This is a genomic window from Bacillus sp. CD3-5, from assembly GCF_006349665.1.
GTDB lineage: Bacteria > Bacillota > Bacilli > Bacillales > Bacillaceae_G > Bacillus_A > Bacillus_A paranthracis.
This window is the reverse complement of sequence record NZ_VEPX01000002.1, coordinates 403701-461371: the sequence shown is the minus strand read 5'-3', so window position 1 is coordinate 461371 and position 57671 is coordinate 403701. Positions and strand designations below refer to the sequence as shown.

Below are 57671 nucleotides of genomic sequence, written 5' to 3'. Positions count from 1 at the left end.
GAACAGGGAAAGTTTACAACAGGAGGAATAAAATGAAGAAATTCTATAATGGTGCTTGTAGTTATTTATTAATTTATGATTTTGCTCAAAAAGTCATTTAAATAGATAGGAGTGGAAAGTATGATAGCACTTTTATCAAGTATTGTAGCAGTCTGTATGGCTGTTGGTGTCATGTTTCTTCGCTTTAAAGCAGCGAAAAAACCGGTAACGAAAAAGAAAATTATATTGCCCCCATTTTTTATGAGTACTGGTGCTATGATGTACTTCTTACCAGCGTTTCGGTTAACGTCATTAGAAATAGTAGAAGCAATTACTGTAGGACTTATTTTCTCTATATTCCTTATTAAAACAACGAAGTTTGAAATAAGAAATGAACAAATATATATGAAACCGTCAAAAGCATTTATATTTATTTTAGTTGGATTATTAGCAGTGCGAGTAGTAATGAAATCGTATTTAAGTCAATCGATTGACTTAGCAGAGTTAAGTGGAATGTTTTTCTTACTCGCATTTGCGATGATTGTGTCGTGGAGAATTGCGATGTATCGTTCGTATGCTAAATTAGAAAAAACAATAAAAAGAGCTGGAATTTCTATATAGGAAATCCAGCTCTTTTTATGTTTTATTGAAATTCTTTTGCGCGGAACTCATTTGCTTAATTTTAAACGTATTTGAGCATCTTGTAATGCAGCTGGTGTAACGTTAAGGCCATTTTGATCAACAATTTTTGTGTTTAATAAAATGGAATCTAAGCTTCCACGAAATGTTTGTGTATAGTTTTGACGCAACATTTGTTGTTCTTGTTTTTCATCAACTGTTAATCCAGATGCTTTTTCTTTTTTTGATAATTCGTTAATACGGAATAAAATGTTTTTCATTTGTTTCACCTCTAGTTTGATTTAATTATATTAGCTGCTTACTAATGTATAGTTATCATAACGTGTAATTTTAATTATGTCAACACCATCAAAAAAGGTTAAAAATTGACGAAAAATTGTAACAATAATAAAATGAATTGATTAGATAATTATTTTTTAATCATACATAGAACGCTAGGGGGATTATTATGAAATCAACATTTTTTGCTCAAAATAGAGAACGATTAGTAAACACATTACCAGATGAATCAATTACAATTTTATTTGCTGGACAAGCACCTCATATGTCAGCGGATGCACATTATAAGTTTGTGCCGAATCGGAATTTTTATTATGTAACAGGAATCGATGAACCAAATGCTATTTTTATGCTGAAAAAGTTTGGGAATAGTGTAGAAGAGACACTTTTCATTGAAAAATCAGATCCAGTAATGGAAAAATGGGTTGGGAAAACAGTTTCTAGCGAAGAGGCAGAGAAAATTTCAGGTATAAAGAAAGTTGTATCTTTAGATAGCTTTGAAAAGACGATGTCAAATATATTTTTTACAGAAAATGTGAAGCATCTATTTTTAGATTTAGAGCGTCGTGAGTGGAATGGTACAGAGACAAAAACATTAGCGTTTGCTAAACATGTAAGAGAACAATACCCCCACGTAACAATTGGTAATGTATATCCAAATATTTGTGAATTACGAGTGTTTAAAACAGAAGAAGAAATTGAAATTATGAAAGAAGCGATTGCTATAACGAAAGACGGTATTTACAATGTACTTAAGCATGCAAAAGCAAACATGATGGAATATGAATTAGAAGCCCAGTTTGATTTCACACTGAAATCTTCTGGTATTAAACATCATGCATTCAATACAATTTTGGCAAGTGGGAAAAATGCTACAGTTCTTCATTATGAAGATAATGATGCACAAATTCAAAATGGTGATTTAGTATTACTAGATTTAGGAGCTCAAAAAGACTACTATAACGCTGATATTAGTTATACATTCCCGGCAAATGGAACATTCTCTAGTCGCCAAAAACAAATTTATAATATTGTATTAAAAGCATTAAAAGAAACAACAGAGATTATTAAGCCAGGCTTAAAGTTCGCTGCATTAAATGAGCATGCTAAAAAAGTACTTGCAGAAGGGTGTAAAGCGGTTGGTTTAATTCAAGAAGATGAAGAGTTATCAAAATATTATTATCATGGTGTCAGCCATTTCCTTGGTTTAGATACGCATGATGTAGGGACATACAAAGATAGAGTATTAGAAGAAGGCATGGTTATTACAATTGAACCTGGTCTTTATATTGAAGAAGAATCGATTGGAATTCGTATTGAAGATGATATTCTTGTAACGAAAGACGGATACGAAAACTTGTCAAAAGATATCCTTAGAGAAGTTGAAGAGATTGAAGCGTTTATGAGAGAAAATAATGTACATGTAAAAAAAGATGAAGTTGTTACGAAATAATGATTGGGAAAGACGCTCAAGTTTGAGCGTCTTTTTATTTTGTTCATTTGAAACGGCGATATTTCCTCGAAAAGCATCTTCAATTTATAAAGTCAATTATATTCCAAATGTCAATGTATATGTTGATCATGCCCGGATGAAGATGGGGGAGTATGATCTGGGAATGTCACGAATACGACAACGATAATTACCACACTAATTGAAAGTAATAACAAAAAACGTCGTTGAATAAAAGTAGAAAAGGTTTCTGATAAAATTTGAAATATACATGACATAGTTATTGTTATCGTAAGTAAAAGGCTAATAAAGAGTATACTATGAGCTTGTTGAGCGTTTAACATTTCTGTAATCATTGCTCCCATCATACTTGCCATTAATCCAGAGAACATTCCTTCTAAAGCAGTGTACAGATGAAAACGTAGACCGATAAAAAAGCCGATAAATCCACTAATTAAAATAGCAAGCAAAGTAGAATATAGCAATTCTCCTTTAAATAGAATACCTAAATAAAAACCTATACTTAAACCGATACTCATACTAAAAGACATAATAAATACCATATACTCCATTAGGGTACCACTACGTTTCGAAATATATGATGTAATAATAATTGAGATACAGCAAAGCATTAAGGCAGTTAATGTATAAGCAAACATCATGATACCTCCCTGTCCTATCATTCACTTCATCATATGTTCATATAGAGAGTACTTATGCTTATTTATATCTGCATATTATCTGCACAATTTCATAAATGAAAGCAAGGTGGCGTTTGATTTTTTTACGTCTTTTTTTACGGGTGAACATGTGAAAGAAAGTGTTATATAATGAGTTTCTATTGTGAAGCAATAAAGAATAAGCGTATAATATTATAGTTATCCCATTACTCGGGACAACCCGCGAATGATAAATAAGATTGTTGTTTTATCATCGCTTCTAAACAGATAGACAATGAAAGTAACAGTGGAATACAGATAGGGAGTTATAAAATGAAATTAATTATTGCCGAGAAACCAGATCAAGGTTTGGCTCTTGTTTCACAGTTTAAATATCGCCGGAAAGATGGATATTTAGAAGTAGAAGCGAATGAGTTATTTCCAAATGGAGCGTACTGTACATGGGCAATTGGTCATTTGACGCAGTTATGTAATCCAGAACATTATCACGCAGAGTGGAAAAAATGGTCACTTGATACGTTACCGATGATTCCAGAGCGTTTTCAATTTGAAGTAACAAAGTCAAAGTATAAGCAGTTTAACATTGTGAAACAGCTGTTACATAATCCACAGGTAACAGAAATTATTCATGCGGGCGATGCTGGGCGTGAAGGGGAATTAATTGTACGAAACATTATTAATCTTTGTAACGTACAAAAGCCGATGAAGCGTCTTTGGATTTCCTCTTTAACGAAGCAAGCTATTTACCAAGGATTTAAAAATTTGCTTGACGAATCAGATACAATCAATACGTACTATGAGGCGTATACAAGGTCATGTGCGGATTGGGTTGTTGGTATGAATGCATCGCGTGTGTTTAGTATTTTGTTAAAGAAAAAAGGAATGAATGATGTATTTTCAGCTGGTCGTGTACAAACACCGACACTCGCGTTAATCGTAAAGCGTGAAAAGGAAATAGAAAACTTTAAGTCAGAGCCGTTCTGGGAAGTGTTCGCAACCTTTAATATAGAAGGAAAGAAGTATGAGGGGAAATGGGAGAAGGATAGTGAATCCCGCTTAAAAGACCCTGATATGGCGAATAAAATTGCAGCATTTTGCCAAGGTAAACCGGCAGTAGTGAAGGAAATGAAAACGGAGCGTAAAGAATTTCAGCCGCCGCTTTTATTTAACTTATCATCACTACAAGCAACGGCAAATAAAGCCTTTAAGTTTTCACCGAAAAAGACGCTTGATATAACGCAAGCACTATATCAAAAAGGGATTGTTTCTTATCCTCGTTCGGATTCCAACTATGTTACCCAAGGAGAGGCAGCGACGTTCCCTGATATTTTACAGAAGTTAAGTCAGTTTGATGAATATAAAGATTTATTACCAGCTCCGGTTGAATCGATTATGAACAATAAGCGTTATGTGAATGAAAAGAAAGTAACAGATCACTATGCCATTATTCCGACAGAGCAAGTTACAAATCCAAGTAGATTATCAGGTGATGAAAAGAAAATTTACGATATGATCGTAAGAAGGCTTATTGCAGCTCATTATGAAGTTGCAATCTTTGACTATACAACGATTGTAACGCTTGTAGATGAACGTGCTGAATTTATTTCAAAAGGAAAACAGCAAATTCAAGAAGGCTGGCGTAAAGTTATTTTCCAAGACGATAAAGATGACGAAACCATTCTTCCAATTGTAGCTGAAGGTGAAGAAGGAAAAGTTGTAAAGGTGAAAGTGAAAGAGGGAAAAACACAACCACCGAAGCGTTATACAGAAGGACAACTTATTACGTTAATGAAAACAGCTGGTAAGTATTTAGAGAATGAAGAGCTTGAGAAAGTATTAAAGAAAACAGAAGGTTTAGGTACAGAAGCGACCCGTGCAGGTATTATTACGATGCTAAAAGATCGTAAATATATAGATGTGAAGAAGAACCAAGTGTATGCGACCGATAAAGGGAAAGTATTAATTACCGCAATCGGTGACAAAATACTAGCTTCACCAGAAATGACAGCGAAATGGGAGCAGCGTCTTGCAGAAATTGGTGAAGGCACGGCTTCACCAGCTACATTTATGGAACAAACGAAAAAGTTATCAGCTAAAATTATTGAAGATGCAGTGGAAATGTCGGAGAAGTGGGATTTCACTGGATTACATGTTGAATCGATTGAACGAAAAGGATCGAAATTTACAACAGGTAAAAAGGTTGGTAGCTGTAAAAAATGCGATGGCGATGTGATTGATAAGTCAACGTTTTACGGTTGTTCTAACTACAATACAACGCAATGTGATTTTACTATCTCGAAGAAGATTTTAAGTAAAACAATTTCGCAAAAGAATATGACAAAACTCTTAAAAGGTGAAAAGACCGATTTAATTAAAGGTTTTAAAAAGGGCGAGAAAACATTTGATGCGAAGTTAGAGTGGAAAGATAATAAGATTAATTTTGTGTTTGAGAATTAGGTAGTTCCAACAAATAAAAAAATATGATAATTAAACTGTATCCTATAGAATAGACACTTAAAAAAGTCTATTCTATAGGATATTTTTTTGAATAAGTAGTACTATTTATTTTTTATTAAAAATAAAATATACAATAAAAAAATCTTTATAATTGATAATTTTTTATTGTAAAACAATAAATTGTGTATTAAAATCATTATCATAATAAATCAGTGAGATGCTTTTTATAGAAAGGTAACAAAGCTGTTTTTTATTAGAGGAGGTAAAACTATGAACGATCACAATTTGATTATTGAAAATATGGATAACCCTCATGAGTTGGAGAGAATGTATAGAAAAGACCCGAAAGCTTTTAAAAAGTCATTCTCACAAGCATGGGATGAAAACTCTGATTCTCAGGTGCTAGCTACCTGGTATGAAAGATTGCATTTCAAGGGAAAGACAAATGCAGAAAAAATATCACTGTTTCAAAAAGGTTTCTTATTCATGGGCATGTTAGCTATTCTAGCTGGGCTAAGCACTAGAATCATTTTCCACTTTGTAGAGCAGGAAGCAATTGCTCCAATTAACCTAGCTTTTGGTGTAATTCCCTTTATCGCTGCTTATTTTGTTTACAATAATACCCCGAAAAAAAGTATTATTTATTTCCTTGCAGCGTTGTTCCTAATTGCCGGGTTGTATCTTAATATGTTGCCATTAAATTATAAAGACAGCAGTATCCTTGCGTATTTACATCTTCCTATATTGTTATGGATCTTATTGGGACTTGCGTTTACAGGAAATGAATATTCAAAAGGTAGTACAAGATTAGCTTATATTAAATTTAATTTAGAATATGGTCTTCTCTACGCGAGCATGGCAGTGAGTGGAATGATACTAGCAGTATTCACCATGCGATTATTTAGCTTTGTTGACTTGGATATAGGAGAGTTCTATTTTAGTAATGTTGTTTTATTTGGAGCTGCCGCTCTCGCTGTAGTGGCTGCATACTTAGTATCATTGAATCTTAAACTTGCTAAAAATATTACACCATACATATCTAAAATTTTTAGTCCACTTGTCTTGATTACATTGTTTATCTATCTAATAACGGTAATTTGGGTCGGGAAAAATCCATTCTTGGATCGCAATTTTTTAATGGCCTTTAACGGAATACTCCTTGGTGTATTGGCGGTTACTATATTTTCTATCGTTGAGAGTGATTCAGATGAGAAAAAGAACATTTCAGACTATATAAATTTTGCCTTAATTGTTCTGGCGCTTATTATTGACACTGTCGCTTTATCAGCCATTGTATTTAGACTTTCTTCTTACGGGATTACACCTAATAGACTTGCTGTTTTAGGGGTAAACATACTGATCTGGGCAAATCTCATTTGGATTATGTTTTCCTATATGCGTTTCTTGCAAAACAAATCAGGACCGACAGCTATCCAAGATGCCGTTACGAAGTATTTACCAATTTACGGACTTTGGGCAGCTTTCGTTATATTTACGTTTCCTATCATTTTTAATTAGAAAGGTCTTGTTAACGTAACGACAAAATTGTTAAAAGAAGATGATAGATGTCATCTTCTTTTAACTGTATAGAAAAACATATTGAAATTATTTTGATGTAAAATATAATGAATTTAGATAATTAAATAAAAACTTCTTATTAAGAGAGGTGGAGGGACTGGCCCTTCGAAGCCTCAGCAACCTAATGTTAAATAAAGGTGCTAAATCCTGTAGGATCTAAAAGTCCCAATAGATAAGAATGCGGTTATAAGTAAACCTTCTTCTTATTTTGAAGAAGGTTTTTTCTCATTTAAATAGAGGTTTTGAAAGGTGGTGAGGAAGAATTAAAGAAAATATACAAGAGGAAAATGGAGGACGCAGTGAATAATGGAATTGAGGATTTAAAAGAGAATAGCACAAATATTTGGAGCAATAAAGTTTTTTTGTATTTTTTCTTAGCAAGTTGCATTTCTTTGATAGGCAATTCAATGGTTACGCTCGTTTTACCGTTATGGGTAATGAAATTAACGAATTCTCCATTACTTGTTTCTGGAGTAAACGTTGCAATTGCGACGGCGGCGATTTTATTTGCACCTGTAACAGGAACGTTAGCAGATCGAATGTCGAGAAGAAAGCTTATGATAATTGCGGATGTTATGAGATGTATCGTCATGATTTTAATTGCAGTTATAGCATTTTATAATAAAATGCTATACATTCCGTTACTAATTGTACTTATAATACGTTCAATTGGAAGTGCTTTATTTACTCCAGCTTCAAATGCAGCATTAGTGACATATGTGGAAGAAAAGCATGTTCAACAGGCGATTACACTGAGACAAATCTCAATACAAATCATATCGGTAGCCATTCCTTTAATGGCTAGCTTTTTAATTAGTCTTTTTAATTTTCATGGAGTATTTGTGTTAGATGCAATTACATTTTTTATATCATTTTTAATTTTAATGAAAATTAAATTTCCACGTGAATTAAAAGTAGGAAAGAAAAAGCCTTTTTACGAAGACTTTAAAGAGGGTTTCTCCATATTTAATAGTAATCAATCATTGAAAACATTGCTTATGAGCGCTGCGCTTATTAATTTACTTGGAGCGGCTTGTATGCTTTCGCTACAAGTAATAGTTGTTAGAGAAATGGACCTTTCTACGGGATGGTATAGTATAGTTTTTGCGGCATCACCGATAGGGATTTTAATAGGAGCATTTATTACGAAAAAGATTCGTACATATAAAACGATTACGACTGCTTTTATATGTACTGCTATTATGGGAATTTTTAATGCGGCAATGGGTACGACGTTAAATCCGATATTATTTTCAGTTTATTATTTCCTGTCAGGAATTGCATTTGGAGTAAGTAATGTATATTTTGGAGTGTTGTATAGAAAGTTAATTCCAAATGAAGTGCAAGGAAGATTTTTCGGTTTCTTAAATTCGTTATTACTAGTATCAACTCCGATAGGAATTGCAATAACGGGATATTCCCTAGAGTCAATTTCCGCGTCTATTATATTTATTATTATTGGGATTATTACGTTTGTAGTTTCGGTTATTTCATTTGTATTGATACATAAGAAATAAGTGTTGTATGAAATTTTTCAAAAATAAAAAACGTCCTATTACGGGACGTTTTTTATTATGCGTATTGTCGTTTTTTCTTAATAAGTAACAACACTTGTGAAACACAAGCAAGTACTGGTAGCTCAATCAACGGTCCAATAACGAGTGCAAGTGCAATAAGAGGCTCATTTGGAAAAGCTGTTACAGCAATAGCGAGTGCAACAGGTGAGTTTCTTGCTAACGTTGTTAAGTTTAGACTTACTGTATCTTTATAAGATAAACGCATAACGCGCCCGATAAATTGTCCTAGTACAAAATTAATAATGAAGAACAATAGAACAGGAATGAGTAATAATAAAACGACATTCATATTTTGTAGTAAATATTTACCTTGTGATGCAAACATTGCTACGATTGCTAAACTTAAAAATACAATTTGGGCAGAGCTGAAAAACGGAATGAGTGTATTCTCGAGCGTTTCAGCTTTTTTCAGTTTATTCATAATGAATTTTGTAGCGTGTGCAAGTAAAAATGGTAAGACGATTACGATAACAATACTTTCTACTAAAACAGAAACCGCTACAGTCTTCATAACACCAGCGAATAAAAATAAATAAATGGGAAGTAGTAGTACTTGCAAAATTAAATTTACTGGTAAAATCGCTGTAGAAAGTGCTACATTACCTTTTGCTATTTCAGTAAAGATTAAGTACCAATCTGTACATGGAGTAACCATTAGCATTATAAATCCAACCCAAAGTGCTGGGTGATCTGAAAGAAATAGTGATCCTAATCCCCAAGCGAGTAAAGGTGTCCATAAGAAGTTAATAGTAAGACTTGTTCCCGCAAATTTTAAATTGTGAAATCCGTTTTTTATTTCTTTTAATGGGATGCTGAGGAATAATCCATATAGCATGAAAAATAAGAAGGGAACAATAAATTTGTCTGAATACATATGTATAAAATTAAATTGTCCGAGTACGATGCCGCATGTAACAGCCAAAAGAATAATAAAAGTTTGAATCTTTTCTATAGTGCTCATGAATAAATCCTTTCTAAATATGAATTTTCCTCTCTAAATTTATTATACAAGTAATAAAGTCGTATTTGGTGTTCAATTGTATTTTAGTAAATATTTTTAATTTGAGATTTATTTTTTTATTAAAAGTTACTTGACTAAAGTAAGCGGCTATATTACAATCACTTACATAAGGTAATTAAATAACAAAAAGTTTTTTATCTTTACTTAAGGTATCAATTGGAACTTTTTATTAGAATAAGAATTTTTATGATGTTGAATAATGAATATGATAAGAAAGTTTAGGTGAAGAAAATGGGATTATTTAGCTCGTTATTTGGTAAAAAAGAAGAAAATACAAAAGTAGAGGGGAATAAAACAATGTCAAAAGTATTATTTGTAAAAGCAAACGATCGTCCAGCGGAGCAAGCAGTTAGTTCAAAAATGTATGAAACATTTGTAAGTACTTATAAAGAAGCAAATCCGAATACAGAAATTACAGAGTTAGATTTATTTGCATTAGATCTTCCTTATTACGGAAATATTGCTATTTCAGGTGGATACAAACGTAGCCAAGGTATGGAGTTAACAGCTGAAGAAGAGAAGGCAGTTGCTACAGTAGATCAATATTTAAATCAATTTTTAGAAGCTGATAAAGTTGTATTTGCGTTCCCATTATGGAACTTTACAGTACCAGCACCATTAATCACATATATTTCATACTTATCTCAAGCTGGAAAAACGTTTAAATATACAGCTAATGGCCCAGAAGGTTTAGCTGGTGGTAAAAAAGTAGTTGTGTTAGGTGCTCGTGGTTCAGATTACTCTTCAGAACAAATGGCTCCTATGGAAATGGCAGTTAATTATGTAACGAATGTACTTGGGTTCTGGGGAATTACAAATCCAGAGACTGTTGTAATTGAAGGGCACAATCAATATCCAGATCGTTCACAACAAATTGTTGAAGAAGGTTTAGAGAACGTTAAAAAAGTAGCGGCGAAATTTTAATTGATAATAAATGTAAAAAACCAACATGGATGACCATGTTGGTTTTTTAGTCTATATTTCATGTTAAAAAATGTATATTTATAAAATAAAAGAAAAGTTTGAAAATAGTATTGCAAAATATTATATAGCAAACTATAATGAGTTCAAGAATAGTTGATACTTAAATTAAATATTCAGAAAATTCAATTAGTTAAAATTGGAAAATGAGATAAGGAAATTTGAATGGGGGTTATATTATGGCGAATAAAGTACCGTTTTCGTTCATAGTTGTTATTGGATTAATGTTATTTGCACTATTTTTTGGAGCAGGAAATTTAATTTTTCCGGCAATGCTTGGTCAATCGGCAGGAGAAAATGTATGGATTGCAAACGCTGGATTTTTAGTAACAGGTGTAGGTTTACCATTACTAGGTGTACTAGCATTTGGTTTTTCGGGTAAAGATGATTTACAGTCATTAGCAAGTCGGGCTCACCCAGTGTTCGGGATTGTGTTTACAACAGTTTTATACTTAGCAATCGGTCCGTTATTTGCAATACCAAGAACAGGAAATGTTTCTTATGAAATTGGTCTTAAGCCGTTTATGCCAGAGGGAGTAGGTTCTACACCTTTAATTCTTTTCACAATTGTATTTTTTAGCATCACTTGTTTTTTTTCGCTAAATCCCGCGAAAATTGTCGATATTGTTGGAAAAATCTTAACACCAATTAAGTTAACTTTTATCGGTATATTAGTAATCGTTGCTTTTATACATCCGATTGGAGATATGCAAGCACCAGTGGAAGCTTATACATCACATGCATTCTTTAAAGGATTCCAAGAAGGATACTTAACAATGGACACACTTGCATCATTCGTATTTGGAATCATCATCATTAATGCAATTAAAGAAAAAGGTGCGAAAACGAAAACACAGATTATGATCGTTTGTGCAAAAGCGACAATCATTGCAGCATCTATTTTAGCAATTATCTATACAGCCCTTTCTTATATGGGTGCTTCAAGTGTTGCAAAGCTTGGACATTTAGAGAATGGTGGAGAAGTATTAGCGAAAGTTTCTAACTACTATTTCGGATCATATGGTGGAGTATTATTAGGATTAATGATTACAGTAGCGTGTTTAACAACTAGTGTGGGACTTGTGTCAGCATGTTCTTCATTCTTCCATAAGTTATTCCCAAATGTCCCTTACAAAGCAATTGCCATCACGCTATGTGTATTTAGTGCAATTGTTGCAAATGTAGGATTAACACAATTAATTGCAGTTTCTGTTCCAGTATTAACAGCAATTTATCCACTAGCAATCGTATTGATTTTCTTAACATTCTTCCATTCATTATTCAAAGGAAGAGCTGAAGTTTATCAAGTGAGCTTAATTGTAACATTTATTATCAGCTTATTCGATGGATTAAGTGCAGCTGGAGTTAACGTTGAAGTAGTAAGCCAAGTGTTCACTAAATTCCTTCCGATGCAGGAAGTGGGATTAGGCTGGATCTTCCCAGCGATTATCGGTGGATTTATCGGATATGGCATTAGCGTTTTAAAAGTAAAAAATCAAATTCAACCAGCAGCTAGTGCGAATAAGAAAATAGGTTAAATAAAAAAGTTATAGAACTTGTTTCTATAGCTTTTTTTGTTACTATTGATAATGAAAGAAAATAAAGTAGTAGGGGAAATAAAATGAAAAAAACAATTGATCATATCGGCATCGCAGTTCGAGATATAGATAGTACGATACGTTTTTATGAAAAAGTGTTGTCAGGAACTTTAATAGATCGTTACGTAAGTGAAGCGCCTGGTGTTGAAAGCGAAGTAGCCATTCTTGAAGTGGAGGGAGATAGAATTGAATTGCTTGCGCCGACGAATAATACGACGTCGCCAATTGCAAGATTCATCAAACAAAAAGGTAAAGGTGTACATCATGTTGCATATCGAGTAGATGATTTAGATGTAGCTTTAGAAGAGTTAAAGGAGCAAGGCATTCGAACGTTAGAGCATACACTTCGAATTAATAAACACGGCAGAAGATTAATTTATCTTAACCCAGCGGATACAGAAGGAACAATCATAGAGTATTGTGATTATCCGGAAGAGAAATAGAAGAAGGATATTTTTAAGAAGGTGTTACGTAATAACGTAATACCTTTTTTATTTATGCATTTCACACTTTCTTCACAAATGATTCACGATAACTTTTCCTCTTCAGGAACTTACATAAATATATTTTATGATATAATAACAATCGACTTTAAAAATGTAAGTTGTATCTATGAAGGTAGTTACTATTTTATTGAAAGTTTAGAGGTGAGAGAGAAATAAATAGTTATACTGTATAGAAGATTATATTTAATCAGGTTAATATTTCGTCCGAGAATCCAACTCGGGAAGTAAAAATAATGAAAATATAGCGATGAGGAAGAAAGAAGTGAAATGAGTGTGAAAGTAATGAAAAGGTTAGGGACATTGTTATTCATTGTATGTGTGCTTATCATATTGATACCGAAAAGTGCATCTGCTCATGCATACGTTGTGAAATCAAACCCTACTGAAAATGAAACATTGAAGAAAGCACCGTCTGTTGTGAAAATCGAGTTCGATGAGGACATACAAATCTCAAGTTTTAATACATTGTACGTGAGAGATACATCAGGTAAAAGGGTCGATTTAAAAGATGCTTATATTGATAAAAAAAATAAAAAGCTATTAGAAGCTGGATTGAAAGAGAATCTTAAAAATGGTCTCTACTCTATTCAGTGGAAAGTGATTTCAGCTGATGGACATCCAATTCAAGGAGTTATTCCATTCCGTATTGGATTAGCGGAAGCTGGAGCAGATGATATACAAGTAGAAGAGATGGGATATGTTCCGCAAATTGATATGATCATGGAACGTGGAATTTTATATATAAGTTTCTCACTATTTATAGGAGTGCTATTCTTTAATCTTATTATGTATAAAGGGAATGCAACCTCGGTTCGATCAAGGAGTAAGAACATAATATGGATTTCCTTATTAGGGATATTTATTAGCTTGTTATTCAATCTACCACTGCAAGCGAAAATAAATGCTGATGTTTCATGGCTAGAAGCATTCAATCCTTTACTATTAAAAGAAACGTTACAGCTTTCTGTTTTTAGTTATGTTTGGATTACTCAAATGGCTCTAATTAGTTCGCTTATAATCGTTACGTATTTTGCGATGAGGCGTGAGAAGCTATCGTCTTTTAAAGTATGGAGTATTCCAATAGTGTTGTTTATTGGGATACTTGTTATGAAAGCATGTAATAGTCACGCATATGGTTTAAAGTTTAAAGATATTGCTGTTGTTATGGATTTTTTACATTTATTCGCAGCTTCATTATGGATTGGTGGTTTATCGTCCATTATTCTTCTGTTACGTAAAGAGGATAACAAATGGAATATGTATTGGGATATGATTAAGCGTTTTTCACCGTGGGCAACATGCGCTGTCATTGTGATTTTCATAACAGGTCTTTTTAACAGTACATTTTTTATTCCAACAATCCACTCGTTATTTGATACGAAGTATGGATTAGCTTTACTAGCAAAGATACTTTTATTCGTTTTCATGGGGATATTGGGAATTATTCATTATGTGAAAGGGAAAATGAGAGCGGAGCAAGGATTAGGTGCTACGGTGAAAGTAGAGTTTATCATTGGAATTATCATTTTCGTAATCGTAGCTTTTATGACAAACGTACAAACACCACCGATGCCTCCTACTGGACCTTTTACAGAGAGTAAACAATTAGATAATGGATATGAAATGACGCTAAATGTAAGTCCTAATAGAGTAGGACAAAATATATTCCATATTACTTTAAAGGATGAGAACGGACAACCTGTTACTAATATGGAACAAATCATATTAACGACTCAATCGTTAGATATGAATATGGGAAAAGGATCATTTAAAGTTTCGGCAGTTTCACCGGGAGAATATGAAGCAGAAGGTATGTATATTAACATGACAGGCAACTGGAATATACAAGTACATGGATTAACGAAATCGCTTGATAGCTTTGATACGGATTATAAATTTATTGTAGGTGGCAGATAAAGTGAAACTTTAAGCAGCCCTCATCAATTGGGCTACCCGGCAAATAGCGGGATAAAGAGTAGGTATAGATAAAAAGGAGCTAATTGAAAATGAAACGCATAAAAAAATTAGGAACAACAATGATCGCAACAGTAATTGTAATGGGAATTTTTTCGTTACCTGTTAGTGCGCACGTTACTGTAAAGCCAGCAACTTCTGACATCGGTTCTTGGGAGACTTACACGATAAAAGTACCAGTTGAAAAGAATATAGCAACAACAAAAGTTACACTGAAAATACCGTCTGGAGTAGAGTTCCAACAGTATGAACCAGTGCCAGGATGGAAAGTGGAAGAGCAAAAAGATAATGCTGGAAAAGTGAAAACTGTAGTATGGGAAGCAACAGGAGAAGGGATTTTACCTGGTCAGTTCCAGCGATTTACTTTTGTCGCTAAAAATCCGGATAAAGAGCAAAAAATAGCTTGGGATGCATACCAACAATATAAAGACGGTGAAATTGTGGAATGGACAGGCGATGAGAAAGCTGAAAAACCGCATTCACTTACTACAATTGCAAAAGGTACGTCATTAACAGGAGAACATGGTGAAGTATCTAATGTAGAAAAGAATGAAGGTACTAGTAATATGCAATTGATAGCAATTGTTTTATCTATTTTAGCGATTGTATCTTCGGTAGGTACGTGTGTTTTTATGGTACGTCGTAAAAAATAAGTAATAATGATAAGAAGGAGCCTACAATCAGTAGGCTCCTTCTTATGTCAATTTACTTCACTTCAACCCGCTGCCCTACAGCAAGTGTTTTCGGCTTTATATTTACGAAACAAATACTCACTACAATAAATAATAGTCCGATGAATAAGCTAATAGTAATTGCCTCATGTAAGAAAATTGAACTTACAATAATAGCGATTAGTGGAATAAGAAATGTATAAGCCCCAACTTTACTTGCTTCACCAGCTCCAACAAGCGTGAAGTATGCAAGCCACCCCATTGCAATAACAAAGAATGAAATAAAGAGTAGTACACTAACAAATGGCATACTCCAAGCAATACTAGACCAACTTTCAAATTCTGAGCCAAATCCGATTAAACAAAGACCACCGATAAGAAGCTGAATTGTTACCATCCAAATGGCATTCACACGGTGACCAGTTTTCTTAATAAATACTGTTCCAAGTGCCCAGCCAATCGCACATCCTAATGCAAGAAGAATGCCAATGACAGAAATATGTCCAGTTAAACTACTAGAGCTAATCACTCCTACACCAATAAATCCAAGTACAAGCCCGAAAATTTTCAAACCGTACATTGATTCTTCAAGCCATATCCATGAGAAAATACCAAGTAAAACAGGTTGTAAAAATACGATAGCGGAAAATAGACCAGCAGGCATATATTGAAGACCTACAGTTTGTAACCCGTAAAATATAATGATGTTAAGTAAAGAAGAAATAACATATAAATGCCAAGTTTCTTTTAAGTGCAACTCTTTGTATTTTGGTAAGGCGAACAGGAGTAAAATGAATCCTCCAATTAAAGTTCGAATGCCTGCAAATAAAACGGGGGGTGTATAATGCAAGGCAAACTTAGATAAAGGCCAATTGATTCCCCACATGAAAACGAGAAAGGTAAGGATTATGGCCGTCTTAGTTCGAGAAAGCTGTGTCACTGTAAGACCTCCTTGTTGTTATTCATTTCACTATGATATGATATCGACTGTAATAAATAAAATGAATCTTTTTTATGAGGAGTATAAGTGATTAGTTATGACCATTACACAACTACAAGTATTAATAAAAACTGTTGAGTTAGGTAGTTTTACGAAGGCTGCTCGGGTGTTAAATATGACGCAGCCAGCTGTAAGTCATGCCATTTCAAGTATAGAATCGGAGTTAGGAGTTACGATTCTTATACGGGATAAACGAAAAGGGTTACTCGTTACGGATGTAGGAAACAGAATTCTTGTACATATTAGAGAGATTTTGGGCAGTGTAGAGAAGATTGAACAAGAAGTTGCAATGGAGAAAGGGCACGAAGTTGGGACGATTCGAATTGGGAGCTTTCCGAGTGCTTCTGCACATTTCTTACCAAAAATGATAAACCATTTTAAGGAGAAGTATCCGAACTTAGAAGTCGTTCTTTGTGAAGGAACGATTAAGGAAGTTGAAGATTGGTTAGTATCGAGGGTTGTTGATATAGGAATTGTTATTTTGCCTAATAAAGAGATGGAGATTGTTCCATTAACGAAGGGGAAAATGGTTGTTATTTTAAGAGAGGATCATCCTCTTTGCAAGAAGGACGCTATTACAATTCGTGATTTGGAGAATGAGCCGATTATATTATGTAAGGGCGGATACGAACCACCCATTATCGATATGTTTAAACAAGCAAACGTACCACTTCGGGCTGAGTATGTAATTTCGACAGTTACGACAGCTTTAAATATGATTCAAGAAGGATTAGGCATTGCAATATTAGCTCAATTATCTTTAACGAATTTACCACAGAATGTGCAAACGAGAGAATTGGAACCACAAGTATGGAGAGAAATTGCTTTAGCTGTTCCTTCATTAAAGGATTCTTCAATCGCTGTGCAGCTATTTATTGAAGAATTTCAAGCGCTATTTGCAGAATAAAAAGAGGTGTCTCATATATCATAATGGGACACTTTTAATTTGCTTATAAAAAATCTACGAAAAGGGTTGACTTATCTTTTTGTTGTAACTATAATGATTACATCGAGGTGGTGATTACGATGAAAATTAGTAGCCGCTTTTCCATAGCTGTTCATATTTTATCTATTTTGAAAAACAATCCATCTTCACTTTGTACTTCAGACTATATGGCTGAGAGTGTCAATACAAATCCAGTAGTCATTCGTAAAATTATGTCATATTTGAAACAAGCTGGCTTTGTTTACGTAAATCGTGGACCGGGTGGCGCGGGATTACTAAAGGATTTATACGAAATCACATTGTTAGATGTGTATCATGCAGTGAACGTAGTCGAAGAAGACAAGTTATTTCATATTCACGAGCAACCGAATCCAGATTGTCCAATTGGGGCGAACATTCAAGCGGTGTTAGAAATTATTTTAATTCAAGCGCAATCCGCGATGGAAGAAGTTTTGAGAAATATTACGATGGGGCATTTATTTGAAACTTTGCAAGAAAAAATGAATGCTTAAATCATATTTATATTTTTTTTGTTATTAATGTAACTAATTTGATTACAACCATAAAGGTAAGGGGGAAAAGTTATGACTGTAAAAATGAAAGTATACTCAGATTTTATATGTCCGTTTTGTTTTTTAGCAAAAGGTCCATTAGATGAAGTAGCGAAAGAGAAAGATGTAGAGATTGAATGGATGCCATTTGAGCTGCGTCCAAGTCCATATTCCAAAATAGATCCATGGAATGAACCAGAAAAATTAGGTTCATGGGATGCTTTCATTCTTCCGACAGCGAAGAAGTTAGGAATTGAAATGCGCTTGCCACGTGTTTCACCACATCCATATACACATTTAGCTTTTGAAGGATGTCAATTTGCGAAAGAACGTGGACTAGGTAATGAGTATCATCACCGCGTATTCACAGCATTTTTCCAAGAAGAGCAAAATATTGAAGATATTGATGTGTTAACAAAATTAGCGGTAGAAGTAGGACTTCCTGAGGCTGAATTTAAGGATGCTTTAGTAACTCGTAAATATAAAGAAAAGCATGAAGAAGCAATTCAGCACGCATATGATGAAGCTAATATTATGGCTGTTCCAACTGTCATGATTGGAGATGAAGTCATTCAAGGGCTTGCTAGTAAAGAAACGCTAGAAAGGGTCATTGATAAAGAAATTGAAAAGGATAAAACAAATTCATTTGAAGGTATGCAATGTAATACCGATGGATATTGCTAATTCACTTGTTATGAAATAACAAAATAGATCATAAAACAAACATTTGGAGGAATTAAAATGTCAGCAACTACAACAAACTTAAAAGAAGCAATCGTGAACCGCCGTTCGATTCGTAAAGTAACAAAAAACGATGCAATTACGAAAGAAAGAATTGAAGAAGTGTTAAAAACAGCTTTACACGCACCAACATCTTTCAATATGCAAAGTGGTCGTATGGTTGTATTAATGGATGGAGAGCATGAAAAGTTTTGGGATATTGTAAAAGAAACATTAAGAGCCCGCGTACCAGCAGAAAACTTTGAAGCGACTGTAGAAAGACTAAAAGGTTTTCATGCAGGTGTAGGGACTGTACTATTCTTTGAAGATCAAGCAACTGTAGAAAAAATGCAAGAAAACGCACCATTATATAAAGATCAGTTCCCATTCTGGTCTCATCAAGGAAATGCAATGTTACAACATACTGTGTGGATGTTATTATCTGCTGAAGGAATTGGGGCATCATTACAACATTACAACCCAATCGTAGATGCTGAAGTGAAAGAAACATGGAACATTCCAGCAGAGTGGAGCTTAGTAGGTCAAATGCCATTTGGTGAACCAAACGAACAACCAGCAGAAAGAACGTTCTTGCCTACTGAAGATGTAGTGAAATTTTATTAAGAAATAGAATATGTAACGAGAAGGAAGCTGTGCTTAAGAACAGCTTCCTTTTTTGTAGTGGTGTTAAATTATGCGCATTTAGGGAAGAAATATAAGAAATAATCCGTTGAGAAGGGAATTAGGAAAATGAATGATGAGAAAAAATATACAGTGGTAGGTACTGATGTTGAGGAAGTAAAGCGTTTAAATAAAAATTCAGGGTTAACGTATAATCAAGTGAAAGAAATGTTAGCAAAGCAAATGCAAAAAAAGAAGTAATTAGATTGAAATCTTTCATTTTTTCATTTAGCATTTTGATTGGAGAGAGTTAAGTAAAAGGTAACTCTCTTTTTCTTATAGCTAAGCATCTTATAGAGTGGAGGAAGCAACATGAAGAAATGGGTAAAGGTAACGCTGTCTATCGCTGGAGGCATTGTTTTATTAGCGTGTGCTGGCGGATATTACGTATATAAAAATTATTTTCCAAAGGAACCTGAGCGTATCGTATATGATAAAGATAGAGTGTTAAAACCGATACATAACCAGTTAAAAGGAATTAACATAGAAAATGTAAAGATAAAAGAAAAAGAAGTCGTAAATGCGACTATAGATGAGCTTCAAAAAATGATTGATGATGGAAAGTTGTCATATGAAGAATTAACGAGTATTTATCTTTTTAGAATACAAGAACATGATCAAAATGGAATAACATTAAATGCTGTTACAGAGATAAACCCTAATGCGATGGAGGAAGCAAGAAAGTTAGATCAAGAGCGAGGTAGAAATAAAAAATCGAATTTATATGGTATTCCTGTCATTGTAAAAGATAATGTACAGACGGAAAAAGTGATGCCGACTAGTGCAGGAACGTATGTGTTAAAAGATTGGATTGCAGATGAGGATGCGACGATTGTGAAAAAGTTGAAAGAAGAAGGTGCTTTTGTTTTAGGAAAAGCGAATATGTCTGAGTGGGCAAATTATTTATCCTTTACAATGCCTAGCGGATATAGCGGGAAAAAAGGACAAAATTTGAATCCGTATGGTCCGATTACGTTTGATACATCAGGATCAAGCTCTGGATCTGCTACAGTAGTTGCGGCAGATTTTGCACCGCTTGCAATCGGGACAGAAACGACTGGATCAATTGTAGCACCAGCGACGCAGCAATCAGTAGTTGGATTACGTCCATCACTAGGTATGGTGAGTAGATCAGGCATTATTCCGTTAGCTGAAACGCTTGATACAGCAGGGCCGATAGCAAGAACGGTAAAGGATGCGGCAACGTTATTTAACATAATGGTAAGTTATGATGAAAAAGATGCTATGACAGAAAAAATGAAAGAAAAAGAAAGAATGGATTATACGAAGGACTTATCAATAGACGGTTTGAAAGGGAAAAAAGTAGGAGTACTATTTTCAATAGATCGACAAGATGACAATAGAAAAGAAGTAGCACAAAAGATAAGAAAAGACCTTCAAGATGCAGGTGCAATATTGACTGATGATATTCAGTTAAACGCTGAGGGTGTAGATAATCTACAAACATTAGAATATGAATTCAAACATAATGTTAACGATTTTCTTTCAAAGCAAAAAAATGTACCGGTAAAATCGTTAGAAGAGATTATAGCGTTTAATAAACAGGATAGTAATAGACGAATAAAATATGGACAAACATTAATTGAGGGATCTGCAAAATCTGCTATAACGAAAGATGAGTTTGAAAAAGTAGTGCAAACGAGTCAAGAAAATGCAAGAAAAGAGCTAGATAGATATTTACTAGAAAAAGGTTTGGATGCTCTAGTTATGATTAATAACGATAAAGTTCTTCTATCCGCTGTAGCTGGTTATCCGGAATTAGCGGTTCCTGCTGGATATGATAAAAATGGAGAACCAATCGGTGTAGTGTTTGTAGGGAAACAGTTTGGTGAAAAAGAGCTTTTCAATATTGGATATGCGTATGAGCAGCAGTCTAAAAATAGAAAATCACCTAAATTGTAAAAGGTTAAACGAAAAAAAGAGCTCAACTGAAGTAAGTAGGTGAGCTAATATAAATAGAATCTAACAATATAAAAAGAAAAAAAGGATTCTTCTCAATTAGTAAGAAAGATTGTCTATAGAAGTTCATAAAATGTAATATATTCAATTTCCATCCATTGAAGGGGGAGGTTAAATCTTAATGAATGAAGTGAAAAATTTCTTTCGAAGTAGAGGGTTTCAACGGTTTCTCGTTTTAATAATAGTAGCGCTTGTATTATATGGATTAAAAAGTATGATCAATTTAATATTAATTACGTTTATACTGACATTTTTAATGGATCGATTTCAACGTTTTATTTCAAAGAAATTGAAAGTGAACCGGAAAATTGTTATCGCCTGTTTGTATATCATATTAGTTTCCTTTATTGGCACGACATTGTATAAATATTTACCTGTGTTAACGATACAAATTTCGCAATTGATTTATCAATTTAAATTGTTTTTTCAAAACCCGCCTGATAATGAAATCATTAAATATGCACTTTCGACAATTAACGGAATGGAAGTATCAAAGTATATAGAACAAGGTGTAGATGTCATCTATCAATCGATAGCAAATATAGGGAAGGTAAGTTTACAAATATTATTGTCTCTCATATTAAGTCTCTTTTTCTTATTAGAAAAAGAGCGTATTATTACCTTTACTTCTAAATTTAAAGAGAGTAAGCTAAAGATTTTTTATGAGGAGATTGCATATTTTGGCGAAAGGTTTGCAAGATCGTTCGGTAAAGTAATTGAAGCACAGTTTTTAATTGCGGTTGTAAATTGTATTCTTACTGTTATTGTATTAATTGTTTTAGGATTTCCGCAGCTTCTCGTATTAGCTGTTATGATTTTTCTACTAGGGTTGATTCCAGTTGCAGGTGTGATTATTTCTTTATTTCCACTTTGTATTATTGCTTATAACGTAGGCGGAGTTATATACGTTGTGTACATACTTGTGTTCATTACAGTCATCCATGCTCTTGAAAGTTATTTTTTAAACCCGAAGTTTATGTCTGCGAAAACAAATTTACCAATCTTTTATACATTTATGATTCTCATCTTTTCAGAACATTTCCTTGGAATATGGGGGCTTATTATCGGGATACCAATCTTCATCTTTTTATTAGATGTACTTGATGTAAATAATGAGGAATCGATTAAAAAATAGAAAATAAACAAAAAGCAATCCAAAATAAATTGGATTGCTTTTTCACATATATGATTAAAGAACAGGAGCCATTGTTTCTTTCAACACTTGAACAGAGTGATCGAATTTTAATTCTTCGTCTTCACTTAATTCTACTTCTAAAATTTCACGAACACCGCCGCGATTTAAAACAGCAGGTACACCGATATACACATCTTTTTGACCGTATTGACCTTCTAAATATGCCGAAACAGTTAATACACTATTTTCGTCGTTTAAAATTGCCTTAGTAACGCGTAGAAGTGACATACCAATACCATAGTATGTTGCGCCTTTTCGCTCAATAATATGGTAAGCTGCATCACGAACGTTTATGAAGATTTTGTCTAAATCTTCTTGATTATACGTATTGTCTTTTTCAAGCAGTGTTTCTAGTTTTTGAATACCAACTGATACGTGACTCCAAACAGGAAGTTCCGTATCACCATGTTCTCCGATAATATAAGCATGAATGTTGTGTGGACCAATATTGAAGTACTCACCTAACATATAGCGGAAACGAGCAGAATCAAGTGTTGTACCAGAACCAATTACGCGTTCTTTCGGTAAACCAGATTCTTTCCAAGTTACGTAAGTTAAAATATCGACAGGGTTAGTTGCGATTAAGAAGATACCATCAAATCCGCTATCCATAATACTGCGCACGATTTGTTTAAAGATTTTTGCATTTTTCTCAACTAAATCTAAACGTGTTTCGCCTGGCTTTTGTGGTAATCCAGCCGTAATGACTACAAGGTCAGCATCTTTACAATCTTCGTAGCTACCTTTCCATACTCTAGTTGGAGCTGGAGCAAATGGAACGGCATGACTTAAATCCATTGCTTCTCCTTCAGCTTTTGCTTCGTTTACATCAACTAAAACAAATTCTTCAGCTACAGCTTGGTTAATCATGCAGTAAGCATAACTACATCCAACTGCTCCTGTTCCTACTAATACAACACGGTTAATCCCTTTTTTCATTTCAAAATTCCTCGCAATTTCATTGATTTTATTATGTAAGATAATACGTCTTACTTCTATAGATTCATATCTAGTTTATTACATTTTATAAAAGATATTCAAGTATTTGAAAATGTATCCGTGCAATTCTTTGCATGAAACATAGGAAGTAAGTTAATCGAATATAATGCAATAAAATCCTTTATTGAAGGGGAAAAGGGCATGATGCAGCCATTAACGATGGAAAGAATGCTTCATATTATTAATGGAGGGCTCGTTAAAACGAATAATCCAAAGCAGGTTGTTATTGCTGGTGCAGGGATTTCGGGATTAGTTGCAGCATTGTTATTGAAAGAAGCAGGTCATAACATAACAATTTTAGAAGCGAATAACCGAATAGGCGGAAGAATATATACGATGCGTGAACCGTTTAGCAGAGGTTTATATTTTAATGCAGGGCCGATGCGAATTCCTGAAACACACGAGTTAACTTTAGCATACATTCGCAAATTTAAATTACCGTTAAACCTTTTTATAAATAAAACTACTTCAGATATTATTTATACGAATAATATTAAAACGAGATTAAGCATATTCGAAAAAAATCCAAGTATACTTGGATATCCTATTTTAGAGAGCGAAAAAGGTAAAACGGCAGAAGAGTTAATGTTAGAGGTATTAGAACCAATACTAAATTATATTAAGAAGGATCCTGATAAAAACTGGCTTATCGTTGAAAAAAAGTATAAAACGTATTCGCTTGGTTCATTTTTAATGGAGTATTATTCAGATGGTGCAATAGATATGATTGGGGTACTTCTTGATATGGAAGCTTATATGGGAATGTCCTTAATTGAAGTATTACGTGAAATGATTTTCTTTACTTCAACAACGAAATATTATGAAATAACTGGTGGAATGGATAAGTTATCGAATGCATTCTTACCACAATTAAGAGAACATATTTTAATGCCGTATAAGGTTGATAAAATCATACAAGAAGATAATAAAGTAATGTTACAAGGAAATCATGAACAAACGTTAGAGCAATTTACAATAACAAGTGATTTTGCTATTATTACAATTCCATTTTCAGCGTTACGATTTGTAGAAGTTCAGCCATACCATTTATTCTCTTATTTTAAAAGACGAGCAATTCGTGAATTAAATTATATTGCTGCAACTAAAATTGCGATAGAGTTTAAAAGTAGATTTTGGGAGAAAGCCGGACAGTGTGGTGGTAAATCTATTACTGATTTACCGATACGGTTTACATACTATCCGAGTTATGGCATTCATACTCCAGGACCAGCTATCGTTATAGCAAGTTATACGTGGGCAGATGAGGCGTTAACATGGGATAGTCTCTCGCACAGAGATCGTATTCGTTACGCATTAAAAAATTTAGCGGAAATATACGGTGACATTGTCTATAGTGAGTTTGTCACTGGAACATCTTTTAGCTGGAGTAAAAATCCGTATTCTTGCGGTGCATTTACAGCTTTCGAACCAGGCCAAGAGCTCGAGTTATTTCCGTATATTACATCACCATCTGGAAAAGTACATTTTGCAGGAGAGCATACGACATTAACACATGGATGGATGCAAGGAGCAATAGAGTCTGGAATTCGAGTTGCATATGAAGTAAATGAACAGTGAACATATATTTACAAATCACGACTCTTTTAATAAAATAATAAATATAAATCGTAATTATTACGCTTTGAATACGCTTGAAATAAAGAAATGGATGGTCGATCAAATGAATAAAGTAGAAATTCATATATTAGGTGGCTTTTTAGGTAGTGGAAAATCAACATTATTACAAAATTTATTGTTAGCAGAAAAAAAGAAGAAGAGAAAAGTTGCAGTATTGATGAATGAAATTGGTGAATACTCGGTAGATACCGATATTATTGGAAAAGAGAATGTTTTAAGGGAACTTCTGAAAGGATGTATTTGTTGTACGCTAAAAGAAGAGCTTGAAATACAGTTGCATTCGTTATATCAACAAGAAAGACCAGATGTCATTTATATCGAAACGACAGGTGTTGCGCACCCAATTGAAGTGCTAGATGCATGTGTATCACCAATTTTAGCACCTTTCTTAGAAGTGAAATCAATTGTAGTCGTTTTAGATGCAGTAAGGTGGTTAAATCGAAGTATATTAAGTGCAAACGTTCAGCAATTATTACATGAGCAACTGAAGTTTGGTAGCCACATTTTAATTAATAAATCAGATTTACTAACAGATGCGGATAAGAACAAAGTAATTGAAGAAGTGAAAGCAATAAATAATCATGCAAAATTGTTTGAAACAAAATATTGTAATATATCTTTAGAAGACATAGAGGAAGCTGAATTTACGAATGATGGGGAACGTGAGACACTACATGTAAAACAGCATTTACATATACAAACGATGACGTATCAATTTACGAAATCGATTGATCAAGACAATTTATATGAATGGCTTTCAAATTTACCAGACAGTATTTATCGTGTGAAAGGTTTTGTGAAATTTCATGGGGACAAATATCCTCACTTATTCCAATACTCGTTCGGGGTACCGACTTTACTGGAACAAGACTTCGGGTTCCCGACGAACTTAGTAGTAATAGGGGAAGGGCTAGATAAGAAACAATTGGCTGAAGGGTTAGAGAAAGTAGAAAATAATTCTAATTAAGACTAAAGGTCTAACTTATTTTTAAGTTAGGCCTTTTTGTATGTAGAAAAACACTTGCAGATTTTGTCTAACAATAATAATTGTAAAATTCAGAAATATATTTATAATCAAATCTAAGAGGTGATTCAGGTGTCAGAAAAAATAATAATGGATGTAAAAAACTTAACAACAAAAGGACTAGAAACGAGAGAGAAATTATTGTGTGCTGCAGAAAAGGTGTTTGGTAGTAAAGGATATTACGAGGCTTCTATCGTGAATATTACACAAGAAGCAAAGGTGGCGCACGGAACTTTCTATAATTACTTTCCATCTAAAAAAGATATATTTGATGAATTGATTCGCAGATTGAACCGTGAGTTACGCTTAATTATTAAAGAAGAAATGAAGGGGATATCGAGTTATGAAGAGGCACAAAGAAGAGGTTTTCAGGCATTTTTTCGGTGGGTGAAAGATCGTCCTAATCTATATAACATTGTACAACAGGCGGTAGTAGTTGATGATAATTTATATAGATGGTACTATGCAAAGCTCGCAAATGGATTTTTAAAAAGTTTATCAGCTGGTATGGAAGCGGGAGAGTTTAAACAACTTGATACAGAAACAATTGCGTATTGTCTTATGTCAATTGGACAATTTCTAGGTATGCGATGGGGTTATTGGGAAGAGAAAGATGTTCCAGAAGATGTATTTGAAGCAGCGATGTCATTAATATTTGAAGGATTGAGAAAGAGATAAGGGAGTGGGGAACATATGCAAGGCATTGCTTATTGGATTGAAAAACGGGCCTATTTACATCCAGATCGCATTGCCATTATTACAGATGAGGAGGAAATGACATATAAACAGTTACATGAGTATGTAAATAAAGTAGCCGCATATTTCATTTACGACTTACATGTGCAAAAAGGAGAAAGGATAGCTATTTTATCGCAAAATAGCTTGGAATATATTGTGCTTTTATTCGCTATAGCAAAGGTAGAATGTATTGCTGTTCCACTAAATATACGGTTAACAGAAAATGAACTTATATTTCAGTTGAAGGATAGTGGAACTACAGTTTTATTTGTAGAGGAAACATTTCAAAATATGGCATTGTCAATGCAGAAGGTATCGTATGTACAAAGAGTTATTTCGATTAAAAGTTTAAAAGAAATAGAAGATAGAAAAATTGATAACTTTGAAGAGATAAATGAAAGCGCATCCTTTATTATATGTTATACCTCAGGGACAACTGGAAAACCGAAAGGAGCTGTACTTACACAAGAAAATATGTTTTGGAATGCGCTTAATAATACATTTGCGATTAATCTAACTATGCACGATCGCTCTATTGTATTATTGCCTTTATTTCATATTGGTGGTATTGGTTTATTCGCATTTCCAACTTTATTTGCAGGTGGTGTAATCATTGTTCCAAGAAAATTTGAGCCAACCAAAGCTCTTTCTATGATAGAAAAACATAAAGTGACTGTTGTGATGGGAGTACCTACAATTCATCAAGCATTAATAAATTGTTCAAAGTTTGAAACTACAAATTTACAATCAGTTCGCTGGTTTTATAACGGTGGTGCTCCGTGTCCAGAAGAGTTGATGAGAGAATTTATAGATAGAGGATTTTTATTTGGTCAAGGATTCGGTATGACTGAAACATCACCAACCGTATTTATGCTTTCAGAAGAAGATGCAAGACGTAAAGTAGGATCGATTGGGAAACCTGTTCTGTTTTGTGAGTATGAACTTATTGATGAAAACAAAAATAAAGTTGAGGTTGGTGAAGTTGGGGAGTTACTAATAAGAGGACCGAATGTAATGAAAGAGTATTGGAACCGGCTAGATGCAACAAAAGAAGCGATTCAAGATGGTTGGTTATATACGGGAGATTTAGCTAGAGTTGATGAAGATGGTTTTGTATACATTGTCGGTAGAAAAAAAGAAATGATAATTTCCGGTGGTGAAAATATTTATCCACTTGAAGTAGAGCAAGTCATTAATAAGCTTTCGGACGTATATGAGGTAGCGGTCGTTGGTAGGCAACATGGAAAGTGGGGAGAGACTCCAATCGCCTTTATTGTGAAAAAGAGTAGCAGTGTATTAACTGAAAAAGAAGTCATTGAGCATTGTCGTTTATTTCTAGCAAAATATAAAATACCGAAAGAAATTGTTTTTCTAGAGGAATTGCCAAAAAATGCAACTGGTAAAATTCAAAAAGCACAGTTAGCAAATCAATTGAAAAGCAGGTGAAGAGATGACGGTATATATCACTGGTCAACAGGCGTCATGTAGTAAAACAATTACAGAAACGGATTTTGTATTATTTGCAGGTTTGAGTGGGGATTTTAACCCAATCCATATTGATCATGAGTATGCGAAACAAACTAGATTTAATCAAAGAATAGCACATGGTTTACTAACTTCTAGTTTATTATCGCAATTGCTTGGTATTCATTTACCTGGAAAAGGATCCGTTTACATGGAGCAAACTATTAAATTTACAGCACCAGTTTTTATAGGAGATACAATTACAGCAACGGCTACAGTACAAGAATTTATGATGGAAAAGAGAGTTTTGAAATTGTTAACAGAGTGTCATAACCAAAAAGGAGATTTAGTATTAACAGGTGTAGCTACAATGATGGTGCCAAAAGAAGGAGGAGTAGTCTAATGAATATTGGGATTGAAGCGACTGGTGTTTTCTTCCCAAAAGACGTAGAGACGGCTGCAGACCTATCTAAAAAAACAGGTATTCCTGAGCATATTATTATAGAAAAGTTTGGATTATATGAAAAACATGTCGCAGATGAAACGATGCATGCATCAGATTTAGCTATTGCTGCTGCAAAACCAATATTATCACAAGTAGATCCTCAATCTATTGATGTAGTCATTTATTTTGGCAGTCCACATAAAGATTACCACGTATGGTCTAGTGCCCCAAAAATTCAGCATGAACTTGGATTGAAAAATGCTTATGCTTTCGAAATTATGAATGTTAGTTCTTGCTTTCCAATCGCTCTCAAAGTCGCAAAAGATATGCTCTACTCCGATAACTCAATTGAAAATATATTATTAGTAGGTGGATGTAAAGAATCTCAAATTGTAGATTATGATAATCCACGTTCGCGTTTTATGTTTAATTTCGCTGATGGCGGAAGTGCAGCTTTAGTGAAAAAAGACGCTAGAAACGGTGAAATATTAGGAAGTACGATAATAACAGATGGTTCATTTCATGAAGATGTTCGTATCCCAGCTGGTGGATCGAAGAAGGTTGCGAGCTATGATACAGTTGAGAATCGACAGCATTATATTGATGTAATAGATCCTAATAGTATGAAAGAACGTCTAGATCAGGTTTCAATCCCTAATTTTGATAAGGTGATTCGGGAGGCGTTAAGAAAAAGTGGGTTAACTCCTAAAGATATTAAAGTATTGTTACCACTGCATACAAAACGTTCTATGTTAATAGAATTGATACAGGGACTAGGGCTAGCAGAAGAACAAGTTGTATATTTAGATCATTATGGACATATGTCAGCGCTTGATCCTTGCATTGGTCTTCACTTTGCAAATGAACAGGGAAAATTACAGGCCGGAGATATTGCAGTAGTAGTTAGTGCAGGAACTGGGTATACGTGGGCAGCTACTGTGATTAGGTGGTGAAAAATTCCAAATGAACATATGGGAAATGGAGGTATTTGGAAAGGGGCGGCGAATGTAATGGTACTTCATTAATTTTTTAATAAATTTGTTTGTATGATTCAAAGAAAAAGTCATAATTACGGATGGATAACTTTGGCGAGATTGATTCTATCAGAAAGAAAAGTATGGGGAGGATCACAATGTCGATGAAAAAACGTAAATGGCTAAAAATGATGGCTGCTGGTTGGGTTTTAGGTTCGTTATTAATAACGGCAGCTTGTTCAGGAAAGAAAACAAGTACAGAGGATGAAAAGACGATTAAGGTAGGGGTTCTTGCATCATTAACAGGTCCGTTAGAATCATATGGAAAACAAACAGTGAACGGATTTGAATTAGGGTTAGACTATGCGACGGATGGAACTGGGAAAGTGGAAGGAAAGAAGATTAAGTTTGTTGTAGAAGATACAGAAACAAAAGCTGATGTAGCGGTTAAAAAAGCTACGAAGTTATTAGAAGAAGAGAAAGTTGATTTTTTAGTCGGATCGTCTAGTTCAAGTGATACATTAGCGGTTTTACCACTAGCTGAAGAATATGAAAAAATAATGGTTGTAGAACCAGCAGTAGCTGATAGTATTACCGGGAAGAACTGGAATAAATATATTTTTAGAACAGGTAGAAATTCATCTCAAGATGCAGTCGCTGGTGCGGCGGCAATCGCTAAAAAAGATGTGAAAATAGCAACATTAGCACAAGATAATGCTTACGGCCGTGAGGGAATTGCAGCATTTAAAGCTGGAGCGAAGAAATTAGGGGCAAATATTGTAAACGAGCAATATGCAGATACAAATTCGACTGACTTCACAGCTAATATTCAAAATATCATTAGCTCAAAACCAGATTATTTATTTATCGTTTGGGCAGGGGCGAATTCACCTTGGAAACAGTTGAAAGATATGAATGTGGAAGCGCAAGGTATTAAAATCTCCACAGGTGCGCCAGATATACCAGCATTAAAAACGATGGATGCATTAGTAGGAATGCAAGGTTTTTCTGTTTATTATCATACACTCCCGAAAAATAAGGTGAATGATTGGTTAGTGGAAGAACATAAAAAACGATTTAATGGTGCGGTGCCAGATTTATTTACAGCAGGAGGAATGTCAGCGGCAATTTCAATTGTAGAAGCTTTAAAGAAAACAAAAGGTGATACAGATGTAGATACATTAATTAAGAAAATGGAAGGAATGGAATTTGATACACCGAAAGGAAAGATGAAATTTAGAGAGAAGGATCATCAAGCGATGCAGACGCTGTATTCTATCACATTGAAAAAACAAGATGGTGTTGATTATCCGGTGCCAGTGTTAGAGCGAGAATTAACGATGAAAGAAACAGAACCACCAGTTCAAAATAAATAGACTGAATTTTCTGTTGTTTACGTATAAAGAGGGGTACACCCTCTTTATACGTATTTCTTTCATACTGAAAGCTTTAAAGGGAGGAATTTCGTGACACATTTGCTAGAAACGAAAAATCTTAGTGTATCTTTTGGCGAGCATCATGTTATTAAAGATGTAAATTTAACTGTACAAAAAGGAAAACTCATTTCTATTATCGGGCCAAATGGTGCGGGTAAGACAACATTATTTAATTTACTAAGTGGACAGATTTCACCCACAACAGGTGAAGTGTATTTTAAAGGGCAAGATATTACAAAACTATCGATTTCAGATCGAACACGCTTAGGAATCGGTCGCTCTTTTCAGCTTACAAACATATTCCCAGAATTAACGGTACTTGAAAATGTCCGTTTAAGTGTTCAATCATTCGTACAAGATTACTATAGTTTTTTCCCGAGTCCAGCAAAATTAAAGCAACAAGTTGGAGAGGCGAGACGTTTCTTAAAAACAGTATTACTTCAGGAGAAAGAGAATGTATTAGCGAAAGATTTGGCACATGGAGAGAAAAGAAAGCTAGAACTTGCGATGTTATTAGCTTTAAAAACAGATGTGTTATTACTTGATGAGCCGACGGCAGGTATTTCGGTTGAGGAAGTCCCAGCTATACTACAAGTGATTGAAAATATTAAGAAACATCCAGAGAGTACAATTGTACTTATTGAACACAAAATGGATATGGTACTAGGTTTGTCAGACCATCTAATCGTTTTATTTCATGGAGAGTTATTGGCTGAAGGTTTACCCGAAGAAATTATGAAAGATGAGCGTGTACAAAGTGCTTATTTAGGGGGATTATATAGTGGCACTATTACAAGTGAATAATATAGAGACGTATTTAGATCAGTTTCATATTTTACAAGGGGTATCTCTTACTGTCGAGAAAGGAACGATTACTGTACTGTTTGGAAGAAATGGGGCAGGGAAGACTACGACGTTACGTTCGGTTATGGGGTTTCACCATATCGCACATGGTGAAATTTATTATGATCGTACACAAGTAAATGGATTGTCTACACATTTAATTTCAAGGAAAGGAATAGGGTATGTACCAGAAAATCAAGGTATCTTTCACGACCTGACAATAGAAGAAACATTCGCTCTTGCTAGAGGTAAGGGTGAAGAAGCGGAAGAAAAAATAGAATGGATGCTTGAACTATTTCCAGATTTAAAGCAATTTTGGCACAAAAAAAGCGGACTCCTAAGTGGAGGACAAAAGCAAATGTTAGCAATTTCAAGAGCATTTATTAATAGTGATGGTTTACTACTTATTGATGAGCCGAGTAAAGGCTTGTCCCCCATTATGATAGAAAAATTAATGATAGCTATTTTGAAAATGAAGGAGAAAACAACAGTTTTACTCGTTGAACAAAATTTTATGATGGCTAGTCAAATTGGTGATTATTTTTATATTATGGATAACGGAAAAATTGTTCATAACGGTTTTATGCATGAATTAAAAGAGGATAAGGAAATGTGTCACAAATATTTAGGAATCTCTTAACATGAATCCGGGGTGAGAAGGATGGATGTGTTAATCAATTTATTTGTAAATGGGATTTCAACAGGGATGCTCATTTTTTTATTAGCATCAGGTCTTTCACTTATTTTCGGTTTAATGAGTGTTCTAAACTTCGCACATGGTGGTTTATTTGCGTGGGGAGCGTTTACAGGTGTTTGGCTATTTAATATGACAGGGAGTTATGTGTTAGCTTTAATTGGAGCAATAGCTATGGGAATGTTCCTTGGATTTATTTTAGAAAGATTCCTTATTAGACCGGTATATGGAAATCATGTTCGACAGCTGCTTGTTACGCTTGGAGGAATGCTTGTACTTAGTGAATGTATTAAAGTATTTTGGGGACCAAATCCAATTGGGGCAAAGTTACCGTTATGGCTACAAGGAAGTTTTACGTTCGGAGGCGTTATATTAATTAAATATCGTCTATTCGTTATCATAATTGGGGTTATCATATACATTGCATTATTATTATTGCTCAAAAAAACAAAGATAGGTCTTATGATACGCGCAGGCGTAATGGATAAAGAGATGGTTCAAGCGCTCGGTATTAACGTAAAAGCGATATTTTCTTTCGTCTTTTTATTAGGCGCAGGAATGGCAGCGTTGGGAGGCTTCTTATTAGCACCGTATTCAGGCGTTATTTTCGCCGAGATGGGTATGCAGTATGCGATTTTGGCTTTCATAGTAGTAATCATTGGAGGGTTAGGAAGCGTACAAGGTTCAGCAATCGCTTCTTTAATTGTCGGATTGGCGGGTGCTTTTACAGCGTATTTTATACCGGATTTATCACTTGCAATCAATATGTTAATGCTACTGTTTTTCTTAATCGTGAAGCCAAATGGACTTGTTGGTGAAAAGGGGTGAAATGGTGAACAGCACATCAAATCGAATTAAAGTATACTTCGGAGTATGTATGCTCATTTGTTTAAGTGTATTTCCATTCGTAAATGATTCACGGAGCTTGTTAATTTTGTTCACTCAAATCTTCATCTTTGCTATTTTTGCAATGAGTTTTGATGTATTGCTTGGATATACAGGAATTGTATCATTCGGCCATTGTATGTTCTTTGGAATAGGAGCATATGGCGTAGCACTTTTATTTGATCGACAAGGAGTATCCATAACGAACTTTTTAATAGGGATAGTAGCTGCAATTATCATTTCAGCCATTGTTAGTTATATAATTGGTTTGCTTTCTTTACGGCTGAAAAGTCATTTTTATGCAATGTTAACACTTGCTATTTCACAGTTGTTTTTCGTACTTGCTGAAAAATGGCGTGGGCTCACTCACGGAGGAGATGGTTTTACATTTGGTGTACCAGACGTATTTCGTGATCGTTTTACGTTTTATTATGTAACACTTATATGTTTACTTATCATTTTTGTTCTGTTACGTCTTTTCACAAAATCTTCTATTGGAAAAGTATTAAAGGCAATTTCACAAAACGAGCAACGTGTTGAAGCACTAGGATATAAAGTTCTTCATTATAAAATTATTGCTAGCATTGTTGCAGGAGTAGTAGCTGCAATTAGCGGTGGTTTATTTGTTATCACTTTACGCTTTGTTAATACAACTGTATTTTCAATTGAAATGACATTAAATGCATTGTTGATGACGATGATTGGAGGCGTTGGAACGTTAATAGGAGCCATTGCAGGAGCTGGAATTATTGAATCCCTAAAATATTATTTATCAGAACTAGCTACAGAGTATCCGATCTTTGAGCGATGGACGATTATTCTTGGTGTATTGTACATTATCGTATTGCTAGTTTTCCCGAAAGGATTAGTTGGCACGGTTAAGGGACTGAAGAATATGAAACGGAATAAGAAGGAGAAAAGTGCAGAAGTGGAGCAAAATGTGTGAAAAATCAATTGTATAGAATATGAAAATCCCTCTTTTAGATTCGGAAAGGAGGGATTTTTATTGCTGTATGTAAATTTAGTTCTTTTATAAATATTATATTAATTAAATAGTTCATCAGGGATTTGTTTGAAAGAATTTTGATTCGTAAAGAAATGAACAGCTAATTTCTCAATTGGAACATCTTCAATTGGTACTAATTTATCATTTTTAATTGGTAAAAAGGCTATTCCTTTTCCGTCCTGAATAAACTCTTCTATAAGCGAATAAGAATCTAATTGTTGAAGTTGGCGCTGAGATAAATTATTTTCTTTTAGAAATTGTATCGTCTTATTCCTAAAAGGGCACTTTTTGTCATTACTAACGAAGAAGAGTTCCTTTGAAAATTCAATGGTACACTTTTCTTTCGGTTTTAATAAGCCGATAGAAATTGAAGTGGAAAATACTTTTTTAAACGATATGTCTGGGTAATCCTCATAAGTAATGACCATATCAACTTTTTGTTGCTGCAGTAATTTTTGCAAATGACTACTATTTTCTACATATATTTGATAACTCCTAAAATTTTCTTTAATGCGCTTGCTTACATAATTAGTCAAAATAGATTGTGACGTTGCGATTATATAAGAAGACCCACTTGTTTTAATTTTATTTTTTGCTTCTTCTACTAGCGTTAATATTTGATTTGTGTAGTCTAATAAAATGTCACCAGAAGGTAATAAAGAAACGCCTTTGTTATCTCTATGTAGTAAAGGTGTTTCTAACTCTTGTTCTAATTTTTTAATTCGCTCAGTTACGTTCGGTTGAACATACCCTAATTCTTTCGCAGCTTTACTAATAGAACCTTCGCTAGCTACAGTTTTGAATATAATAAGATCATTTATTTCCATTTATCACAGCCCCTTATACGATATCATTATAAATGATACCAAACATAATTTATACCTATTTTACGTTAGTCAATCATCGGTTTATCATTGTGTATATAAGATGGAAAGTGAGTGATAAACATGATTGGAATGCAATATAAGGTCATTTTGCCGAAAGATTATGATATGGAGATTATTAAGAAAAGGGTAAAGGATAATGGGTATAAAACGGATGGTTTTCAAGACCTGAATTTTAAAGCTTATTTAATTACTGAGGCAGATAAGGACGGAAATTTCTATAACTGTTATGCACCTTTATATATTTGGAATGGTCATGAAGGAATGAACAAATTTATCTTTGAAGGGTATTACGATAATATTTTACAATCTTTTGGATGGCAACAAATAAATATAGGTGTTCCATTAGTTGTTAATGTAAAGGGTGATTTTAAGAAATGTAGATATGTTGTTGAATATGAAGGAAGTATTTCTGCAAGTGAATCATTGAGTGGGATTCAATCTATCATTGTGGATCAAAAGGTAGAAAATTGTTTAGGAAATGTAATAGTATATAATCCAGATAAAGGGGGATATAGTAAGTTTAATTTTTATGAAGAAAAGCCTGATATGGTAACGAATAAAGGTACTACAGTATATGAGATTTTGCACATTTCACAATGATATCTTGTTGAATGCTAAATTAAGTAAAGGGGTGAAAATATATGCCTTTTGTGAACGTTTATTATCATGAAAATATATTAAATGAAGAAGAATTGAAAAAGATAGGTGAATGTATTCATCTTTCATTAATTAAACATTTTAACATCCCTGAAAATGATTTTTTTGAAATGTTTGTACCTTATCAACAAAATCATTTTTTATATGATCCATATTATTTATTAGAAAGAGGAGAAAAGAGAACAGAGAATATGATGTATGTTTCTATCACATGTGGACCAGGAAGAACGATAAAGCAGAAACGCGATCTGTATCAGTCAATATCTTTGAGGGTTTCTGAATGTTCTAGTATAAAAAGTGCAGACATTTTTATTACACTTAACGAGACAGCCGCTGAAAATTGGTCGTTTGGTCAAGGATTGGCGCAATTGGTAAAAGTGAAGGGGGAGTGAAATGATGAATGAATCCATTGAATATTGTATTCAAGAGAAAATGAGAGAAAAGGCACCTGCATTTGCTCATTATAGTGAAAAAATATTGTTCGAGGAAGTGTGGCGAGATGACACTTTAACATTAAGAGAAAGGAGTTTATGTACAGTGTCGGTATTAATCAGTCTTGGTAATACAGAACAATTACCATTTCATTTGCGACTGGCCAAACAAAATGGAATTAAAGAAAATGAAATGATTGCATTAATAACACATATGGCTTTTTATGTTGGTTGGCCCAAAGCAGTAGGCGCTTTACATATAGCAATGAATGATATGGAAAGTTAAGAATAACGATAAGAAAGAATTCATTTAAACATGAATTCTTTCTTATCGTTATTTATGTAATACTTTAATGAGATATTTTTCACTTTTTCTCTTGCTTTTTTATCACTTGCGTAGTAAAGTGATAGTAAGATTTACGATAGGAAGTGATCAAACATGCGTGATAATACGATAGGATCATTAATATGGTTACGTTTAATACGATTTACGAACCAAAGTAATCAGATGTCAAATGAGTTTTTAAAACGTTTTGATTTAACGACTGCTCAATTTGATGTGCTTTTACAAATACGTACGTATCAACCACTAACACAAATGGAGTTAGCTGAAAAGGTAACTGTTACACAAGGCGGCATTTCTCGAATGTTAACGCGTCTTGAAAAAGAAGGATATATAGTACGAAAACAAGATTGGAAAACGAAAACAATTAGTCTGACAGAGCAAGGGGAAGCTGCCTTAGAGAAAGCATTGCCAGAGCAACTTGCATTTCAATCATCTTTTTTTGATGATGTATTGAATGAAGAAGAACAGAAAATATTATACGAGCTAATGACGAAAGTTCATAAGCACAGTGAAAAAAAAGAATTACCGAAAGAGTAATTTTTTTTACAACATCAATTGACTAATCAAGTGATGTTGTAAACAATAGAGAAAAACATTGGACTTACAAAAGTTTTTAAAAGAGAAACTAATAACACTTCATTAAAGGAGAGAGTAATGATGGAAAAATACCGTATGAATACAAGTAAAGGAATGGAGTTTGGATTATATTCAATTGGGGATCATGTTTTAAATCCACATAACGGAGAGAAAATTAGTGCTGAACAAAGAATTTATGAATTAATTAAAACAGCAAAGTTAGCGGATGAAGCTGGACTTGATGTATTTGCTGTCGGTGAAAGTCATCAAACACACTTTACAACGCAAGCTCATACAGTTATTTTAGGAGCGATTGCGCAAGCAACGAAAAATATAAAAATTGCAAGTTCAGCAACGATAATAAGTACATCTGATCCGGTACGAGTATACGAGGACTTTGCTACACTTGATTTGATTTCTAATGGACGTGCAGAAATTGTGGCTGGTCGTGGATCTCGTATTGGGGGATATAGTTTACTTGGTTATGATGTGAATGATTATGAAGAGTTATTTGAAGAGAAGATGGATCTTTTATTAAAAATTAATAAAGAGGAACATGTAACATGGAATGGACAGTTCAGAGCACCGCTTGCGCATGCATCGGTTATTCCAAGAGCTAAAAATAATAACTTACCAATTTGGCGTGCAGTTGGTGGCCCACCAGCTAGTGCGATTAAAGCAGGACGTGCAGGTGTACCAATGATGATAACAACACTAGGTGGCCCAGCTATTAACTTTAAAGGATCAGTAGATGCTTACCGTGAGGCGGCTGCTCAAAGTGGATTTAATCCAGCGAGTTTGCCAGTTGCAACAACGAGTTTATTTTATACAGCGAAAAATTCACAAGATGCACTTAGTGAATACTACCCTCACATTAATGCTGGTATGCTTACGCTACGCGGTGGCGGGTATCCGAAACAACAATTTACAAATGCAATAGATTACCGTGACGCGTTAATGGTTGGTAGCCCGCAACAAATTATTGAAAAAATGCTTTACCAATATGAATTATTTGGGCAACAACGCTTTATGGCACAAATTGATTTTGGTGGCGTACCATTTGATAAAATTGAGAAAAACATCGAATTAATTGCTACTGAAATTTTACCGGCTATTAGAAAACATACAGCAAAATAAATTAAAAAATACCGAGAGTCTAATCGATTCTCGGTATTTTTTAATTTATTTTAGTTTGAAAAAATGACAAAAAAGTGAATTTTTAATCTGAAAAGAGGAGGTTATTTCCTATTTTTGAATAACAATATTTCATGTTTGAATTTTAGAAATACATTTTTCTCTTGACAAAAAAACAACGAAATTATCCATTGGTTAATAGGACATTTTTTCGTGGGAAAGTCAAGTGTATAAAGAGAGGAACGATTATTTTATTGATGCAAAGATAAGTCTCATATTAAAAAAACACATTTTATCGATAAGAAAAATCTAATTCAAAAAAATACCAAAAGACATATTTCAGACAAAATGATGTCAATAATACGTCAAAAATCAGCTGAATTTACTATGCAGGTATATTATACAATTCGATTAACGAATAAAACACTACAGAAATAGTGAAAAGGTAAAAAATAGCATTAAAATAGTTTGAAAAACTGAAACTTCGTATTTTTCGACAATACATACAAAATGTTTTTGTCTTTTCGTATTTCTTAATAATTGAGCTTGATAAGATTGCTCAATTAACTTTTATTATAAAAACTATGAAGGAAGTGATTGTAGTATGGAAACGCTCGAATTGGCACGAATACAATTCGCATCAACAACGATTTTCCATTACTTTTTTGTTCCGCTGTCTATTGGTTTAGCTTTTATCATTGCGTTAATGCAAACGTTATATGTAGTAAAGGGACAAGAAATTTATAAGAAGATGACGAAGTTTTGGACGCAAATATTCCTTGTTAACTTTGCGGTAGGTGTAGTAACTGGTATTCTACAAGAGTTCCAGTTTGGTATGAACTGGTCAACCTATTCACGTTTCGTAGGTGATGTGTTTGGTCCATCACTTGCAATTGAAGGTTTATTAGCATTTTTCATTGAGTCTACATTTTTAGGTTTATGGGTATTCGGTGAGGATAAATTACCGAAGCGAATTCACCTTTTATGTATTTGGCTCCTTTCAATTGGAACAATGTTATCAGCATTTTGGATTTTAACTGCAAGTGCATTTATGCAATCGCCAGTAGGATATGAAATGGCAGCAGATGGACGTGCACAAATGAATGATTTCTTAGCAATCATTCAAAACCCACAATTATGGGTACAATTCCCGCATACCATTACAGCGGCAATTGCAACTGGTGCATTCTTTATTGCAGGTGTGAGTGCATGGAAAATAACGAAAGCGCAAGAAACGGAAGTGTTTAAAAAATCATTCCGCATTTCTATCATTGTTGGAACACTTACAACTGCGCTAGTATTATTCTTCGGTCATGCGCAAGCGCAACAATTAATTAAGACACACCCAATGAAAATGGCAGCAGCTGAAGCATTATGGAATACGAGTGAAGATCCAGCGCCATTTACAGTATTTGCGAAAATTGATGCAGAGAAGAAAGAAAATTCGTTTGAAATTCAAATCCCTTATATGCTAAGTCTATTATCATATGATAAATTTAGCGGTCAAGTAGAAGGGATGAATCAAATTCAAAAGCAATATGAAGAAAAATATGGGCCTGGAGATTATATTCCACCAGTACACACGATGTTCTGGAGTTTTAGAGCGATGGTAATGAGTGGAACATTTATGCTTCTTCTAGGAGCGTACGGATGGTTCTTATCAAGAAAAGATCGATTAGTTGAAAAAACTTGGTATTTAAAATTAATGGTGTATGCAATTTCACTACCGTTTATCGGTAATACAGTAGGATGGATTATGACTGAAATGGGACGTCAACCTTGGGTAGTTTTCGGTGTTATGAAAACGGAAGATGCTGTATCTCCAAATGTTACGTTCGGAGAAGTGCTATTCTCTTTAGTTTCGTTCACATCATTATATTTAATTATAGGTGGAATTACAGTTTACTTATTCGTTCGTATTATTAAAGGACATGAGAATAAGAAAGCGAAACAGGATTCTCAAAGCCATGATCCATTTGATAAGGAGGATGAGTATGTTATCTCTTAATGAGTTGTGGTTTATTATTATTGCAATTTTATTCGTAGGTTTCTTTGTTCTTGAAGGTTTCGATTTCGGTGTAGGTATAGTTTCAAGGTTTTTAGGAGAAAACGATTTAGAGAAAAGAATATATTTAAATACAATTGGTCCATTCTGGCACGCGAATGAAGTATGGCTTGTTTGTGCAGGTGGCGCTATGTTCGCAGCATTCCCGCACTGGTATGCAACTTTATTTAGCGGGTTTTACATTCCGTTTGTATTTATGCTTCTCGCTTTAATTATACGAGGTGTTTCTTTTAAATTCCGTGCGAAAATAGATAATCATAAATGGAAAGGTTTTTGGGATTGGGGTATGTTTTTAGGGAGTTTACTACCTCCTATCCTTTGGGGAGTTGCCATTGCTAACTTTATGGTAGGTATTCCAATTGATGAGACTAAAAATGCTGTAGGTGGATTCTTACAATTACTTCATCCATTTGCGTTACTTGGAGGAGTTATGTTTCTTCTGTTATGTATTGTTCACGGATTGCAATTCCTTACTATACGTACAACAGGTAAGTTAAGAGAACGTGCACGTATTGCTGCGTTGAAAATTGCACCACTTGCAATTATAGCACTTCTTATTTTTGCCGGTGTAGGGTTATGGAAAACAGATATTTTCACTGGTCATGGTACAGAGTGGATTATGGTTCCAATCGGAGCTTTTGTAGCGTTATGTGCGTCAACATTATTAAACAAAAGAAGAAGAGATGGTTGGGCTTTCTTTATGACAAGTTTAACAATCATTTTACTAAGTGCAAGTGTGTTTGCTGGCATGTTCCCACGTGTCTTAATTAGCTCGTTAGGGTCAATATACGATTTGACAATTTATAATGCAGCATCAGGCGATTATGCACTAAAACTGATGACGTATTTTTCAATTGCTATATTGCCATTTGTTTTGGGAAGTCAAATATGGAGTTTCTATGTGTTTAGACAACCTGTTAAGTCAGATAAAGATTTGGAGTACTAATGAAAAGAAAAAGAGGACTTCCGTCGTATCCTGGTAGCCGAGTTTTATATGTAGTGCTAACAATCATTAGCATGTTAGAAGCTTTTAGTATTATTGCACAAACAGTGTTTTTAGCGAGGGCTATTACGTTTTTATTTCAGGGAGAAGCAGTGCAATCTATGTTAAATGAAACTGTTTATTTTGGAATCACGTTTGCAGTACGTCATTTGCTAGTTCGAATGTCACAAATATTAGTGGAACGTTTCGCTGAAAAAACAGGATCGCTACTGAGAAAACAATTAATAGAGGCGTATTTCACATTAGGGCCACGGTATGTTCAAACTGTTGGAACAGGTCATCTGGTTACCTTATCGATAGAGGGTATTGAGAAATTTAAAACATATATTGAATTAACAATTCCTAAAATGATTAGAAGTAGTATCGTACCAGGACTAATTGTACTATATGTTTTTACACTAGATATTGAGTCAGGAATCATTTTAGTTGTAACGATTCCTATCGTAATTATTTTTATGATCCTACTAGGATTAGCAGCGCAGAAAATGGCGGATAGCCAATATGAAACATATCGTGTTCTTTCTAATCATTTTGTAGATACGCTAAAAGGATTAGAAACATTAAAGTATTTAGGTCAAAGTAAACAACACGAAGGAAAGATTGAAAAAGTAAGTAAAAGATATAGAAAAGCAACGATGCGTACTTTGCGGGTTGCTTTTCTTTCTTCATTTGCATTAGATTTCTTTACGAGTTTATCAATTGCATTTGTAGCGGTCGGATTAGGGATACGTTTAATAGATGGAACAATTGTACTATTGCCAGCCCTTACGATTTTAATTTTAGCTCCGGAATACTTCTTACCGATTAAACAAGTTGGAGCAAATTATCATGCTACGTTAGATGGACAACTTGCAATGGAGCAAATAGAAGAGATTTTACAGCGACAAAAAGAAATAGGGAAGAAAGAATCTAATGTAGACTTAATATGGAATTCAACTAGTAACTTGAAATTACAAGATGTAAAAGTAAAGAATGATGAATCTGAAAAAGCTATATTAGAGGGAATTGATTTTACTTGGAAAGGCACTGGCGCTATAGGTGTAATTGGTGAAAGTGGGGCAGGGAAATCGACTTTAATCGACGTATTAGCAGGGTTTTTAACTCCTTCGGGTGGAAAGATGATTGTAAATGGTGTGGAAATTGACGGGTCTACTCGTGAAGAGTGGCAAAAGAATATTGCTTATATTCCGCAGCAACCTTATATTTTCCCGCTTTCATTAAAAGATAACATTTGTTTCTATGAAACAAATACAACTGATGAAGAAGTGGAAAGAGTTATGAATGAAGTCGGTCTTCGTTCACTTGTTACATCGCTTCCAAATGGAATGTATGAAAGAATTGGAGAAGGTGGGCGTATGCTGAGTGGCGGACAAGAACAACGTGTCGCAATGGCACGAGCCCTTTTAAGTAAAAAGCCAATTATTTTATTAGACGAGCCTACAGCACATCTTGATATTGAAACTGAATTTGAAATAAAGCAAGCGATGTTACGTCTGTTTGAAGGTAAGTTAGTATTTCTTGCAACGCATCGTCTTCACTGGATGAAACAGATGGATCATATTTTTATTTTAAATAAAGGGAAAATGATAGAAAGTGGAACGTATGAAGAGCTTTTAAAGAATGAGGCATTACATTTTCCTAGGAAAGAGAGGGGATAGAGATGAGTAACTGGATTAAACCGTATATACAGCAAAATAAAGGTAGAATGACTGTAACTATTTTCCTTGGTCTTCTTGGAGTTAGTTCAGGGGCGATGTTACTTTTTATTTCAGGTTATTTAATCTCTAAATCTGCTCTTAGACCAGAAAATGTAATGGCAGTTTATGTACCTATCGTTGCAACACGTGCGTTTAGTATAGGACAAGCGGTATTTCATTATTTAGAGCGTTTAGTTGGACACGATGTTGTATTACGCATATTAGAAAAGATGAGAACGAAACTATATGGGATAGTAGAACCACAGGCGTTATTTTTCCGTTCGCGATTCCAAACGGGTGATATGTTAGGGGTATTATCCGAAGATATAGAATATTTACAAAACCTATATTTACGTACAATATTTCCTAGCATATTAGCATTAGTCGTATATAGCATATTCGTACTTGTTATCGGTACATTTGACGTAGTGTTTGCACTTATTGCAGCATGTATGTTGGCTATTATCGTTTTTCTTCTTCCATTTATATCATTACTTTTAATGAAGAAACATCATGTTACTTTAAAGCAAGGAAGAAACCGTTTGTACCAACAACTAACAGATGCTGTTTTTGGATTATCTGATTGGCAAGCAAGTGGTAGAAAAGATGAATTCATTGATAAGTATGTAGAGCAAAATGATCAGTTGTTAAAAATTGAGAAAAGAATGAAGCGCTGGAATCATATTCGGGACAGTATCATTCAATTAGTAGTAGGGATTGTAGTCATTTCAATGATCATATGGACTGGAAATGAGGTGGCAAGTGAACAGATTGCACCTACTGTTATTGCAGCTTTCGTCTTAATGACGTTATCTGTCACAAACGCGTTAATTCCTCTTTCAGATGCTATCGATCGAATTCCATCATATGTAGAATCTGCACATCGTCTCAATCAAGTAGAAGGTAATGGTGTTTTACAGGATGAAAAGGAATTACCTAGAGATAAAGATTATGTTGCACCAAAACATATAGACATTGAATTAAATCATGTATCGTATAGTTACCCACATAGTAATGAAGTTGTATTGAAAGACGTATCATTACAAATAAAAGCAGGAAAAAAAATCGCCATTTTAGGAAGAAGCGGAACTGGAAAATCTACTTTGTTAAAATTGTTAACAGGTGCGCTAAGCCCGTTACATGGTGAAGTTTTATTGAATAGTGAACATGCTCATACGAATCTTTTATCAAAATATATTTCTGTATTGAATCAAAAGCCGCATTTATTTGATACGACAATTGGAAATAATGTGCGAATCGGCAAACCAGAGGCTACGGATGAAGAGATATGGAAAGCTTTAGAGAAAGCACAATTAGCTTCGCATATTGCTACTCTTCCAGATGGATTACAAACGAAAATGCATGAGATGGGAAAAAGGTTTTCTGGCGGGGAGAGACAACGAGTTGCTTTTGCTAGAACGCTAATGCAAGAAGCACCAATCATTGTACTAGATGAACCTACAATCGGCTTAGATCCAAAGACAGAATTATCTTTAATAGAAACGATGTTTTCTGCAACGGAAGAAAAGACAGTAATTTGGATTACGCACCATCTTGTAGGAATTGAGCATGTTGATGAAGTAATATTCCTTGATCGTGGTCAAATTGTGATGCAAGGTAGTCATGAACAACTTCTGAAAGAAAATGAGAAGTATCGAAGACTATATGAGTTAGATAAAGGAATATAGTTTGAATAAGTAATAATTGTAAAAATAGCTACGCCTAATGGTGAAGCTATTTTTTATTTTGAAATGATTATTTTATTCTTTTTTTGATGGATGGCAAATGTATAGGATTGTTACGAATGAAAAATGAATTTCATATTATACATATAATGGAGGGGATATACGTGAAGGAGCAGTATAAAATTATTGTTTTAAGTGATGAATTATCAAGGGAGAAGATTCAAAATACATTAGACAAAAATAAATGTAAAACAATCGTTCATCTTGTAGACGTTTCAGCTATTGTTCAAATAGAAAATTCTTTTCAATATATAGTCATTTGGAGAATGGACGCAGAAAAACTTACAAATGAATTGATAAATAGGGGCGTGCAAAGTTCAAAAATTATTAATTTAACAAAATACATGTATGAATGGAGGAATAAATTAATTTCTATCTATCAAATAAATCCGGATCTTATGTCTTTATATATTGCTATGAAAAAAGCAAAGAGTGATCCAACGTATGAATTGTTTGCGACAGGTTTATCTTACCCGCATTGTGGTATAAGTACGGAGATCCTCTCAAAAAAGTCAATAAAATTTACACTTCCATCGCAAGACCTGTACTATGATTATTTAATAGCGTCACAACTGCTATCAAACGATCATTCCTTTCAATATTGTTTGATAGGAATAGCCTATTTCTCTTTTTACTTTGACATGTCGTTATCATCTGAAGCATATAGAATTCACAAAGTATATTATCCATTGTTTCAAGATGGTCATCATACTGTAGTTCACTCTCCTCTACCCACTGATGGATTCTCCCATCTAAATACTCCGAAACCACTTCTTTCTATTTTTAATTTGCATTTTGAATATATTTTATTAGATAAACTAAAAGATGAATCATTGATACTGCCCTGGATAAATGCTGAATGGAATACTACTCCTCTTCATATTCCTTTTGAAGAACACGGGAAAATAAGAGCGGCTTCACATGCTAAATTGGCGTATCCTCAAACTTTAGTTGAAAATAAAATAATTTTTAAAAAATATTTAGAATTACTGTTAAAACATGATATAAAACCACTAATTGTTGTATTTCCTGTTACTTCACATTATTTCAATTGTAGTAGTAAGAAATTAAAAGAAGATTTTTATAATGTTATGAACGATTTTCAATCTCAATATTCTTTTCAAATTATAGATTTATTTGATTCACCATTATTTTGCGATGATGATTTTTATGATAGTGATCATATGAATAAAAAAGGTGCAAATAAAATGTCCATGTTATTAAATATGTTTATTCAGGAACGAAAAGTATGATAATTTGTTTCATGTTTGCATAAAAGTATATAGGCTCCATACAGTTAAAGTAATGTGATTTTTGTGTCGCGTATATAAATAATATGCGAAGAGGTGAGAGAGTTAAAATGAGAACTCGTATTGAAAGAACTGAAGAGGTGGTAGAGCAACTTCCGTTGGTAAGTGTATTAATTCCTACGTATAATCGTCCTCGTTACTTTGAAAAGGCGCTATGTAGTGTGTTAGAACAAACGTACCCTAATATAGAAATTATAGTTGGAGATGATAGCACGAATGATGAAACAGAAAAAGTGTTACAAAAATACTTATGTGATCATTCAAATATTATTTATATAAAAAACAGATCAACTCTCGGACAATTTGAAAATGCGCTCATGTTATTTAATGAAGCGAACGGTGAATATATAAATTTTTTAATGGATGATGATGTATTTCATGTGAATAAAATTGAAAAAATGATGAAGTATTTTTTCGATGATTTAGATAATGAAATTAAGCTTGTAACATCTCATCGTCAAGTCATTGATGATAAAGGGAAAGAGCTACGACATATTTATTCGACTGTCCGTTTATTTGAAGAGGATACGATTATAGAGGGAACAGAATTAGGAAATAAGGTAATTGTGGATCAAAAAAATTATATTGGAGAACCGACAACAGTTTTATTTCGTAAAAATGATTTACAAGAACCGTTTGGGATTTTTGATAAGAGGCGGTATTTATGTAACGTAGATATAGCTTCATGGTTATCTTTATTAAGTAAAGGAAAGGCAGTATACATAGCAGAGACACTGAGTTACTTTCGATTACATCCAGATCAACAGTTAAATGAATCTAATAAAATGATGGATGGATTAGAAGATTTTTCACATAGTATTATAGCTGGAGAAAAATATGGTTTCTTATCTAACGAAAAAGAGTTAGATGAAGCGATAACTAATTTTCTAGAATATGCAAGAAGGATAGTTCCGTCATCAATATTATATACATTAGACTATTATCAAAAAATTAAAGAAAAGAAAATAAACATAGAAAAGAAAAAACAACATATAAATAATAATTCGCCTTTACCGAAAGTAAGTATACTGATTCCTGCGTACAATAGGCCGTATTACTTGGAATTGGCGCTTAACAGCGCTCTGAATCAAACATATGAAAATATTGAAATTATTATTTCTGACGACAGTACAAATAATGAAGTCAATGCGATGATTCAACCGTATTTACGTGAATATGAGTGTATTACATATGTTAAAAATGAAACTCCGTTAGTTGCTGAAAACTTTAATAAGTGTATAGAACTTGCGAACGGGGATTATATAAACTTTTTATTAGATGATGATTTATTTCATCATGAAAAGATCGAGAGAATGATGAAATACTTTTTGACGTTAGAAAATATTTCATTTGTGACGTCTTATCGTGAACTGATTGATGAGAACGGAGAGATATTACCAGCCTCAACATTGAATATGAAAATTGCGAAAGAAACTACACTTTTTGAAGGAAAAGAGTTAGGGAATTACATATTGAAAAATTTAAAAAATATAGTGGGTGAGCCGACAACTGTTCTATTTAATCGAGATATGTTTGAAGGGAAGTTTGGGTATTTTAAAGGGAAGGCTTATTCTGCTATTAATGACATTGCAACTTGGTTAGATATGATGAGGAAAGGGAAAGTAGTTTATATAAAAGAGCCTCTTAGTTATTTTAGACAACATAGTGGACAAAATCAAAAACAAATGCATTTTATTTTAATGACAATTGACGAATGGATTGAATTAATTATAGATGCATATAATAGTGGTTTTTTAAGTTCTGAGAGGGATTATAAAGAGAGCCTATCTTATTGTTTAGAAAATGCAGGATTTATAGTTAAAGATGCAGTAAGAAATGGAGAACTAGATCAAATTTATAATGAAAAGATTAAAAAAGGATTAAACAAGCTAGTTGCTCATATATTTGAGAAAGAATCTTGTTATTGTCAATATTGCAATCAACAATTTGAAAAATTTTTACCTTGGCCAGCACATTATGATTTTCCGAAATATAAATTTGAGATGTGGAATAAAGATACAGGGATATGTCCAGTTTGTAGTTCAATGGATCGTGAAAGATTGTATCGTGCGTACATTGAAACGGAAACGGACTTGTTAAGTAGAAAATACACCATGCTTCATATTGCACCTGAAGCGAATGTAAGGGATTGGTTTAACGAGTATAAAAATATTACGTATGTATGTGGGGATATAGAACCAAAGGATCCATTAATGAAGGAAATTGATGTTACAAGTATTATATATGATAGTAATACGTTTGATGTAATTTTATGTAGCCATGTATTAGAACATGTTCTTGACGATGATAAAGCAATGCGAGAGTTATATAGGGTTTTAAAACCAAATGGATGGGGAATTATTCAAGTACCAATCGTAATGAATGTAGATTCTATTATAGAGAATAAATTAATTGTAACACCACAATTGAGAAAATTAGCTTTTGGTCAAGAAGATCATGTGAGAATTTATAATCAATCGGGATTCATTCAACGATTAACGAATGCAGGATTTAAGGTGGAATTATATAACATAGCTGAAAGACAAGGAATGAAAAGTGCGAGGAAATTTGGATTATCTGAAACAGATATGCTCTATATTGTCCGAAAATGATAGGAAGGAATAAATAGATATGGAGAATATTCCTTTTTTACGTGCTTCAACTGTACCAGTAATTGAGTATTTAGATGAATTGAAGGAAATTGATGCATCGCACATATATACGAATTATGGACCTATAAATCAACGTTTTGAACAAACAATTATGTCGGGATTTTTTCAGAACAGGGGAGCTGTTACAACAGTAGCAAACGCAACGTTAGGGTTAATGGCGGCCATTCAACTTAAGAAAAGAAAAAAAGGAAAGTATGCCCTCATGCCTAGTTTTACATTCCCTGCAACTCCATTAGCGGCTATTTGGTGTGGGTTGGAACCTTATTTTATTGATATTTCAATAGATGATTGGTATATGGATAAAACAGTACTCTGGGATAAGATTGAAGAATTAAAAGAAGAGGTTGCGATTGTTGTCCCGTACGCAACTTTTGGCTCATGGATGAACTTAGAAGAATATGAAGAATTAGAGAAAAAAGGTGTTCCGGTTGTCGTAGATGCGGCACCGGGATTTGGATTAATGAATGGAGGGATGCATTACGGTCAAGATTTTAGTGGAATGATCATATATAGCTTTCATGCAACAAAGCCTTTCGGAATTGGTGAAGGAGGGCTCATATATAGTAAAAATGAAGAAGATATACAACGTATTAAAAGAATGGGGAATTTCGGATTTGATACAAATCGTGAATGTACGATGATGGGGTTAAATTGTAAAATGTCTGAATATGCGGCCGCGATTGGGATTGCAACTATGAAAAAATGGGATGACAAATTAAAAGAACGCACCCGTATTTCTGAATGGTATAAACAATTGTTACAAAGTAATGGGTTAATGAAAAAAGGGTGGCAACTCCAAAAGACAGAAGCAGTTATTCAGCAATTTATGCCTATTCTTTGTCCGGAAGAAGTTCGCAACAAACAAGTAATCGAAGACCTGAAAAAACAGAAAATAGAAGCTAGATTATACTTTTCGCCCTCTTGCCACCAACAAGTTCTTTTTAGAAACTATAAGTCTACAGATTTAACAAGAACGAATAAAATAGCAAAACGAATAGTAAGTTTGCCTTTATGGGAAGGAATGACGAAAGAAATAGTAGAACAAATTGTAATCTGTTTAGGACAGAAGGTGGTGTCGGCAGATGAATAGTTTTTATAGTCAAGAAGAGCTAAAGAAAATTGGATTTTTATCTGTTGGGAAAAATGTATTGATTAGTAAAAAAGCAAGTATATATAATCCAGGTGTTATATCAGTTGGTAATCATGTAAGAATTGATGATTTTTGCATTTTAAGTGGCAAAATCACAATTGGAAGTTATTCGCATATATCAGCGTATACAGCGTTATATGGAGGGGAAGTTGGAATTGAAATGCATGACTTTGCAAATATATCAGCTAAAACCTTAGTATATGCGGTACTTGATGATTTCAGTGGAAATACTTTAATGGGGCCAACTGTCCCGAATCAATATAGGAATGTGGAAACAGAAAAAGTTATTTTTAAAAAACATGCGATTATTGGCGCTGATTCTATTATTTTTCCAAATGTAACTATAGGAGAAGGCACAGCAGTAGGTGCGATGAGTATGGTGAAAGAGAGTTTAGAAGATTGGTATATTTATGCTGGAGTTCCCGTAAGAAAAATAAAACCTCGTCAAAGAAAGATGCTGGAGTTAGAAATTGATTTTTTAAAAAACATTCATTCTTAACAAAAAGAAGGAATGTTTTTTATTTTTATGGTGCAGCAGAGTGTGTATATAAACGTATTATGTTTTAAATTTTGCTGACCAAGGCAATACTGAGCCATAGTGAATGTAAAGTTAGAGGGCGAGCGTATATGTTTGATGAGGATGGGATTGTTTTAATTATGGAACCGGCTGATGAAAGAAATTTGAGGAGATTTATTTTTTCAGTACCAAAGTCAGTGTATGAAAAGAAGGGGCTTACATTACACTATGGAACAGCTATAGGACAAGGATATACGGATATAATTGAAGATATTATTAGCGTACATATAGAAGTAGATGTTGTAACAGTAATCGGGCATGTAAGAGGGTAAATAGCTATTTGAAAAAAGGTTATAAGTAATGTAGCTAGAAGTTAGGATAGAGAAACTTACAGACAATTATAAAGACGAAGGGAGCCTAAAATGAAAATAAAATCAATTTTATTAGTATTTATAGTTACAATTGGTTTGATGGGATGTTCACTCGTTGAACAAGGAAAGAACTCCATAGATTATGCTCAAAAAGCGACAGATTATGTAAATGAAATAAGTGCGTTTGCAAATGATGCACCAGCATTAGCTGAAAAGGCTGTTAATGATAGTGAAGCTCGAAAAGAATTAGAAGCGAAGCTTAGTGAAATTAAACAAGATATACCCGTTTTTAATGAATTAACACCGCCTGATGTAGCAAAGGATCTTCATCAGCAAATCGTCGGATATAACGAAAAGTTAAATACGTTAATTGATACGGCGATGACAAAAATAGAAGAAGGGAAAGTGAATGTAGAAGAGTTTAAAAACTCTGAGCTTATGCAGACGGTAGATCAAGTTCGAGATTTGAAAGATAAGGTGCAAAATTTAGGTCAATAGTAAAAGGCTCCGTTTATCACAAACGGAGCCTTTTACTATTGGATACAATAAACGATTACACCAACGATAATAATCATGTTGCCGATGAGTTTACGTTTCGTTATTTTTTCCCCTAGGAAATACCAACCGAAAATTAATATGATGATATAACTTAAGGATTCTAATGCTGATGCTTGTTTTAATGCCATTCCCTTCATGGCGATAACATTTAATCCAGCGTTAATTACAAATAAAGAGTAGCCAATAATAACATAAGGATTCACATATTCTTTTATTCTAGAATCGTATTGTTGCAAAGTAGCTTTTTTTAATAATATTTGTGAGTAATTAGCTAAAATTATCCCGAAAATAAATAATAACATATAACTATTCATCTTTTGTCACCACCACAATTCCGACGATAATAATAGCTGCACCAAGTAAATGATTCCACTGAATCGTATCTCCAAATAGAAATACTGACCAAAGCATTGACCATAGTATAATAATCCCGCGATGTGAATATGCTTTTGATATTTCGAAATGTTTAATTACTTGTTGCCATAAAATTGCATATCCAAATAAAAGTATAACTAGTCCGAAATAAGCAATAAAAAATGAGATGGAAGCAATGGGAAATTTAGCCGCCCATTTCATGTAAACCATAATGATAGAATATATCAAAAAAGCTACATGTAAAAATAAGTAATTTTTAATAGTTGGTTTCATTTATTCACTCTCTTTTGCATATAAATATATATTTATACCTAATTTTTCTAATGATAGATATTGGAACGTATTTAGTTTAATCTTTCACATTCCAAATTATATAGTATCATGGCTTTTATTGTAAAACAATAAAAGCCATGTATTCATTTTTTCCAAGGTTCTACAATATGTATCGTTTTATTTGTTGCATCTGAATACCCAATCATTATTTTAGGGTTATTTAGAAAAGCATCATAATCAATATAAGGTAATAAGGAATTTGAATTCATGCCACCAATTGTTGACATGATACAAGAAACATTAGGATTTCTTATTAAAGCATTTAGTTCCTCAGCACGCTCTTGTATACTACCCGAACGATAATAATCATATCGACCTGTTAGTGAACCTTCTAATATATGAAATCCTTTCTGTTGTAAGTAAGATTTCGCTCGTTCAAATCTTTTAGGAGAAGTGTAGGTTACTGGAGAAGAAGGTGAGTAAATCCCAATTGTGTCTCCGTATTTTAATGATTTTGGAAGTGGCATTTGTATGAATCCCTTCTATTAATAGTTTTATTCATAAGGATTTATCATTGAATATTCTTATATTTCGGTATTGTTATTGTAACATACATGCATTGAAATAATAATTGCTGTAGATGAATAAATATGCTTTTTACCTTGACGATATAAAGGGAAAGTTGTTATGGTTAAATGTGAGTGTATAAAAGGTTTGTTAAAGGAGTTTTGAAATGAAGCGGTTAAAATGGGGAAGGCTGACAGTCCTATTAGTCATTGTTTTAGGGATATGTTGGTTCTTATTCCAAGGAACTCAAAAGAGTGCAACAAGTATAGAGGGACAACCTTTACAAGTGGCAGAACTACCTAAAACAGGATTAGTTGAAAAAGTAGTCCCACCAAAGTACATACCACCGGAAATTGATGCAAAAGCAGCTATGATTATTGATGCGAGTAATGGAGATATTATTTATCAACATAATGAAAATGAGGCTTTTGCGCCAGCAAGTATGTCTAAGATGATGACAGCATATCTTCTATTAGAAAATGTACATAATGGGAAAGTTCGCTGGGAAGATCCGGTGAAAATGAGTGCGAAAGCGGCACAAACAGAGGGAGCGAGAATCCCAGTACAAGTTAATGACACATTAACTGTTAAAGATTTATATCATGCATTAATGATTGAGTCAGCTAATAATTCAGCTGTGGCTTTAGCAGAACATATGGCAAAATCGGAGAAAGATTTCGTTCAGCTTATGAATGCAAAAGCGAAACAGTTAAAAATGTCGGAACATGCTAAATTTGCAAATGCTTCTGGATTACAAGAGCCCGATGGAAGTGAAACAAAAATGACGGCTGGTGATGTAGCAAACTTGGCGTATCATCTTATAAAAGATTACCCAGAAATATTAGAAGTGACTCACTTACGTCAAAGTCAGTTAGCATTTAATAATATTAATGTTATAAGTACAAATGATATGTTAAACAAAAATAATAAAGCTTTATATATAGAAGGAATAGACGGATTAAAAACAGGATTTACAGATAGCGCAGGGTATTGTTTTACGGGTACAGCAAAACAAGGTGATACTCGTATTATTACAGTTGTTATGGGAACAAAAGGTAAAACAAAGCGTTTTACAGAGACGAATAAGCTAATGTCTTATGCATTTGGCTTAGTTAATTAAGTGAAATACTGAGTTGGATCATCATATAAGAAAGGCAATTTGTTGTTACGTACTATCGGTAACAACAAATTGCCTTTTATTTTTTAGCTCTAATAAAGTAAAAAGGTAAAAAATGTGAGTGTTATTATTTGAGTTTATTATTGTTTGTTTATATTATAAAGTTAGAAACTTATTAATGATAAGTTTTGAGGGGCATATGATGTGTACATAGGAAAAAGCCTCAAATGAAAATTGGAGGGAATTATGATGGCAAAAGATTTTTACTCAGCAATTGAAGACAGAAGATCTATTTACGCAATTAGTAAAGAACAAGTAGTTTCTGATGAAAAAATTCAAGAAGTGATTTATCATGCTGTAAAACATACACCTTCAGCTTTTAACTCTCAGAGTGCTCGTGTTGTCGTCTTGCTTGGAGAACAACACGATAAGTTATGGGATATTACGAAAGAAACGTTACGGAAAATTGTACCTGAAAATAACTTCGCTTCTACGGAAGAAAAAATGAATGCATTTAAAAGTGGTTATGGAACAGTTCTATACTTCGAAGATAGTGAAGTGGTGGAAGAACTGCAAGAAAAATTTGCATTATACAAAGAGAACTTTCCAATTTGGTCTCAGCAATCCTCAGGAATGTTACAATTTGCAATTTGGACAGCTTTGGAAATTGAAGGGTTTGGTGCTACATTGCAACATTACAATCCATTAATTGATGAAGAAGTGAGAAAAGAATGGGGAGTTCCAGAAAATTGGAAGCTTATTGCGCAAATGCCGTTTGGTAAACCGGTTGTACCTGCAGGTGAAAAAGAATACCAGCCTTTAGAAAACCGTGTGAAAATTTATAAATAATGTAGGAACGAGTGGGGGAATTGTTTATCCCCCACTTTTTATAAGTAGTAAGGATTTTTTTGATAGGAATTTTTTATCTGATTTTTTAATTCGTTTTTACGTGTTTCAATAGTTGATATTTTTTGTAAGGTAATAATTGAAACGAATTGAAAAAAAGCATAGTACAGTTCTATATTTTTATTTATAGGATCATCTATTATGTTTTTCATAAATATACCTCCCTTTTGATTCCACTATTTGCAAGCAATAAAACGATCATCTTAAAATTCAATTGCTTTCCGTGTAGGGTAAATAAAATGTGTATAGATTAAAACGCTACTATATATATGATAATATAAATAACCTATAAATTCCATAGACAGCTAAAAATGGGTAGCGGAATGTGTACATTCGTCAAATTAGAACAGAATTTTTGAAGTTAAATCTTACAAATCGTCAAATCTTTTAAAAGTGATAGATAGTATCAAAAATAGTTTTCTAAAAATATTATACTATTGATAAAAAAAGTGTTTTTTGTCATGATAAGAGTATACTTCATAGGAGGAACTATACTAGGAAATACATTCTTTGCATTGTGTTAGATGAATAGAATTTTTTAAGTGGATAGAAAATATATACTAAGATAATGAATGGTATGTCGAATTTTCAATAAAATACATAGGAAATATAAAAAAAGCATTGCAAAAAGAGTAAGTTTAATGGTAAAGTTCACATGAAGTTCACACGGATTTCACTTCGTTCGTTTAAAATGAACTCTGTGTGAAAAATAAAACTCTTGTTAAAAAATGGAACTTAATGAATATTTTACTTTGATAATATTGTAAAGTATTAAGTTTATAAGTTTTTTTTAAGAGGATAGTAGGGAAAGGAAGTAAAGACAACTTATGAAAAAAGTAATTGCAGGTTTAGCAGCAGCTTCAGTAGCAGGTGTTGCAGTTCCAGGTATGGATTCTGCTCATGCACAAGTTTCAAACGAAGCGCTAAAAGAAATTAATGGACAAACTCAAACACAAACGACTGTAACTGAAACAAAAACTGTAGAAACAAAATCTGACTTAAAATACACAGTAACTGCTGATGTATTAAATGTTCGTTCAGGTGCTGGTACAGGACATAGCGTTATTTCTAAAGTAAAACAAGGTCAAGTACTGCAAGTAATTGGACAAGAAAACGGTTGGTTCAAAGTAACTGTAAACGGTCAAACTGGTTATGTAAGTGGTGACTTCGTAACGACTGGTGGTAAAACAGGAGCTACTGTTCAACAAGGAACTGGTACTTACACAGTAAACGTTTCTTCACTTAACGTACGTACAGGCCCAAGTACATCTCATACAGTATTAGGCTCTGTAAATAAAGGTAAAACAGTACAAGTTGTTGGTGAAGTACAAGATTGGTTTAAAATCAACTTCAATGGTGGAACTGGATACGTAAGCAAAGACTTCGTAACAAAAGGTGGTTCTGCTGTATCTAACCAAACACAACAACCAACTACAAACAACAATACTACTACAGTTCAAACTGGTGGTTCTTATGTTGTTAACACTGGTGCTTTAAAAGTACGTACAGGCCCAGCTACATACAACGCTGTAATCGGTGGTGTAACAAACGGTACAGTATTAAACGTTACTGGCGCTGAAAATGGTTGGTACAAAATTAACCATAACGGCCGCACAGGTTACGTAAGTGCAGACTTCGTTAAGTTTGTAAAAGGCGGAGTAAACAACGTTACAAATAACAATAACGTTACAAATAACGTTCAACAACCAGGTAAAGACGTACAAAAACCAACAACTGGTGGAGATACATCTTCAATCGCTGGATTCGCTAGATCATTAAATGGTTCACCATACAGAACAGCTGGTACAACACCTGCTGGTTTTGATTGCAGTGGATTCATTCACTACGTATTAAATCAAACTGGTCATAAAGGCGCTCGTCAAACAGTTGCTGGATACTGGAGCTCTAAAACAAAAACTAGCAATCCACAACCAGGTGATTTAGTATACTTCCAAAACACTTATAAATCAGGTCCTTCTCACATGGGTGTTTACTTAGGAAACGGTCAGTTCATTAGTGCAGAAACTGATGCAACTGGTGTACGTATTAGTTCTGTGAGTAACTCTTACTGGAGCAAGCACCTATTAGGTTACACAAAAGCATACTAAGAAAAAGTAGATTATATACTTTTCGTATAGAGAAAAGGCTTTCCAGGGAAACTTGGGAAGCCTTTTTATAGTTTAATAAATTGGGATGTAATAGTTTTTACTGTAACTTCCCGTTTAAAAATCGAGCGTATAGATCATGAAAGTAGTTGGGGCGGAATAAGTTTGCTGCATGTCCTGCTAACGGTATTTCTTTATATAAAACGTTAGGAAGAATGGACTTTAAATCAAAAAGACAAGATTTATAGAGATGATCATGTTCGCCCATTACCCATAGAATAGGGTGGGGAAGTGATTTTAATTTAGATTTTAAATCGAATTCTAACCGGTGACGTAATGATTGAGCAATAATTGATGAATGTAATTGCAATCCGAACCGATAATAAATATTTCTTGAAATGACTGCGAACGGATTTGCCTTTAGTATGCCACTTGGAAAAATGGTATTTGCGTATTGAGAGAGCCATTTAGAGTAATCGTCTCCTCGCTTCTCCCAAAACTTTTGAAATACGTTATATAAAAGGGAAGGGTTATTATAATGTCCACCAATATGACAAATGCTCAAAACTTTTTCTGGATGCATTTGTGCAAAAATGGTAG

The 57671-nt window shown here is 33.8% G+C and carries 57 protein-coding genes and 1 riboswitch (1 of these 58 only partly in view); of the genes, 46 read left to right on the top strand and 11 right to left on the bottom strand.

Annotated elements, in window-relative coordinates:
• Window positions 1-120: 120 nt before the first annotated feature.
• Window positions 121-600 carry a CcdC family protein gene (locus FH036_RS07390; protein ID WP_071724322.1) on the top strand — a complete coding sequence of 160 codons (480 nt, stop codon included), beginning with the start codon at window positions 121-123 and terminating at the stop codon, window positions 598-600.
• A 47-nt stretch (window positions 601-647) separates the two neighbouring features.
• On the opposite strand, the gene FH036_RS07385 is transcribed toward FH036_RS07390, so the two are convergent.
• Window positions 648-878, bottom strand: a complete 231-nt coding sequence (locus tag FH036_RS07385; RefSeq protein WP_098096872.1) for a DUF896 domain-containing protein — start codon at window positions 876-878, stop codon at window positions 648-650.
• A gap of 188 nt (window positions 879-1066) precedes the next feature.
• On the opposite strand from FH036_RS07385, the gene FH036_RS07380 reads away from it, so the two are divergent.
• Complete coding sequence (locus FH036_RS07380) at window positions 1067-2350, top strand: aminopeptidase P family protein (RefSeq protein ID WP_000842986.1); 1284 nt, start codon at window positions 1067-1069, stop codon at window positions 2348-2350.
• 110 nt (window positions 2351-2460) lie between these two features.
• Here FH036_RS07380 and FH036_RS07375 read toward each other — a convergent pair whose 3' ends face one another.
• Window positions 2461-3006 carry a hypothetical protein gene (locus tag FH036_RS07375; RefSeq protein WP_097851901.1) on the bottom strand — a complete coding sequence of 182 codons (546 nt, stop codon included), beginning with the start codon at window positions 3004-3006 and terminating at the stop codon, window positions 2461-2463.
• Window positions 3007-3339: 333 nt separating this feature from the next.
• Here FH036_RS07375 and topB point away from each other — a divergent pair, with 333 nt between their 5' ends.
• The 3 genes from topB to FH036_RS07360 all read left to right on the top strand — a co-directional run bounded on the left by topB (window position 3340) and on the right by FH036_RS07360 (window position 8579).
• Window positions 3340-5484, top strand: a complete 2145-nt coding sequence (gene topB / locus FH036_RS07370) for a DNA topoisomerase III (RefSeq protein ID WP_000766732.1) — start codon at window positions 3340-3342, stop codon at window positions 5482-5484.
• A gap of 270 nt (window positions 5485-5754) precedes the next feature.
• A complete protein-coding gene (locus FH036_RS07365; protein ID WP_139895583.1) occupies window positions 5755-7002 on the top strand; it encodes a DUF4153 domain-containing protein in 1248 nt (415 codons plus the stop codon).
• 133 nt (window positions 7003-7135) lie between these two features.
• A riboswitch (SAM riboswitch) is annotated at window positions 7136-7241 on the top strand.
• Window positions 7242-7349: 108 nt separating this feature from the next.
• Window positions 7350-8579, top strand: coding sequence for an MFS transporter (locus FH036_RS07360; protein WP_139895582.1), 1230 nt, complete (start codon window positions 7350-7352; stop codon window positions 8577-8579).
• A gap of 55 nt (window positions 8580-8634) precedes the next feature.
• Here FH036_RS07360 and FH036_RS07355 read toward each other — a convergent pair whose 3' ends face one another.
• A complete protein-coding gene (locus FH036_RS07355; protein ID WP_113711568.1) occupies window positions 8635-9600 on the bottom strand; it encodes an arsenic resistance protein in 966 nt (321 codons plus the stop codon).
• Between the two features lie 291 nt (window positions 9601-9891).
• Between FH036_RS07355 and FH036_RS07350 the strand changes: the two genes are divergently transcribed.
• From FH036_RS07350 to FH036_RS07325, 5 genes are all read left to right on the top strand, one after another.
• Window positions 9892-10584, top strand: coding sequence for an FMN-dependent NADH-azoreductase (locus tag FH036_RS07350; protein WP_139895581.1), 693 nt, complete (start codon window positions 9892-9894; stop codon window positions 10582-10584).
• A 236-nt stretch (window positions 10585-10820) separates the two neighbouring features.
• Complete coding sequence (gene brnQ, locus FH036_RS07345) at window positions 10821-12179, top strand: branched-chain amino acid transport system II carrier protein (protein ID WP_044790422.1); 1359 nt, start codon at window positions 10821-10823, stop codon at window positions 12177-12179.
• Between the two features lie 83 nt (window positions 12180-12262).
• Window positions 12263-12682, top strand: a complete 420-nt coding sequence (locus FH036_RS07340) for a VOC family protein (protein ID WP_000750843.1) — start codon at window positions 12263-12265, stop codon at window positions 12680-12682.
• Between the two features lie 330 nt (window positions 12683-13012).
• Complete coding sequence (locus FH036_RS07330) at window positions 13013-14662, top strand: copper resistance CopC/CopD family protein (protein WP_139895580.1); 1650 nt, start codon at window positions 13013-13015, stop codon at window positions 14660-14662.
• An 89-nt stretch (window positions 14663-14751) separates the two neighbouring features.
• Complete coding sequence (locus FH036_RS07325) at window positions 14752-15372, top strand: YcnI family copper-binding membrane protein (protein WP_044790420.1); 621 nt, start codon at window positions 14752-14754, stop codon at window positions 15370-15372.
• A gap of 52 nt (window positions 15373-15424) precedes the next feature.
• Here the strand turns inward: FH036_RS07325 and FH036_RS07320 are convergent, their stop codons facing one another.
• A complete protein-coding gene (locus FH036_RS07320) occupies window positions 15425-16330 on the bottom strand; it encodes a DMT family transporter (protein ID WP_044790419.1) in 906 nt (301 codons plus the stop codon).
• Between the two features lie 97 nt (window positions 16331-16427).
• On the opposite strand from FH036_RS07320, the gene FH036_RS07315 reads away from it, so the two are divergent.
• From FH036_RS07315 to FH036_RS07290, 7 genes are all read left to right on the top strand, one after another.
• Window positions 16428-17297, top strand: coding sequence for a LysR family transcriptional regulator (locus tag FH036_RS07315; RefSeq protein ID WP_098924950.1), 870 nt, complete (start codon window positions 16428-16430; stop codon window positions 17295-17297).
• A 119-nt stretch (window positions 17298-17416) separates the two neighbouring features.
• Window positions 17417-17848 (top strand): Rrf2 family transcriptional regulator, encoded by a 432-nt coding sequence (locus FH036_RS07310; RefSeq protein ID WP_000704084.1) that lies wholly within the window; start codon window positions 17417-17419, stop codon window positions 17846-17848.
• Window positions 17849-17920: 72 nt separating this feature from the next.
• Window positions 17921-18571, top strand: coding sequence for a DsbA family oxidoreductase (locus FH036_RS07305; protein WP_139895579.1), 651 nt, complete (start codon window positions 17921-17923; stop codon window positions 18569-18571).
• Window positions 18572-18628: 57 nt separating this feature from the next.
• Window positions 18629-19231, top strand: a complete 603-nt coding sequence (locus FH036_RS07300; protein ID WP_001277021.1) for a nitroreductase family protein — start codon at window positions 18629-18631, stop codon at window positions 19229-19231.
• Window positions 19232-19357: 126 nt separating this feature from the next.
• On the top strand, window positions 19358-19489 hold the full coding sequence (locus tag FH036_RS27365) for a hypothetical protein (protein WP_000997344.1): 132 nt from the start codon (window positions 19358-19360) through the stop codon (window positions 19487-19489).
• A 111-nt stretch (window positions 19490-19600) separates the two neighbouring features.
• The gene (locus FH036_RS07295; RefSeq protein WP_139895578.1) at window positions 19601-21211 is read left to right on the top strand and encodes an amidase family protein; all 1611 of its coding nucleotides are present in this window, start codon (window positions 19601-19603) and stop codon (window positions 21209-21211) included.
• Between the two features lie 178 nt (window positions 21212-21389).
• Entirely contained in the window at window positions 21390-22403 is a 1014-nt protein-coding gene (locus FH036_RS07290; RefSeq protein ID WP_001006586.1) for an AI-2E family transporter, read from the top strand.
• Window positions 22404-22457: 54 nt separating this feature from the next.
• On the opposite strand, the gene FH036_RS07285 is transcribed toward FH036_RS07290, so the two are convergent.
• Window positions 22458-23402 (bottom strand): L-lactate dehydrogenase, encoded by a 945-nt coding sequence (locus FH036_RS07285; protein WP_044790414.1) that lies wholly within the window; start codon window positions 23400-23402, stop codon window positions 22458-22460.
• Window positions 23403-23603: 201 nt separating this feature from the next.
• On the opposite strand from FH036_RS07285, the gene FH036_RS07280 reads away from it, so the two are divergent.
• The 11 genes from FH036_RS07280 (at window position 23604) to FH036_RS07230 (ending at window position 34549) form a co-directional block, all read left to right on the top strand.
• Window positions 23604-25040 carry a flavin monoamine oxidase family protein gene (locus FH036_RS07280; RefSeq protein ID WP_044790413.1) on the top strand — a complete coding sequence of 479 codons (1437 nt, stop codon included), beginning with the start codon at window positions 23604-23606 and terminating at the stop codon, window positions 25038-25040.
• A 103-nt stretch (window positions 25041-25143) separates the two neighbouring features.
• On the top strand, window positions 25144-26067 hold the full coding sequence (locus FH036_RS07275; RefSeq protein WP_044790412.1) for a CobW family GTP-binding protein: 924 nt from the start codon (window positions 25144-25146) through the stop codon (window positions 26065-26067).
• Window positions 26068-26196: 129 nt separating this feature from the next.
• Window positions 26197-26802, top strand: a complete 606-nt coding sequence (locus tag FH036_RS07270; protein ID WP_130983645.1) for a TetR/AcrR family transcriptional regulator — start codon at window positions 26197-26199, stop codon at window positions 26800-26802.
• Window positions 26803-26817: 15 nt separating this feature from the next.
• Window positions 26818-28308: an o-succinylbenzoate--CoA ligase gene (locus FH036_RS07265; RefSeq protein WP_139895577.1), complete on the top strand. Its 1491-nt coding sequence runs from the start codon at window positions 26818-26820 to the stop codon at window positions 28306-28308.
• A gap of 4 nt (window positions 28309-28312) precedes the next feature.
• Window positions 28313-28729, top strand: a complete 417-nt coding sequence (locus FH036_RS07260) for a MaoC family dehydratase (protein WP_000219484.1) — start codon at window positions 28313-28315, stop codon at window positions 28727-28729.
• A complete protein-coding gene (locus FH036_RS07255) occupies window positions 28729-29724 on the top strand; it encodes a 3-oxoacyl-ACP synthase (protein ID WP_139895576.1) in 996 nt (331 codons plus the stop codon). Before FH036_RS07260 ends, FH036_RS07255 begins: the two co-directional genes overlap by 1 nt.
• Window positions 29725-29903: 179 nt before the next feature.
• Window positions 29904-31121 carry a substrate-binding domain-containing protein gene (locus FH036_RS07250; protein WP_139895575.1) on the top strand — a complete coding sequence of 406 codons (1218 nt, stop codon included), beginning with the start codon at window positions 29904-29906 and terminating at the stop codon, window positions 31119-31121.
• A 90-nt stretch (window positions 31122-31211) separates the two neighbouring features.
• Window positions 31212-31985 (top strand): ABC transporter ATP-binding protein, encoded by a 774-nt coding sequence (locus tag FH036_RS07245; protein WP_000149327.1) that lies wholly within the window; start codon window positions 31212-31214, stop codon window positions 31983-31985.
• Window positions 31963-32664, top strand: coding sequence for a branched-chain amino acid ABC transporter ATP-binding protein (locus FH036_RS07240; RefSeq protein WP_001196703.1), 702 nt, complete (start codon window positions 31963-31965; stop codon window positions 32662-32664). The genes FH036_RS07245 and FH036_RS07240 overlap by 23 nt, the downstream gene beginning before the upstream one ends.
• A 21-nt stretch (window positions 32665-32685) precedes the next feature.
• Complete coding sequence (locus FH036_RS07235) at window positions 32686-33546, top strand: branched-chain amino acid ABC transporter permease (RefSeq protein ID WP_000382789.1); 861 nt, start codon at window positions 32686-32688, stop codon at window positions 33544-33546.
• Between the two features lie 49 nt (window positions 33547-33595).
• A complete protein-coding gene (locus FH036_RS07230) occupies window positions 33596-34549 on the top strand; it encodes a branched-chain amino acid ABC transporter permease (RefSeq protein ID WP_061536843.1) in 954 nt (317 codons plus the stop codon).
• Window positions 34550-34647: 98 nt separating this feature from the next.
• On the opposite strand, the gene FH036_RS07225 is transcribed toward FH036_RS07230, so the two are convergent.
• Complete coding sequence (locus tag FH036_RS07225; RefSeq protein WP_070805789.1) at window positions 34648-35436, bottom strand: LysR family transcriptional regulator; 789 nt, start codon at window positions 35434-35436, stop codon at window positions 34648-34650.
• A gap of 120 nt (window positions 35437-35556) precedes the next feature.
• On the opposite strand from FH036_RS07225, the gene FH036_RS07220 reads away from it, so the two are divergent.
• The 15 genes from FH036_RS07220 to FH036_RS07150 all read left to right on the top strand — a co-directional run bounded on the left by FH036_RS07220 (window position 35557) and on the right by FH036_RS07150 (window position 51668).
• Window positions 35557-36096 (top strand): DUF4865 family protein, encoded by a 540-nt coding sequence (locus FH036_RS07220; RefSeq protein WP_139895574.1) that lies wholly within the window; start codon window positions 35557-35559, stop codon window positions 36094-36096.
• A gap of 41 nt (window positions 36097-36137) precedes the next feature.
• Window positions 36138-36545: a tautomerase family protein gene (locus tag FH036_RS07215; protein ID WP_001117246.1), complete on the top strand. Its 408-nt coding sequence runs from the start codon at window positions 36138-36140 to the stop codon at window positions 36543-36545.
• Window position 36546: 1 nt separating this feature from the next.
• The gene (locus FH036_RS07210; RefSeq protein WP_000980847.1) at window positions 36547-36870 is read left to right on the top strand and encodes a carboxymuconolactone decarboxylase family protein; all 324 of its coding nucleotides are present in this window, start codon (window positions 36547-36549) and stop codon (window positions 36868-36870) included.
• Between the two features lie 153 nt (window positions 36871-37023).
• Window positions 37024-37467 carry a MarR family winged helix-turn-helix transcriptional regulator gene (locus FH036_RS07205; RefSeq protein WP_001205516.1) on the top strand — a complete coding sequence of 148 codons (444 nt, stop codon included), beginning with the start codon at window positions 37024-37026 and terminating at the stop codon, window positions 37465-37467.
• Between the two features lie 120 nt (window positions 37468-37587).
• The gene (locus FH036_RS07200) at window positions 37588-38643 is read left to right on the top strand and encodes an LLM class flavin-dependent oxidoreductase (protein ID WP_139895573.1); all 1056 of its coding nucleotides are present in this window, start codon (window positions 37588-37590) and stop codon (window positions 38641-38643) included.
• Between the two features lie 601 nt (window positions 38644-39244).
• The gene (gene cydA, locus FH036_RS07195) at window positions 39245-40648 is read left to right on the top strand and encodes a cytochrome ubiquinol oxidase subunit I (protein WP_000448885.1); all 1404 of its coding nucleotides are present in this window, start codon (window positions 39245-39247) and stop codon (window positions 40646-40648) included.
• Complete coding sequence (cydB, locus tag FH036_RS07190; protein WP_000950061.1) at window positions 40635-41651, top strand: cytochrome d ubiquinol oxidase subunit II; 1017 nt, start codon at window positions 40635-40637, stop codon at window positions 41649-41651. The genes cydA and cydB overlap by 14 nt, the downstream gene beginning before the upstream one ends.
• Entirely contained in the window at window positions 41651-43366 is a 1716-nt protein-coding gene (gene cydD / locus FH036_RS07185) for a thiol reductant ABC exporter subunit CydD (RefSeq protein WP_139895572.1), read from the top strand. Before cydB ends, cydD begins: the two co-directional genes overlap by 1 nt.
• A gap of 2 nt (window positions 43367-43368) precedes the next feature.
• Window positions 43369-45093 carry a thiol reductant ABC exporter subunit CydC gene (gene cydC / locus FH036_RS07180; protein WP_139895571.1) on the top strand — a complete coding sequence of 575 codons (1725 nt, stop codon included), beginning with the start codon at window positions 43369-43371 and terminating at the stop codon, window positions 45091-45093.
• Between the two features lie 161 nt (window positions 45094-45254).
• Window positions 45255-46403, top strand: a complete 1149-nt coding sequence (locus tag FH036_RS07175; RefSeq protein WP_139895570.1) for a hypothetical protein — start codon at window positions 45255-45257, stop codon at window positions 46401-46403.
• Between the two features lie 107 nt (window positions 46404-46510).
• Entirely contained in the window at window positions 46511-49072 is a 2562-nt protein-coding gene (locus FH036_RS07170; protein ID WP_139895569.1) for a glycosyltransferase, read from the top strand.
• A gap of 19 nt (window positions 49073-49091) precedes the next feature.
• On the top strand, window positions 49092-50222 hold the full coding sequence (locus FH036_RS07165) for an aminotransferase class I/II-fold pyridoxal phosphate-dependent enzyme (RefSeq protein ID WP_000427945.1): 1131 nt from the start codon (window positions 49092-49094) through the stop codon (window positions 50220-50222).
• On the top strand, window positions 50215-50781 hold the full coding sequence (locus FH036_RS07160; RefSeq protein ID WP_001084179.1) for an acyltransferase: 567 nt from the start codon (window positions 50215-50217) through the stop codon (window positions 50779-50781). The genes FH036_RS07165 and FH036_RS07160 overlap by 8 nt, the downstream gene beginning before the upstream one ends.
• A 128-nt stretch (window positions 50782-50909) precedes the next feature.
• On the top strand, window positions 50910-51131 hold the full coding sequence (locus FH036_RS07155; RefSeq protein WP_000459104.1) for a hypothetical protein: 222 nt from the start codon (window positions 50910-50912) through the stop codon (window positions 51129-51131).
• A 90-nt stretch (window positions 51132-51221) separates the two neighbouring features.
• Entirely contained in the window at window positions 51222-51668 is a 447-nt protein-coding gene (locus FH036_RS07150; RefSeq protein WP_000695208.1) for a DUF6376 family protein, read from the top strand.
• A gap of 35 nt (window positions 51669-51703) precedes the next feature.
• Here the strand turns inward: FH036_RS07150 and FH036_RS07145 are convergent, their stop codons facing one another.
• The 3 genes from FH036_RS07145 to FH036_RS07135 form a co-directional block, all read right to left on the bottom strand.
• Window positions 51704-52042, bottom strand: a complete 339-nt coding sequence (locus tag FH036_RS07145) for an EamA family transporter (protein ID WP_001089868.1) — start codon at window positions 52040-52042, stop codon at window positions 51704-51706.
• Window positions 52035-52376, bottom strand: coding sequence for an EamA family transporter (locus FH036_RS07140; protein WP_000805122.1), 342 nt, complete (start codon window positions 52374-52376; stop codon window positions 52035-52037). The genes FH036_RS07145 and FH036_RS07140 overlap by 8 nt, the downstream gene beginning before the upstream one ends.
• A 143-nt stretch (window positions 52377-52519) precedes the next feature.
• On the bottom strand, window positions 52520-52903 hold the full coding sequence (locus tag FH036_RS07135; protein ID WP_001130819.1) for an LD-carboxypeptidase: 384 nt from the start codon (window positions 52901-52903) through the stop codon (window positions 52520-52522).
• 206 nt (window positions 52904-53109) lie between these two features.
• Here FH036_RS07135 and FH036_RS07130 point away from each other — a divergent pair, with 206 nt between their 5' ends.
• Window positions 53110-54063 (top strand): D-alanyl-D-alanine carboxypeptidase family protein, encoded by a 954-nt coding sequence (locus FH036_RS07130; protein WP_000825886.1) that lies wholly within the window; start codon window positions 53110-53112, stop codon window positions 54061-54063.
• A gap of 243 nt (window positions 54064-54306) precedes the next feature.
• Window positions 54307-54909, top strand: coding sequence for a nitroreductase family protein (locus FH036_RS07125; protein WP_001993708.1), 603 nt, complete (start codon window positions 54307-54309; stop codon window positions 54907-54909).
• Window positions 54910-54947: 38 nt separating this feature from the next.
• On the opposite strand, the gene FH036_RS07120 is transcribed toward FH036_RS07125, so the two are convergent.
• Window positions 54948-55118 (bottom strand): hypothetical protein, encoded by a 171-nt coding sequence (locus FH036_RS07120; RefSeq protein WP_000789342.1) that lies wholly within the window; start codon window positions 55116-55118, stop codon window positions 54948-54950.
• A gap of 675 nt (window positions 55119-55793) precedes the next feature.
• Here FH036_RS07120 and entFM point away from each other — a divergent pair.
• The gene (entFM, locus tag FH036_RS07115) at window positions 55794-57074 is read left to right on the top strand and encodes an enterotoxin EntFM (protein ID WP_000755517.1); all 1281 of its coding nucleotides are present in this window, start codon (window positions 55794-55796) and stop codon (window positions 57072-57074) included.
• Between the two features lie 97 nt (window positions 57075-57171).
• On the opposite strand, the gene FH036_RS07110 is transcribed toward entFM, so the two are convergent.
• Window positions 57172-57671 carry the 3' portion of an alpha/beta fold hydrolase gene (locus FH036_RS07110; protein ID WP_001194311.1) on the bottom strand. The gene runs 265 nt beyond the window's last position, so 500 of the gene's 765 nt are visible here — the last part of the coding sequence; its start codon lies off the right edge, out of view — the gene reads right to left on this strand; its stop codon occupies window positions 57172-57174.

Excerpts from the sequence above, each read along its gene's own strand:
- FH036_RS07390 (WP_071724322.1), top strand. The coding sequence starts at position 121 with ATGATAGCACTTTTATCAAGTATTGTAGCAGTCTGTATGGCTGTTGGT.
- FH036_RS07385 (WP_098096872.1), bottom strand. The coding sequence starts at position 878 with ATGAAAAACATTTTATTCCGTATTAACGAATTATCAAAAAAAGAAAAA.
- FH036_RS07380 (WP_000842986.1), top strand. The coding sequence starts at position 1,067 with ATGAAATCAACATTTTTTGCTCAAAATAGAGAACGATTAGTAAACACA.
- FH036_RS07375 (WP_097851901.1), bottom strand. The coding sequence starts at position 3,006 with ATGTTTGCTTATACATTAACTGCCTTAATGCTTTGCTGTATCTCAATT.
- topB (WP_000766732.1), top strand. The coding sequence starts at position 3,340 with ATGAAATTAATTATTGCCGAGAAACCAGATCAAGGTTTGGCTCTTGTT.
- FH036_RS07365 (WP_139895583.1), top strand. The coding sequence starts at position 5,755 with ATGAACGATCACAATTTGATTATTGAAAATATGGATAACCCTCATGAG.
- FH036_RS07360 (WP_139895582.1), top strand. The coding sequence starts at position 7,350 with ATGGAGGACGCAGTGAATAATGGAATTGAGGATTTAAAAGAGAATAGC.
- FH036_RS07355 (WP_113711568.1), bottom strand. The coding sequence starts at position 9,600 with ATGAGCACTATAGAAAAGATTCAAACTTTTATTATTCTTTTGGCTGTT.
- FH036_RS07350 (WP_139895581.1), top strand. The coding sequence starts at position 9,892 with ATGGGATTATTTAGCTCGTTATTTGGTAAAAAAGAAGAAAATACAAAA.
- brnQ (WP_044790422.1), top strand. The coding sequence starts at position 10,821 with ATGGCGAATAAAGTACCGTTTTCGTTCATAGTTGTTATTGGATTAATG.
- FH036_RS07340 (WP_000750843.1), top strand. The coding sequence starts at position 12,263 with ATGAAAAAAACAATTGATCATATCGGCATCGCAGTTCGAGATATAGAT.
- FH036_RS07330 (WP_139895580.1), top strand. The coding sequence starts at position 13,013 with ATGAGTGTGAAAGTAATGAAAAGGTTAGGGACATTGTTATTCATTGTA.
- FH036_RS07325 (WP_044790420.1), top strand. The coding sequence starts at position 14,752 with ATGAAACGCATAAAAAAATTAGGAACAACAATGATCGCAACAGTAATT.
- FH036_RS07315 (WP_098924950.1), top strand. The coding sequence starts at position 16,428 with ATGACCATTACACAACTACAAGTATTAATAAAAACTGTTGAGTTAGGT.
- FH036_RS07310 (WP_000704084.1), top strand. The coding sequence starts at position 17,417 with ATGAAAATTAGTAGCCGCTTTTCCATAGCTGTTCATATTTTATCTATT.
- FH036_RS07305 (WP_139895579.1), top strand. The coding sequence starts at position 17,921 with ATGACTGTAAAAATGAAAGTATACTCAGATTTTATATGTCCGTTTTGT.
- FH036_RS07300 (WP_001277021.1), top strand. The coding sequence starts at position 18,629 with ATGTCAGCAACTACAACAAACTTAAAAGAAGCAATCGTGAACCGCCGT.
- FH036_RS27365 (WP_000997344.1), top strand. The coding sequence starts at position 19,358 with ATGAATGATGAGAAAAAATATACAGTGGTAGGTACTGATGTTGAGGAA.
- FH036_RS07295 (WP_139895578.1), top strand. The coding sequence starts at position 19,601 with ATGAAGAAATGGGTAAAGGTAACGCTGTCTATCGCTGGAGGCATTGTT.
- FH036_RS07290 (WP_001006586.1), top strand. The coding sequence starts at position 21,390 with ATGAATGAAGTGAAAAATTTCTTTCGAAGTAGAGGGTTTCAACGGTTT.
- FH036_RS07285 (WP_044790414.1), bottom strand. The coding sequence starts at position 23,402 with ATGAAAAAAGGGATTAACCGTGTTGTATTAGTAGGAACAGGAGCAGTT.
- FH036_RS07280 (WP_044790413.1), top strand. The coding sequence starts at position 23,604 with ATGATGCAGCCATTAACGATGGAAAGAATGCTTCATATTATTAATGGA.
- FH036_RS07275 (WP_044790412.1), top strand. The coding sequence starts at position 25,144 with ATGAATAAAGTAGAAATTCATATATTAGGTGGCTTTTTAGGTAGTGGA.
- FH036_RS07265 (WP_139895577.1), top strand. The coding sequence starts at position 26,818 with ATGCAAGGCATTGCTTATTGGATTGAAAAACGGGCCTATTTACATCCA.
- FH036_RS07260 (WP_000219484.1), top strand. The coding sequence starts at position 28,313 with ATGACGGTATATATCACTGGTCAACAGGCGTCATGTAGTAAAACAATT.
- FH036_RS07255 (WP_139895576.1), top strand. The coding sequence starts at position 28,729 with ATGAATATTGGGATTGAAGCGACTGGTGTTTTCTTCCCAAAAGACGTA.
- FH036_RS07250 (WP_139895575.1), top strand. The coding sequence starts at position 29,904 with ATGTCGATGAAAAAACGTAAATGGCTAAAAATGATGGCTGCTGGTTGG.
- FH036_RS07235 (WP_000382789.1), top strand. The coding sequence starts at position 32,686 with ATGGATGTGTTAATCAATTTATTTGTAAATGGGATTTCAACAGGGATG.
- FH036_RS07230 (WP_061536843.1), top strand. The coding sequence starts at position 33,596 with ATGCTCATTTGTTTAAGTGTATTTCCATTCGTAAATGATTCACGGAGC.
- FH036_RS07225 (WP_070805789.1), bottom strand. The coding sequence starts at position 35,436 with ATGGAAATAAATGATCTTATTATATTCAAAACTGTAGCTAGCGAAGGT.
- FH036_RS07220 (WP_139895574.1), top strand. The coding sequence starts at position 35,557 with ATGATTGGAATGCAATATAAGGTCATTTTGCCGAAAGATTATGATATG.
- FH036_RS07215 (WP_001117246.1), top strand. The coding sequence starts at position 36,138 with ATGCCTTTTGTGAACGTTTATTATCATGAAAATATATTAAATGAAGAA.
- FH036_RS07210 (WP_000980847.1), top strand. The coding sequence starts at position 36,547 with ATGATGAATGAATCCATTGAATATTGTATTCAAGAGAAAATGAGAGAA.
- FH036_RS07205 (WP_001205516.1), top strand. The coding sequence starts at position 37,024 with ATGCGTGATAATACGATAGGATCATTAATATGGTTACGTTTAATACGA.
- FH036_RS07200 (WP_139895573.1), top strand. The coding sequence starts at position 37,588 with ATGGAAAAATACCGTATGAATACAAGTAAAGGAATGGAGTTTGGATTA.
- cydA (WP_000448885.1), top strand. The coding sequence starts at position 39,245 with ATGGAAACGCTCGAATTGGCACGAATACAATTCGCATCAACAACGATT.
- cydB (WP_000950061.1), top strand. The coding sequence starts at position 40,635 with ATGTTATCTCTTAATGAGTTGTGGTTTATTATTATTGCAATTTTATTC.
- cydD (WP_139895572.1), top strand. The coding sequence starts at position 41,651 with ATGAAAAGAAAAAGAGGACTTCCGTCGTATCCTGGTAGCCGAGTTTTA.
- cydC (WP_139895571.1), top strand. The coding sequence starts at position 43,369 with ATGAGTAACTGGATTAAACCGTATATACAGCAAAATAAAGGTAGAATG.
- FH036_RS07170 (WP_139895569.1), top strand. The coding sequence starts at position 46,511 with ATGAGAACTCGTATTGAAAGAACTGAAGAGGTGGTAGAGCAACTTCCG.
- FH036_RS07165 (WP_000427945.1), top strand. The coding sequence starts at position 49,092 with ATGGAGAATATTCCTTTTTTACGTGCTTCAACTGTACCAGTAATTGAG.
- FH036_RS07160 (WP_001084179.1), top strand. The coding sequence starts at position 50,215 with ATGAATAGTTTTTATAGTCAAGAAGAGCTAAAGAAAATTGGATTTTTA.
- FH036_RS07155 (WP_000459104.1), top strand. The coding sequence starts at position 50,910 with ATGTTTGATGAGGATGGGATTGTTTTAATTATGGAACCGGCTGATGAA.
- FH036_RS07150 (WP_000695208.1), top strand. The coding sequence starts at position 51,222 with ATGAAAATAAAATCAATTTTATTAGTATTTATAGTTACAATTGGTTTG.
- FH036_RS07145 (WP_001089868.1), bottom strand. The coding sequence starts at position 52,042 with ATGAATAGTTATATGTTATTATTTATTTTCGGGATAATTTTAGCTAAT.
- FH036_RS07140 (WP_000805122.1), bottom strand. The coding sequence starts at position 52,376 with ATGAAACCAACTATTAAAAATTACTTATTTTTACATGTAGCTTTTTTG.
- FH036_RS07135 (WP_001130819.1), bottom strand. The coding sequence starts at position 52,903 with ATGCCACTTCCAAAATCATTAAAATACGGAGACACAATTGGGATTTAC.
- FH036_RS07130 (WP_000825886.1), top strand. The coding sequence starts at position 53,110 with ATGAAGCGGTTAAAATGGGGAAGGCTGACAGTCCTATTAGTCATTGTT.
- FH036_RS07125 (WP_001993708.1), top strand. The coding sequence starts at position 54,307 with ATGATGGCAAAAGATTTTTACTCAGCAATTGAAGACAGAAGATCTATT.
- FH036_RS07120 (WP_000789342.1), bottom strand. The coding sequence starts at position 55,118 with ATGAAAAACATAATAGATGATCCTATAAATAAAAATATAGAACTGTAC.
- entFM (WP_000755517.1), top strand. The coding sequence starts at position 55,794 with ATGAAAAAAGTAATTGCAGGTTTAGCAGCAGCTTCAGTAGCAGGTGTT.